This window comes from Stenotrophomonas sp. SAU14A_NAIMI4_5, assembly GCF_003086795.1.
Lineage (GTDB): Bacteria > Pseudomonadota > Gammaproteobacteria > Xanthomonadales > Xanthomonadaceae > Stenotrophomonas.
In genome coordinates this window covers 3,442,894-3,500,329 of record NZ_CP026003.1, presented here as the reverse complement: position 1 = coordinate 3,500,329, position 57,436 = coordinate 3,442,894, and the positions used below count along the sequence as shown (strand labels likewise).

The following is a 57,436-nucleotide window of genomic DNA, read 5'->3' as shown; positions in this document are numbered from 1 at the left end:
GCGCACCGTGTCCGGCATCAGCACGCTGACCAGGCTGATGCATGCCGCGCACATCGCGCGCACGCATGGTGGTCCGCTGCAGGCCGTGCCGCCGGAGACGATGGAGGGCCTGATGGTGGCCGCACGCGAGCTGGCCCGTCATGTGCAGCAGCAACTGCAGGCCGAGCGCATGCGGGGTGCAGCGACGCTGCAGTAATGTAGAGCCGAGCCCGCGTCACGCACTTCCGGGGCCGGATCCCTTTCCGCAGGAAAGGGCTCTGACCCCATGCGGGGACAGCGCTATCCACGCATGGCGTGGATCTACTGGGTTTGGGGACAGCGCTATCCACGCATGGCGTGGATCTACTGGGTTTGGGGACAGCGCCATCCACGCATGGCGTGGATCTACTGGGCCTTCGTGGCTGCGGTGTCGCCGGGAATGGGTGTTGGCGTGCCCAGCGTCTCAACCACATACAGGCGCTTGACCAGCACGAACAACACCACGGTCAACGGTGCGGCCAGCAGTATCCCTGCCGGCCCCAGCAGTGCACCGATGCCGAACAGCGAGAACAGCAGCAGGGCAGGGGGCAGGTCGACGGCACGCTGCTGGATGAGCGGCTGCAGCAGATGCCCCTCCACCTGCTGCACGACCACGAACAGCGCCACCGTGGCCAAGGCGATTTCCGGGCTGACCGTAAACGCCAGCAGGATGGCCGGTGCCGCTGCCAGGATCGGGCCGACGATTGGGACGAAGTCCAGCAGCGCGGTGATGATGCCCAGCCCGAACGCGACCGGCACACCCAGCGCCCACAGCCCCAGCCCGGTGAGCAGCCCGACCACCGCCATCGCCAGCAACTGCCCGCCCAGCCAGGCCTTCAGTGCATTGCCGCTGGCGTGAAGCGCGTCCTCCACGGCCGGGCGCTGGCGCGTGGGCAGCAGCTTGAGCAGGCCCGTACGGTACAGGTCCGGTTGCGCTGCCAGATAGATGCCGCCGATCAGCACCAGGAACAGGTCCGCGACGCCACCGGTGGCCGACATCGCCAGCGCCCCGGCCCGGGCCGCCATCGTCGAGACGCTGGACTGCGCGTTCTGGGTCAGCTCGTGCACGGTGGGGCCGATGGGGCTGTCCGACAGCCACGCCTGGAAGTGTTCCCAGGCGGCGGGCAGGGTCTGCCGCAGCGTCGCAATCTGGTCGCCCAGCTGCGAGCCGAACAGCCACATGGCCCCCGTGAACAGCACCACCAGCAGCAGCACGGTCAGGCCCAGTGCCCAACCCTCCGGGAGCGGCGTGTAGCGCAGCACCGCGCCGACGATCGTCCGCAGCAGTGCCGCCACCACCACCGCCCCGAAGATCAGCAGGACCAGTTGCGACAGCTGCCACAGCAGCAGGCCGAGGGCGACCAGCGCCAGGGTCACTGCCACTCGGGCGGTGTAGGAACGAAGAGAGGCGGTCGGCACGGTCGATCTCACAGGCAGGCGCAATGACAGGCGCAGGACCATAGCGAGGCGCGTGAGAAGACGGTGTGTGTCTGCGGGGTTACAGCTAGGCGGTTGCCAGCGCCTTAGGTCGAGGCGAGCTGCAGATACCGCGCGTGCAGCGCTTCCACCTGCGCCTGCAGGTCATCGGGATGGCCGTCGTTGACCACCACGTCATCGGCCAGTGCTTGGCGCTGTGCCCGGCTGGCTTGGGCGGCAATCATCCTGTCAGCCAGGGCAGCATCGATGCCGTCGCGCTGCATCAACCGCGCGTGCTGCACCGCTTCGGGCGCATCAACCAGCAGGATCCGGTCCAGCCAGGGGTAGGCCTGGCGGCCGCCGACCTCGGTCAGCAAGGGAATGGCGGCCAGTGCATAGGGGCTGGCCGCCTGCTCGCACTGCTGCTGCATCAAGCGCCGGATCGCCGGGTGGGTGATCGCCTCCAGGGCGACCCGTTCGGCAGGATCAGCGAATACATGGGCCCGCAGGCGGGCCCGGTCCAGGCTGCCATCGGCCAGCAGCATGGCAGCACCAAAGCGTTCGGCGATCATGGCCAGGGCCGGGCTCCCGGCCGCGACCACGGCGCGGGCGGCCAGGTCCGCGTCGGCCACCACGATCCCCAGCGCCTCGAAGCGCCGGGTCACCTCGCTCTTGCCGGCGGCGATGCCGCCGGTCAGGCCGACCACATAACGGCTCATGGCGGCAGCGTCAGCGCAGCCCGCTCATGACCAGGTACTGGTTCACCACCGGCTCGCCCCACATGAAGTACACCCAGCCAGCCAGCGCCAGGTAAGGGCCGAACGGGATTGGCGTGGCCTTGTCGCGGCCTCGGGTGTACAGCCAGATCGAGCCGATGACGGCACCCAATATCGACGACAGCAGGATGATGGGCAGGATGCCCTTCAACCCGCACCAGGCGCCCAGAGCGGCCAGCAGCTTGGCATCGCCGCCGCCCATGCCATCGCGGTTGGTCACCAGTTTGTAGGCCCTGGCCACGATCCACAGCACAAGGAAGCCCGCCGCGGCACCGATCAGGGCCGGTTTGGCCGGCATGTACAGGTTGTCCATGCTCCCGACCAGGCCCAGCCACATCAGCGGCAGGGTGATCTGGTCCGGCAGGTACTGCGTGCGCAGGTCGATACCCGACAGGGCGATCAGGAAGCAGGTCAGCACGATCGCGCCAAAGCCCTGCCAGCCGAAGCCGAACTGCCAGACGCAGCCCAGCACCATCACCGCAGTCAGCGCTTCCACCAGCGGGTACTGGATGGAGATGGGGGCTTTGCAGTGGCGGCACTTGCCGCCCTGGACGATCCAGCTGAACAGCGGGATGTTCTCGTACCAGGACAGCTTGTGCTTGCAGTGCGGGCAATGCGACGGCTCGACCACGATGCCCGGTGGTGGCGGGTCGTAGATGTCCGGCTGCTCCAGGACCTCGCGGGCCTCGCGCTTCCACTCCCACATCATCCGCTTGGGCAGGCGCAGGATGACCACGTTGAGGAAACTGCCCAGTAGCAGCCCCAGGGCGGCCGCGGCGGGGTAGCCGAGGCCGGGATGCTGGTCGAGAAATGCCATTGTTACCTTTAGCCGACGACGGCGCCGAGTTTGAAGATGGGCAGGTACATGCCGATGACGATGCCGCCGACAATGGTACCGATGAACACCATGATCATCGGTTCCAGCAGGCTGCTCAAGGCGTCTACGGCATTGTTGACTTCCTGCTCATAGTACTCGGCCACCTTGAACAGCATGGTGTCCAGGGCGCCAGCCTCTTCACCGATGCCGGTCATCTGGATGACCATGTGCGGGAAGATGTTGGTCTGCTTCATGGCCATGTTGACCGGGTAGCCGACCGACACGTCGTCGCGCATGCGCAGCACGGCCTCTTCGTAGACCTTGTTGCCGGTGGCGCCGGCCACGATGCCCAAGGCTTCCACCAGGGGCACGCCGGCCTTGAAGGTAACGGCGGTGGTGCGGGCGAAGCGGGCAATGGAGCTGTTGTTGATGATCTGCCCGATCACCGGCACCTTCAGGATCAACCTGTCGAACGTGTGCTGCATCTTTGGTGAGCGCTGATAGGCCATGAACAGGCCGACGCCGCCACCGCCGAGCACGATCAGGAGCGCCCACCACCAGGACATCATGAATCGCGAAGCGGCCACGATCATCTGGGTGAATGCTGGCAGGTCCGCGCCGAAGCTCTTGAATACCTCCTCGAACTGCGGCACCACGAACATCAACAGAATGGCAGAAACGACAAAGGCCACGAGGACGATCATGGCCGGGTAGAACATGGCCTTCTTGATCTTGCCCTTCAGGGCTTCCATGTTTTCCTTGTAGGTGGCCACCGTATCCAGCACGGTTTCCAGAACGCCCGCGCCTTCACCAGCGCGCACAAGGTTGCGGTAGAGCTCATCGAATTGCACAGGGTGCTTGCTGATAGCTTCGTGCAGCGAGGAACCGCCTTCGATATCGGTGCGGATGGTGTCGACCATCTTTTTCATCCGCGGATTCTTGTGTCCGCTGCCGATGATCTCCAGCGCCGACACGATCGGCACACCGGATTTCATCATCGTGGCCATCTGCCGGCTGAAGAAGGCGATGTCCTTCGGGCCGATGCGGGCGCCGGCGGCACCAAACAGCGGCTTGGGCTTGACCTTGACCTGGCCGGGGTTGATCCCCTGGCGGCGCAGTTCTGCACGGAGCAGGTTGGCGTTCTTGGCCAGCTGCTCGCCCTTCATTTTCACGCCCCGCTTGTCGGTCCCCTCCCAGACAAACGGCTGCAGCTCCGTGGTGCTACGCGCCACGGGCTCTTTCTTGATCGCACTGCGGCTCACAGACATGTTGGCTCCCCAAGGCCCGCCATCCCCAGGCGGGCATCATGACCGGGGATGTTAGCCGGTTCCGGGCCATTCGTGGGGGGTGCCAACGTGACGTGCCGCAGGGTTTTCGGCGCGCTGGGGCAGGAGGTGACGCACTGCGTCACATTGCCGGGTCCATCGCATTTCGTGTTCAGGGGGCTTCACATACAAGAATTTGCTGCCATCATTGGCACCGGGGAAATTCAGGGGGAGGCGTGCCGGGGTTGGCACGCAACCTGCGTTGATCCACCTGCAGGGCGCAGGACCTGCTCAGCCGGCTGTTGGCCGGACCGCTCCGGCGCACTGAACTCAACCACCATCTATCTTGGGGATGTACACATGAAGAACCAGAAGGGCTTCACCCTTATCGAACTGATGATCGTCGTTGCGATCATCGCGATCCTGGCCGCCATCGCGCTGCCGGCCTACCAGGACTACACCATCCGCGCCAAGGTGTCGGAAGGTATCGTCCAGGCTGACGCCGCCAAGCTGGCCGTCGCCGAAACCGCACAGGCTCAGGGTATCCTGGCTACGTCCGTGACCAACAACGATGCCGCTGGTTTTGCGAGCAAGCAGACGACCAATGTCAAGGCAGTGACTATTGCCAATGGCGTGATTACTATCGAAACCAAGGACACCGGCGCGGCGGCTGATCCGACCCTGGTCCTGACCCCGACTCAGGCCGACAAGGACTCGCCGATCACTTGGGCCTGCAGCTACACCACTGGTGAGTCCAAGCACGTGCCGGCCAGCTGCCGTACCAAGGGTGCTGCTGCTCCCGCTGCCTGATCAGTTAGTATGGTTGTATAAAAGGCCCCGCGCAGCGGGGCCTTTTTTTTATGTCGGCCCTTAAGGAGGGCCACTTCTCAGGAAATGGGGATCTTGGGGGAGTGATGAAGCGACAAACGGGGTTTACCTTGATCGAACTGATGATCGTCATTGCGATCATTGCCATCCTTGCAGCCGTCGCATTGGTCGCTTATCGCGACTACACCGTGCGGGCACGTGTGTCTGAGGGGATTGCCTTGACGGCGCCGTTCAAGATCGCAGTGGAGGAAAACGTCGAGGCCCACGGTGAACTTGATGCCCGCGCCTGCGCGGACGTTCCGGCCCTGCCCGCCGCGACCGCCAACGTCGCGGCTCTTTCATGCAGCGGCAATGGAGTACTGAGCGTGCAGACGACCGCAGTAGCGGGGGGCCTTTCGCTGGAATTCACCCCGGCCCTAAACAGCGACGGAATACTGGTCTGGGCCTGCCGGATCGAGGCCGGTAGTTCACGCCACGTGCCATCGATCTGTCGGTCCCCCTGAAACGGCTGCGCTGGCAGGCTATCGGGTTTGGAATTGCCTGTTTTCCAACCGTTGGCAGTCCGGTAACCTGCGCAGGGGAGTAGGAGTGCACAGATGAATACAGTTGTTAACGCCAACCTCGTCGGCATCACCGGCCTGGCCCGCCGCCTGGTCCAAGACGGCGCGCTGGATGAAGTCGCCGCCCGAGACGCGATGGCCAAGGCCGCAGCGGCCAAGCAGCCGCTTCCGACCTGGTTCGCCCAGAACAAGCTGGTGAGCGCCGCTCAGCTGGCCGCAGCCAATTCGGTCGAGTTCGGCATGCCGCTGTACGACGTGTCCACGTTCGATGCTAGCCAGAATGCGATGTCGCTGGTCAGCGAGGAGCTGCTCCGCAAGCACAACGTGCTTCCGCTGTTCAAGCGCGGCGGCCGGCTGTTCGTCGGCACCAGCAACCCGACCCACTCGCTGGATGAGATCAAGTTCCATACCAACCTGGTGGTGGAGCCGATCCTGATCGATGAGGACCAGATCCGGCGCACCCTGGAACAGTGGCACGCCAGTCACGACACCATGGGCGACGCGCTCGGTGGTGATGATGAGGCTATGGCCAACCTCGACGTCTCTGGCGGCGACGAGGACATGTCCGCCAGCGACAGCGGCATCGACGCCAAGGGCGACGACACCCCGGTGGTCAAGTTCGTCAACAAGGTGCTGGTCGACGCGATCCGCAAGGGCGCATCGGACATCCACTTCGAGCCCTACGAAGATGATTACCGCGTGCGCCTGCGCATCGACGGCCTGCTGAAGATGGTCGCGCGCGCGCCGGTCAAGTTGAACCAGCGCATCGCCGCGCGCCTGAAGGTGATGGCGCAGCTGGATATCGCCGAAAAGCGTGTGCCGCAGGACGGACGCATCAAGCTGAATCTGTCCAAGACCAAGCAGATCGACTTCCGCGTCAGCACCTTGCCGACGTTGTTCGGCGAGAAGGTGGTGCTGCGTATCCTTGACGGCAGCGCGGCCAAGCTCGGCATCGACAAGCTGGGTTACGAGCCGGACCAGCAGAAGCTGTTCCTGGATGCGATCCACAAGCCCTACGGCATGGTGCTGGTGACCGGCCCGACCGGTTCGGGTAAGACCGTGTCGCTGTATACGGCGCTGGGCATCCTCAACGACGAGACCCGCAATATCTCCACCGCGGAAGACCCGGTGGAAATCCGACTGCCCGGCGTCAACCAGGTGCAGCAGAACAACAAGCGCGGCATGACCTTTGCCGCCGCGCTGCGCTCGTTCCTGCGACAGGATCCGGACATCATCATGGTCGGCGAAATCCGCGACCTGGAAACGGCCGAGATCGCGATCAAGGCGGCGCAGACCGGTCACATGGTGCTGTCCACGCTGCATACCAATGACGCGCCGCAGACCATCGCGCGCCTGATGAACATGGGCATCGCGCCATACAACATCACCAGCTCGGTGACCCTGGTGATCGCGCAGCGACTGGCACGACGGCTGTGCAGCAACTGCAAGCGGCTGACCAATCTGCCCGCCCATGCGCTGCTGGCCGAGGGCTTCACCCAGGAGCAGCTCGATGCCGGCATCCAGCTGTACGAAGCGGTGGGCTGCGACGAGTGCACCGAGGGCTACAAGGGCCGTACTGGTATCTACCAGGTGATGCCGATGACCGACGAGATCTCGACGATCATCCTGGCCGGTGGCAATGCGCTGCAGATTGCCGAGGCGGCACAGGCGATCAAGGTGAATGACCTGCGCCAGTCGGCACTGAAGAAGGCAGCGGCGGGCGTGACCAGCCTGGCCGAGATCAACCGCGTTACCAAGGATTGATGCGGTTGGGGTCAGAGCCCTTTCCTGCGGAAAGGGATCCGACCCCGGCATGTAGATCCACGCCATGCGTGGATGGCGCGGTCCGGCACCAGTAGATCCACGCCATGCGTGGATGGCGCGATCCGGATGGGGTCAGAGCCCCTTCCTTTGGAAAGGGATCCGACCCCTTACTCCATTCCCAGCTTCTTCAGCTTGTAGCGCAGCGCCCGGAAGGTGATGCCCAGCTGTGCGGCCGTGCGGGTCTTGTTCCAGCGGTTTTCTTCCAGTGCACGCTGGATCGCGCTGCGCTCGAGCTGCTCGATGTAGGAGGGCAGGGCGGCGCTGCCGGGGTGCAGGTCGACCACGGCTTCGGGCGCGGCAGGGCCGCCGGCGGTGCGCGGGGCGTGCTGCGGCAGGCGCAGGTCGTCGGCGCCGATGCGGTCTTCCTCGGCCAGGGCCAGGGCGCGCTCAAGGATGTTCTCCAGCTCGCGCACATTGCCCGGGAAGCCGTAATGAGCCAACGCATCCAGCGCCGAGGGCGCCAGCAGCGGAGTGGCGCGGCCGTGGCTGCGGGCCAGCCGGGCGAGGATCGAACCGGCCAGGTCCGGCAGGTCCTGGCGGCGTTCGCGCAGCGGCGGCACCTTCAGTTCGATGACGTTGATGCGGTAGTACAGGTCGTGGCGGAAGCGGCCGTCCTCCACCAGCTCGGCCAGGTCCTTGTGGGTGGCCGAGAGGATGCGCACATCCACCGGTTCCTCGTTGGCCGCGCCCAGTGCGCGCACCGACTTTTCCTGGATGGCGCGCAGCAGCTTGACCTGCATCTGCAGGGGCAGCTCGGCCACTTCATCCAGGAACAGGGTGCCGCCGTGCGCCGCCTGGAACAGGCCGGGCTTGTCGGCGTGGGCGCCGGTGAAGCTGCCCTTGCGGTGGCCGAAGAATTCGCTCTCCATCAGCTCGGTCGGGATGGCGCCGCAGTTGACCGGAATGAAGGGGCCCGAGGCGCGTGCGCCCTGCGCATGGATGGTGCGTGCGACCAGCTCCTTGCCCACGCCGGACTCGCCAAGGATGTAGACCGGCGCCTGGCTGCGGGCGACCTTGCCGATGGTGGTGCGCAGCACATCCATGGCGGGCGAATCCCCGAGCAGGCGGCCGGCCTGTTCGCTGGCGGCCGCGGCGACTGGGCGCTCGCTGTTGTTGAGTTCCAGCGCGTGCTTGACCAGGCCACGCAGCACGCTGATGTCCACCGGCTTGCTGACGAAGTCGAAGGCACCGGCCTTCAGCGCTTCCACGGCCAGGTCCATGCTGCCGAAGGCGGTGATCATCGCCACCGGCGTACGCGGGTAGTTGTGGGCGATCTCGCTGACCAGTTCGATGCCGTTGCCGTCCGGCAGCCGCATGTCGGTGATGCACAGGTCGTACGGGTTGCTGGCCAGCAGTTCGCGGGCTTCGGCGAGGTTGGCGGCGGTGCTGATGCGAAGGCCCATGCGGCCAAGGGTCAACACCAGCAGTTCGCGGATGTCGCGTTCATCGTCGACGACGAGGGCGCTGCGGGTTTCGTTCATGGGCAGGGAAGATAAACGAGGGGGGCTGGGAGCGACAAATGTTTGGCGCGGCGGATCACTGCGGAAGCAGGGCGTGCGGGCCGGGAAGGACCAGGCGGAAGCAGGAACCGCCGGCCGGCACGGGGATGTAGTCCAGGCGCGCCTGGTTGGCCCGGCACAGCTCGCGGGCGATGTACAGCCCCAGGCCGGTGCCGTGCTCGGAGGTGGTGAAGAAGGGGCGGAACAGCTGCGCAGCCACGGCCTCAGGGATGCCCGGGCCGCGGTCCATCACATCGATCACCGCGCTGCGCTCATGCTGGGCCACGCGCAGGCGCACGCGCGCCGGCTGCTCGCCGATGCGGCCGTACTTCAGCGCGTTGTGCACCAGCACGGTCAGCACCTGGTAGAGGTGGCGGGTGTCGACCAGGGCGGGCACCGAGGTGTCGTTGATGATCGGCTCGATGCTGTCCGTTTCCAGGGTCTGGCCCTGCTTGTACTCCAGCACGAAGCGGCGCACGAAGGCGGCCAGGTCGACGTTTTCGGGGTTGGCGCGCTCGCGCCGGGCCAGGCCCAGCACGCTCTCGACGATGCCGTTGGTGCGCTGGCACTGCTGGTGGATGATCTGCAGCAGGCGGCGGTCGCTCTCGTTGAAGCCGGTGCCTTCCTCCAGCAGCTGTACGGCGTAGTTGATGGCCGCCAGCGGGTTGCGGATCTCGTGCGCCAGGCTGGCCGAGAAGCGGCCCATGGCCGAGAGGGTGAGCGACTCGGCGCGGCGCGAGACCACGCTGGAGTCGTCCAGGAAGACCAGGGCCAGCTCGCTGCCGGCCAGCAGGCGGGCAAACCGCGGCTGTACCTCGGGCTGGTCGGGGTTGAGCTGCAGCGGCAGTTCGTCCTGGGCCCAGCCGTTGCGCCAGCGGTTCAGGCGCCGGGCCAGTTCGGGGGCGATGCTGGCAAGGTCCAGCTGGCCGCTCTCGCCGACCCCGTCGCTGTCACCCAGCAGCAGCGACGCGGCCTCGTTGGCCAAGGTGATGCGGTTGTCGCCATCGACGACGATCACCCCGGTGCGCATGCGGCGGATGATCAGCTCGTTGATCTGGAACAGGTTGGCCACTTCATCGCCGCGCTGGTTGGCCAGCTGCTGGTTGCGGCGCGCGCGGTTGCCGACCTGGTAGCTGATGAAGGCCAGGGCCAGGTAGCTGGTGGCGAACATCGCCAGTTCGGCCAGGGTGCGGGTGGGGTCACCGCCCTCCAGCACCTTCCACAGGTATTCGGCGGCGGTGGCGACGCTGGCGGCCAGGGCCAGCACCAGGCCCCAGCTGAGGGGCAGCAGGGTGGCCGCGGCGGCGATGTTGAACAGCAGCGACATCGAGATGCCGGCGCTGGCACCGGGCAGGGCGTGGGCCAGCAGGCTGGCGGCGATGATGTCCAGCAGCACGCCGGTGACCACGATCGGCAGCAGCCAGCGCTCGCTGCGGCCCACCACCAGCAGCAGCAGGGACAGCGCCAGGTAGGCGGCCCCGACCAGGTAGGCCAGGCGCGGGTGGTGCGCTTCGCCGACCATGGCCGACAGCGGGCTGTACAGCAGCGCGGCGATGACCGAAGCGATCAGCACGCGGTACAGCGCGAAGAAATACAGCTCGCGCCGGGGAATCGATTCGATGCGGTCGATCAATGAAGCACTGGGTGACACGCCGGAACTCCCCTTCTGGCTGCCTGGAACTGGATCTGACGGCGTTGGCACTGCAGCGTACCCGATGTTCCCCCGACCACCGGACACTTGCCCCGTAGAGTCGAGCTTGCTCGACTGTGTTTTCCGTAGAGTCGAGCTTGCTCGACTGCTCCAGACATCAGTCGAGCAAGCTCGACTCTACGCCTCCCAGTATAGGCCTGTGGAAGCCGTTTCCTGCGCAATCGGACCGGGCCGGGCCCACGGGCCCACCCCGCCGGGGCGGCGCAACTGCCTGAATGAACGTGGAAATCTGGCCGGGTCTGGCCGTTTGTCCCGGGTTCTTTGCGCCCCGGCGCTGGCTCGGCCACAATAGTGGGCCCGCCGCGGTCCATGCCGGCGCCCCGCCGGGGCCCCTGAGGAATTGCGTGCGGTCGTTCCTATTCCCACGGTGACGCATGAATTTCCACGAATACCAGTCAAAACAGCTGCTTGCCGAGTACGGCATCCCGGTCCCGGCCGGCAAGGTCGCGGCGACCCCGGACGAAGCAGTCGAAGCTGCCAACTCCCTGGGCCAGGGCCCCTGGATGGTCAAGGCGCAGATCCACGCTGGCGGCCGCGGCAAGGCTGGCGGCGTCAAGTTCTGCAAGACCACTGACGACGTGAAGGCCGCTGCGGCCAAGATGCTCGGCACCAAGATGGCCACCTACCAGACCGCAGGCGTTGAACTGCCGGTCAATCTGGTGCTGGTGACCACCGCCGGCGAGATCGTCAAGGAACTGTACCTGTCGGTGCTGGTTGACCGTGGCACCAAGACCATCACCTACATCGCTTCTTCGGAAGGCGGCGTGGAGATCGAGCAGGTCGCAGCTGAAACCCCGGAGCTGATCCACTCGCTGAACGTCGACTTCGTCGAAGGCGTGCAGGGTTACCACGGCCGTGATTTCGGCTTCAAGCTGGGCCTGACCGCCAAGCAGGCCGGCCAGTTCGCCAGCATCATGGTGAACCTGTACCGCCTGTTCAACGAAAAGGACCTGGCACTGGTTGAAATCAACCCGCTGGCCATCCTGGACGACGGCAACCTGTACGCGCTGGACGGCAAGTTCGACAGCGACGACAACGCCGCCTTCCGCCAGAAGGCTCTGGTCGCCATGCGCGACAAGACCCAGGAAGACCCGACCGAAGTGATCGCTTCGGAGCTGGACATCAACTACGTCACCATGGACGGCAACATCGGCTGCATGGTGAACGGCGCCGGCCTGGCCATGGCCACCATGGACGTCATCAAGCTCAACGGCGGCGAGCCGGCGAACTTCCTGGACGTGGGCGGCGGTGCCAACAAGCAGCGCGTCATCGAAGCCTTCAAGCTGATCCTGTCCTCGGACAAGGTCGAAGGCATCTTCGTCAACATCTTCGGCGGCATCGTCCGCTGCGACATGATTGCCGAAGGCATCATTGCCGCCGTGAAGGAAGTGGGCGTCAAGGTTCCGGTCGTGGTCCGCCTGGAAGGCACCAACGTGGAAGAAGGCAAGCAGCTGCTGCGTGACAGCGGCATGGCCATCATCCCGGCTGACAACATCAACGATGGCGCCAAGAAGATCGTTGAAGCTGTCAAGAACGCTGCCTGATACCGACACCAAGGAATTCCAATGTCTGTTTTGATCAACAAGAACACCAAGGTGATCGTGCAGGGCTTCACCGGCCAGCAGGGCACCTTCCACGCCACTCAGATGATCGAGTACGGCACCCAGGTCGTCGGCGGCGTGACCCCGGGCAAGGGTGGCACCACCCATATCGACCTGCCGGTCTTCAACACCGTTGCCGACGCCGTGCAGAGCACCGGCGCCAACGCTTCGGTCATCTACGTGCCGCCGCCGTACGCGGCTGACGCGATCCTGGAAGCCGCTGCTGCCGGCATCTCGGTCATCGTCTGCATCACCGAAGGCATCCCGGTGCTGGACATGCTGCGCGTCAAGAACGTGCTGACCCGTGCCCACCCGGACACCGTGCTGATCGGGCCGAACTGCCCGGGCGTCATCACCCCGGGTGAGTGCAAGATCGGCATCATGCCGGGCCACATCCACAAACCGGGCAAGATCGGCATCGTGTCGCGTTCGGGCACCCTGACCTATGAAGCGGTCAAGCAGACCACTGAAGTCGGCCTGGGCCAGTCCACCTGCATCGGCATCGGCGGTGACCCGATCAACGGCCTGAACTTCGTCGACTGCCTGAAGCTGTTCAACGAAGATCCGCAGACCGAAGGCATCATCATGGTCGGCGAAATCGGCGGTGACGCTGAAGAAGCCGGTGCCGAGTACATCAAGAACCACGTGAAGAAGCCGGTCGTCGGTTTCATCGCCGGTGCGTCGGCTCCGGCCGGCAAGCGCATGGGCCACGCCGGTGCGATCGCCTCGGGCGGCAAGGGCACTGCTGAAGGCAAGTTCGCCGCCATGGAAGCTGCCGGTGTCGTCACCGTCCGCTCGCCGGGCGACCTGGGCGCTGCCATCGCCAAGCTGGTGAAATAAGATCGACTGCCTCCGGCAGACGATTCGGTAGAGTCGACTGTTAGTCGACTGCTCTACCTGCATCAACAGAAAAGCCGCCTCCGGGCGGCTTTTCTGCATCTGGCGGTGTGCCGGTCGGCCCCATCCACGCATGGCGTGGATCTACTGGGGATGGCCCGGCGCGGGCATGGCCCGGCGTTACAATGGGCCATTGCAACCACAGGCTGGATTCCCATGGCTTCGATCCGCATCGCGATGGCGCAGTTCGACTTTCCCGTCGGAGATGTCGCCGGCAACACCGAGCGCATCATCGAGATGATCGGCCAGGCGCGCGAGGAGTACGGCGCCGAGCTGGTGATGTTCCCCGAGCTGGCGGTGAGCGGCTATCCGCCGGAGGACCTGCTGCTGCGTCCGGGCTTCCTGTACGAGTGCGAGCAGGCGCTGGGCCGCATCGCCGCCGCTTGCCGCGGCATCACCGCCGTGGTCGGCTGGCCGCAGGCCGCCGGTGCGGTGGTCTACAACGCTGCCAGCGTGCTGCGTGACGGCCTGGTCGAGCGCACCTACCGCAAGCGCGAGCTGCCCAACTACGCCGTGTTCGACGAGCGCCGCTACTTCGACGTGGACCCGGACGGCGGCAGCTGCGTGTTCGAGGTCAACGGCGTGCCGGTCGGCCTGCTGATCTGCGAAGACCTGTGGTTCGCCGAGCCGCTGGCCGACACCGTGCGCGAGGGTGCGCAGCTGGTGGTAGTGCCCAACGCCTCGCCGTATGAGCGCGGCAAGCATGCCCAGCGCGACGCCGTGCTGGCCGCCCGCACCCGCGAGAGCGGGGCGGCGATTGCCTACCTCAACGTGGTCGGTGGCCAGGATGCGCTGGTGTTCGACGGTGCCTCGGTGGTTGCCGACGGCGACGGCACCGTGCACCCGGCGGCGGCGGCCTTCGTCGACCAGTGGCTGGTGGTGGACTACGACGGCGAAACCCGCCGCTTCCTGCCGCACGTCTGGATGGACGATGGCGATGAGAGCATGGATGCGCTGGCCTGGCGTGCGGTGACCCGCGGTATCCAGGACTACTGCCGCAAGAACGGCTTCAAGAAGGTGTGGCTGGGCCTGTCCGGCGGCATCGATTCGGCCCTGGTGCTGGCCCTGGCCGTCGACGCGCTCGGTGCGGAGAACGTCACCGCCGTGCGCCTGCCGTCGCGCTATACCGCCGGCATGTCCAACGACCTGGCCGCCGAGCAGTGCGAGGCGCTGGGCGTGAAGCTGGAAGCGGTCTCGATCGAGCCGGCCTTCAAGGGCCTGATGGAAGCGCTGGCGCCGATGTTCGAAGGCACCACGCCGGACGTGACCGAAGAGAACCTGCAGTCGCGCAGCCGTGGCGTGATCCTGATGGCGCTGGCCAACAAGTTCGGCGGCCTGCTGCTGACCACCGGCAACAAGAGCGAGTACGCGGTCGGCTACGCCACCATTTACGGCGACATGTGCGGTGGCTACGCGCCGCTGAAGGACCTGTACAAGACGGAGGTGTTCGGCCTGTCCAAGTGGCGCAACACCGTGGGCGGCGCGCCGGTGATCCCACCGGCGGTGATCAGCCGCCCGCCGTCGGCCGAGCTGCGCGACAACCAGCTGGACCAGGATTCGCTGCCGGCCTACGACGTGCTGGACGGCATCCTGTACCGCTACGTGGACCAGGAGCAGTCGCGCACGGAGATCGTGGCCGCCGGCTACGACGCGGCCGTGGTCGACCGCGTGCTGCGCCTGGTGCGCATCAGCGAGTGGAAGCGGCACCAGGCCGCGCCGGGCCCGAAGGTCTCGCGCCGGGCGTTCGGCCGCGAGCGCCGGTACCCGATCAGCAACGGTTACAAGGGGTGAGGTAACGAGGGCGCCGGGCATGGCCCGGCGCTACCGGGCTATCCCATCCACGCATGGCGTGGCTCTACTGGGCCATTTACGCATGGCGTGGCTCTACCGTAGATCCACGCCATGCGTGGATAAAGAAGAAGGGCCCCTTGCGGGGCCCTTTTCTTTATTTCTTTTCCAGCCGCGCGTTGCGCTGGCCGGTGCTGGCCGACTTCTCGCCGGCAAACGGGTTCAGCTTGCGGATCATCCACGGGTACTTCGGCCAATTGCCTTCCAGCCACGGGTGCTGCGGCTGGTTCAGCGTCAGCACGCGACGGGCGTCGTCGGCCAGCGTCTTGTTGCCCAGGTGGGTGTAGGACTCGCCCAGCACCGCCACGGCGTCGTACTGGAAGGCGCTCTGCGGGTAGGTTTCCAGCAGGTAGTTGGCGCGGCCGGCGGCCGAGACGTAGGCGCCGCGACGCAGGTAGTACAGGGCGTTGTCCAGCTCGTGCTGGGCGAACACGTCACGCAGCTCGATCATGCGCTGGCGCGCATCGGCGGCGTAGCGGCTGTTCGGGTAGCGGTCGACCACGATGTTGAAGTCCGAATACGCCTGGTGCGGCGTGGACAGATCGCGGCGGCTCGGGTCCAGGGACCATACGCGACGCAGGAAAACCGTATTGCGGTTGGAGTTGGCCAGGCCGCGCAGGTAGTACAGGTACGCGATGTTGCGGTGGGTCGGGTAGGTACGGATGAAGCGGTCGATGCTCGACACGGCGTCATCGTGCTTGCCGGCCTTGTACTGGGCGTAGGCGGTTTCGATCATCGCCTGCTCGGTGTACGGGCCGTACGGGTACTGGGCCACCAGGCGGCGGAAGCTGGCTTCGGCGCCACTCCAGTTGCCACCCTGCATCAGCGTGTGGCTCTTGTCGTACAGTTGTTCGACCGGCGTTCCTTCATCGGGGCGATCACCCTTGGCGCCGCGATGGCAACCAGTGGCGGCGATGACCAGCACCAGCAGCAGGGCGGTGAGGCGGACGGGCGCAGAGAGCATGGAGGAGCGTCGGATCATGGGGTCAAGGCGGGACGCGTCTGGAATACGAAGGGTCGATGATAGCCTAGTGTCCTGTCCAGCGACTGAAACCGGTCGACCGGACCCCAAAATTTCGAAGATACCCCCCTGCCATGTCTGAACAATCCTCCGAATCGGCCCGCCAGGCCATCGTCCCCGACACCTCCGCCGGCCGTCGTTTCGACGCGGTCGTGGCCGAGCTGTTCCCCGAATACTCGCGCTCGCGCCTGACTGAATGGATCAAATCCGGCGATGTGCTGCTGGACGGCGCCCAGGCCCGCCCGCGCGATCCGCTGCGCGGCGGTGAAGTCGTCACCCTGACCGTGGTGATGGAAACCCAGACCGACGCCCAGCCGGAGGACATTCCGCTGGACGTGCTGTTCGAGGACGAGCACCTGCTGGTGATCAACAAGCCGGTCGGCCTGGTGGTCCACCCGGGCGCCGGCAACCACAGCGGCACCCTGGTCAACGCGCTGCTGTACCGCGACCCGTCGGTGGCGGTGCTGCCGCGCGCGGGTATCGTGCACCGCCTGGACAAGGACACCAGCGGCGTGATGGTCGTGGCGCGCACCCTGGAAGCGCAGACCGCACTGGTCGAGCAGCTGGCCGCCCGTGACGTGCACCGCCAGTACCTGGCCATCGTGATGGGCGCCCTGGTGGCCGGCGGTACCGCCGATGCCCCGATCGACCGCCACCCGCGCGACCGCCTGAAGATGGGCGTGCGTGAGGACGGCAAGGAAGCGATCACCCATTACCGCCTGCGCGAGCGCTTCCGTGCGCACACCGCGCTGGAGTGCCGCCTGGAAACCGGCCGCACCCACCAGATCCGTGTGCACATGGCGCATATCCGCCACCCGATCGTGGGTGACCCGCTGTACGGCGGCGCGCTGAAACTGCCCAAGGGTGCCAGCGAGGAGCTGGTTGCCGCCCTGCGCGGTTTCAAGCGCCAGGCCCTGCACGCCGAGACCCTGGAATTCGTGCACCCGATCACCGGCGAGCAGGTGCGCAACACCGCACCGGTGCCGGCCGACATGCTGCACCTGATGAAGGTGCTGCGCGAAGACAGCGCGGCCTTCGCCGAGCGCGAGCGGGACCGCTGGTGATGGATACCGCGCTGCCGCTGCTGCAGGCCGACTGGCCGGCGCCCCCGGGCGTCCGCGCGCTGACCACGCGTCGGCATGGCGCGGGCATCTCGCCGGCGCCGTTCGCGCAGTTCAACCTGGGCAACCGGCACGCAGCCGATGGTGATACCCCGGCCAACGTCGAGCACAACCGGCAGATGCTGCAGCAGGGCCTGTCCCTGCCGTCGGCACCGCACTGGCTGCGCCAGGTGCATGGCACCACCGTGCTGCGTTTCGACGCAGCGCCGGTGGCCGGCGCCAGCGAGCCGGTGGCCGATGCCGCGGTGACCTCGGTGCCGGGCGTGGTGCTGGCCATCCTCACCGCCGACTGCCTGCCGGTGGTGTTCGCCGCCGTCGACGGCAGCGAGATCGGTGCGGCGCATGCCGGCTGGCGTGGCTTGGCCGACGGCATGCTGGAAGACACCGTGTCCGCCATGAACACGCCGGCGGCGCAGCTGCGGGCGTGGCTGGGTCCGGCGGCCGGCCCGCAGGACTATGAGATCGGCGAAGAGGTCTACCACGCCTTCGTCGGCCATGACCCGGGCGCGGAAGAAGCCTTCGTGGCCACCCGCGAAGGGCACTGGAAAGTGGACCTGTTCGCGCTGGCCCGGCAGCGGTTGCAGGCGGCAGGGCTGGACCCGCTCAACATCCATGGCGGCACGGTCTCGACCATGGCCGACCCGGACCTGTACTCGCACCGTCGCGACCGCCGTACCGGGCGCATGGCGACCCTGGTGTGGATGGAATGAAGCCGGCTGGCGGTCCTGTGGGGTCAGAGCCCTTTTCTGGCGAAAAGGGATCCGACCCCATATCTGACCCCACCAAAACAGCCGTGATCGTCTTCGACGGCGTCTGCGCCCTGTGCAGCCGCTGGGTGCGCTTCCTGCTGCGGTTCGACCGGCAGGGGCGCTACCGTTTCGCGGCGATGCAGGGCGCGCAGGGCAGTGCCTTGCTGCGCGCCCACGGTCTGGACCCGAACGACCCGCTGTCGTTCCTGCTGGTGGACGCGCAGGGCGCCTGGACCGATACCGATGCGATCCTGCGCGTGCTGACGGGGCTGGGTGGCCCGTGGCGCGTGGCAGGTGTGCTGCGCCTGCTGCCGCGCGCCTGGCGCGACGTGGCCTACCGTGCGCTGGCCCGCAACCGCTACCGCTGGTTCGGCCGGCACGACACCTGCTACCTGCCCAGCCCGGAACAGGCCGCGCGCTTCCTCGATTGACCGCCGCGGTCCGCTCTTTTGTAGAGTCGAGCCATGCTCGACTGCTCCATCATCAGTCGAGCATGGCTCGACTCTACAGAAGCAGGAGCGGTCAGGCTTCCAGGGCTTCGAGGTAGCTGCGGCGCCAGTGGTTGATGTCGTACGTGCGCAGGTGGTCCATCATCGCGTGCCAGCGTTCCTGGCGCCGGCGCAGCGACATCGTGGCCGCGGTGGCGATGGCATCGGCCACGCCGTCCAGGTCGTGCGGGTTCACCAGCAGTGCCTGCTTCAGTTCGTCGGCCGCACCGGCGAGCAGTGACAACACCAGCACGCCGGGATTTTCCGGGTCCTGCGAGGCCACGTATTCCTTGGCCACCAGGTTCATGCCATCACGCAACGGGGTCACCAGGCCCACGGCCGCAGCGCGGTAGAAGCCGGTCAGCGTGGCATGGGTGAAGTTCTGGTTGACGTAGCGCAGCGGCGTCCAGTCGGGCTCGGCGTGGCCGCCGTTGATGTGCCCGGCGATCTGTTCCAGCTGGCTGCGCAGCTGCCGGTACTCTGTCACGTCGCCACGCGACACCGGGGCGATCTGCAGGTAGGTCAGCGAGCCGCGCTGGTCGGGGTGCCGCTCCAGGTAGCGCTCGAAGCCCTGGAATCGTTCGGGCAGGCCCTTGGAATAGTCCAGGCGGTCCACGCCGATGGCCAGCTGGCGGTCGCGCAGGCTGCTGCGCAGGTTCTTCACCGAGGGCTTGGTCGCTGCCGTTGCCGCCTGGCGGGCAATCAGGTCGGTATCGATGCCGATCGGGAAGGCGGCCGCGCGGAAGCGGCGCCCGCCCGGGGCTTCCAGCCGGCCATCCTCCAGCACGCGGCCGCCGCCGAACAGGCGCAGGTAGGTCTGGAAACGGTCGGCATCGCGCTGGGTCTGGAAGCCGACCAGGTCGTAGGCGTACAGCGAGGAGAACAGCCGCAGGTGGTCGGGCATGGCCTGCAGCAGGTCGGCCGACGGCATCGGGATATGCAGGAAGAAGCCGATCCTGCAGCCGATGCCGCGCTCGCGCAGCATCGCGCCCAGCGGAATCAGGTGGTAATCGTGGATCCAGACGATGTCGTCCTCGCGCAGCAGCGGCGCGAGCTTGTCGGCGAACAGCGCATTGACCTTGTGGTAGGTCTCGCGGGTGCCGCGATCGTAGTCGACCAGGTCCAAGCGGAAGTGCAGCAGCGGCCACAGCGTGCGGTTGGAAAAGCCGTTGTAGTAGCCATCCACATCACGCTTGGCCAGGTCCATGGTGACGTACTCGATGTCACCGTCCTTCTGCTGGTGCAGCGTGCCGCTGGCATCCTTCGCGTTCTTGCCGCTCCAGCCGAACCACATGCCGCCGCGCTCCTTCAGCGCGGCCAGCAGGCCCACGGCGAGGCCGCCGGCGCGGCTTTCACCGGGCACGGCGACCCGGTTGGAGACAACCACCAGACGGCTCACGAGGCCTCCTGCCAGGAACGCGACAGGCGCATGGCGGCGGTGATCAGGCCGACGTGCGAATAGGTCTGCGGGAAGTTGCCCCAGGCTTCGCCACCATCGAAGGCCAGATCCTCGGAGAGCAGTCCGAGGTGGTTGCGCTGGTTCAGCAGCAGCTCGAACATCTCGCGCGCTTCATCCATGCGGCCGATTGCCGCCAGTGCGTCGATGTACCAGAACGTGCAGATGGTGAAGCTGGTTTCCGGTTCGCCGAAATCATCCGGCGCCACGTAGCGGTACAGCGAATTGCCATGCTTGAGATCGCGGCCGATTGCCTCGACGGTCGCGATGAAGCGCGCGTCCAGCGCATCGATGAAGCCGATATCGGCCAACAGCAGCAACGAGGCATCCAGGCGATGGCCGTCGAAGGTGTCGGTGAAGTGGCCGAGCTCCTCGCTCCACGCCTTGTCCATGATGTGCGCGTGGATGGTGTCGGCACGCTCGCGCCAGTAGTTCGCGCGGTCGTCGAGCTTGAGGCGCACGGCGATCTTGCACAGGCGGTCGCAGGCCGCCCAGCACATCGCGCTGGTGTAGGTATGCACTTCGGTGCGACCGCGGAATTCCCACAGGCCGGCATCGGGCACGTCGTGCAGGGCGAACGCCTGCTCACCCAGCGGTTCCAGGCGCGCGAAGGTGTGCGCATCGCCCGGATCCTGCAGGCGGCGGTCGAAGAACAGCTGGGTCGATGCGAGGACCACGCTGCCGTAGACATCGTGCTGGCGCTGCACCCAGGCCAGGTTGCCGCGGCGCACCGGGCCCATGCCGCGGTAGCCGGACAGGCTGGGCACTTCGTCCTCGTCCAGCTTGGCCTCGAAGCCGATGCCGTACAGCGGCTGCAACGTGCCATCGGTGGTGGCCAGGTTGAAGATGTAGCCGAGGAACTGCTCCATCGTGCGGGTGGCGCCGAGGCGGTTCAGCGCACGCACCACGAACGCCGCATCACGCAGCCAGCAGTAGCGGTAATCCCAGTTGCGCACGCTGCCGGGCGCCTCGGGAATGGAGGTGGTCATCGCCGCGATGATCGCGCCGCTGTCCTCGTACTGGCACAGCTTCAGCGTGATCGCGCTGCGGATGACCGCGTCCTGCCATTCCAGCGGAATGGACAGGTAGCGCACCCATTCGCGCCAGTAATTGGCGGTGCGCTGGAAGGCTTCCTGCACGTAGCCGCTGATGGAACGGTTGAGCGATTCATCCACGCCCAGGATCAGGTGGACGGGGTGGTTGAGCACGAACGGCAGGCCCTCGCGCACCATGCGCACGGGCACGTCGGTGGTCAGCCGCAGCACGTGCTCGGGCAGGATCCAGCGCACGTGGTTGCTGCCCCAGGTCGATTCGGGCACGCGGGCGCCCCAGTCGGCCAGCGGCCGCGCCAGCACGGTGATGCGCGGGCTGCCGGTAAGCGGGCGTACCTGGCGGATCAGGCTGACCGGCCGGTAGAAGCGGTCGTTCTGCCGCCAGCGCGGGGCGAAATCGAGGATTTCCAGCGAGCCGCCGTGACTGTCATGCAGCACGGTGCGCAGGATCGCGGTGTTGGTCAGGTATTCCTGCTCGCTGCGGGCGAAGTCTTCCAGCTCGATGGCGAAGTCGCCGCCGGTCTGCTGGTTGGGGCCGAGCAGGGCGCAGAAGGTGGGGTCGCCGTCGAAGGTGGGCAGGCAGCTCCAGACAACGCGGGCATGTTTGTCGACCAGGGCGCCGAAGCTGCCGTTGCCGACCACGCCCAGATCAAGATCGGGTTGGGTCATCACGCGGTACATCTCGGTTGCGGCCGTGGGGTGGCCGGGTCAATACGCATTCTCACGCAGCCAGGCGTGCACGCTGCGTATGTCAGGCAGCGCGAACACGGCCGCGCTGGGTTCACGTTCGCCGATCAGCACGCTCCAGCCGTGCTGTCCGTTGGCGGCCTCGAAGCCGAACTCATCGGTGAGGTCATCACCAAGGAACACGGGCAGGCGGCCACGGAAGGGCAGGTATTGCATCAGCCGGCGCACGGCGCGGCCCTTGTCGGTGCCGACGGGCACGAATTCAATCACGTGGTCGCCGGGCTGCAGCCGATAGCTTGGCCGGCCGCGGGCATGGCGTTCGGCGAACGTGCGTACCTCGTTGGCGGCATGTGGCGCACCACGCCAGTGCAGGGCCAGGCCAGCGCCTTTTTCTTCCACGAGTACGCCGGGGTAACCATGGGCGAAGCGCATGGCCTGCTGATGCAGGGCATGCAGCCATTCGGCGGTGTCGTCGTCCTGCTCTTCACGCAGCACGCGCCCGTCCTCGCCACGCAGTTCGTGGCCGTGCAGGCCGGCGGCCGGCAGTTGCAGGGGGGCAAACAGCTGGTCCAGCTGTTCCAGTGGGCGGCCACTGACGAGGGCGACCGCGCCTTCGAGGCGGTCGCTGATACGGCCGATGGCTTCACGCACATCCGGCAGGAGCTGCACGGCATCCGGGCGCGCAGCGAATTCTATGAGGGTGCCGTCGACATCGAGGAACAACGCACAGGCGTCGTCCAGCAATGGCGGTGGCGGACGCAGGGGGAGCGGTTCAGCCATACCGACCAGCTTGCCAGCAGCGGCGTGTAGGGCAGGTCGAGGCTGGGCGACAGCTGCCTGATCGGTGGGTGCCGACCGTTGGTCGGCACGGAATGGCCGTGCGGACCAACGGTCCGCACCCACCAACCATGAATCCGGTAGGTGCCGACCGTTGGTCGGCACCGAAGGCAGTGCGGACCAACGGTCCGCACCCACCAGAAGGGGTGGGTTTCACACCCACCGAGGGCGGTCAGAACGTGTAACGCACGCGACCGTAGTAGTACGCGCCGTTGCTGCCGATCGGCGACAGCACGTCGTACGGCAGGTTGCCGTAGTAGTAGATATCCTCGTTGGACTTGTCCGGATAGTTGTCCGTCAGGTTCTGCCCGCCGATGGCCACGCTCCACTGCTTGTTGAAGCGGTATTCCACTTCGGCATCCAGCTGCCATTCGGCCTGGTAGGTCTGGCGCGGGATGTAGCCATCACCGAAGTTGAACACGCGGGTGGCACTGCCGTAGCGGTTGACGCGGCTGCTCAGCGACCAGTGGTCGTTGCTCCAGGCGGCCGACAGGCTGGCACGGGTACGCGGGGTTGCGTCGGTCAACGTGTTGGTTTCTTCGATGCCGAACAGCACGTAGTCCGCGTCCAGTGCCTGCAGCTGGGCCGGTGTGGCCAGCACGTTCTTCAGCGTGGTCTTGGTGTAGGCGTAGGTGCCGGTCAGCAGCAGCTGGCCATCGCCCAGTGCCTGGCGCCAGTTGGTCACCAGCTCGGCACCGCGGGTGCGGGTGTCGGCGGCGTTGACGAAGAAGCTGGCGCTCTGCAGGCCGGTGACGCCGTAGTTGGCAGCCACGAAGTCGGTCAGAGCATCGCCGGTGATGCTTTCCGACAGCGCGATGCGGTCGTCGATGTCGATCTGGAAGAAGTCCAGCGACAGGTCGAAGTGCTCGCCGATGCGGCTGGTGAAGCCCAGCGAGGTGTTCAGCGACTTCTCCGGCTTCAGGTCCTGCGCGCCGAGGCCGCGGGCGATCGGGTTGTTGACCGACAGCAGGCGGCCCTGCACCAGCTGGCCAGCGGCGTTGTAGCCGGTGGAGGTGGATTCGTAGCCGATCTGCGCCAGCGACGGCGCGCGGAAGTTGTTGGAGATGGCACCGCGCAGGGCGAAGGCCGGGGTGAACTCGTAGCGCAGGCCCAGCTTGCCGGTCAGCTCGCCACCGAAGTCGTCGCTGTGCTCGTAGCGTGCGGCCAGGTCGGTGGAGAAGTGGTCGCCGAACTGGCTGGCCAGGCTGGCATAGGCACTGGCCACGTCACGCGCCAGCGACGCAGCATCCTGCGGGGTCAGGCCACCACCGGCCTGCGAGCCGGTCGGGCGATCGGTGTACGGGCCGGCCGCATAGCTGGACGGGTCGCCCGGACGGGTCTGGTAGCGCTCGTGGCGCACTTCCGCGCCCAGGCCCAGGGTGTGGGTGATGCTGTCGCTCTGCGAGAACACGCGGCTCAGGTCGAGGTTGCCCACGGTCTGTGCGTACTGGTAATCAGCGGTCTTGAAACGGGTCGGGCTGGTCGGGCCCAGCGAGGCGTTGATCGAATCGCGCAGGCGGTAGGTGAAGTCGTTCTGGCCGTAATCCAGGCTGCCGTCGTAGCTCCACTCGCCCCACTGGCCACGCACGCCGGCCACGGCCTGCACGTCGCGGTTCTCGCCTTCGGAAATCGGGCGGTAACCGTTCGGATATACCTCCTTCCAGTTGGCGTCGCTGTCGGGGTAGCGGAAGTAGTTCGCGCCTTCGGTATCACGCTGGTTGAAGGTGCCGAACGCATAGAACGTGGCGGTCTTGCCCACCGGAATCTCGGTGTTCAGCCACAGGTTGATGTCCTTGCTGGCGCCATCGCCGAGCACGTAGTTGCGCTTGCCCTGCAGCGCCAGGTTGGCCTCGGTCTGGTCCCACGGCGGAATCAGGTCGTAGCCGGCGCGGTTGGTGCCGTTGCGCTTCTTGTATTCCAGGCCCACGCGCAGGAAACCGCCATCCTCGCCCAGCGAGGTGCCGACCTTGGCGCTGATGTTGCCGGCCTGGCCATCGGTGAGGGTGCGGCCGATCGGCTTGAGGTCGGTGTGGTTGGCGCCGTAGCTGGCTTCGATCTCGCCGCCGTCGCCGCCGTTGTCCAGGATCACGTTGATCACGCCGGCCACCGCATCGGAGCCGTACAGCGCGCCGGCGCCATCACGCAGCACTTCGATGCGCTTGATGGCGCTGACCGGGATCGAGTTGAAGTCGACCGGGGTGGTGCCCTTGCCGATCTTGCTGTCAGTGTTGACCAGCGCGGTGTGGTGGCGGCGCTTGCCGTTCACCAGCACCAGCACCTGGTCCGGCGACAGGCCGCGCAGCTGCGCGGCACGCACGTGGTCGGCGCCGCCGGAGTTGGACTGGCGCGGGAAGTTGAACGACGGCAGCAGGGCCTGCAGCGCGCTGCCCAGCTCGCCGTTGACCACGCCGGCCTTGCGGATGTCCTCGGCGGTGAGCACGTCCACCGGCGAGGTGGATTCGAGCACGGTGCGGTCGGCGGCGCGGGTACCGGTGACGATCACCGTGTCCAGGTTGGTGGCCGCATCCTGGCCAGAGGCCAGGGCGGGGGACAGGGCGAGCGCGATGGCGAGGCCGAGCGGCGACGCGGATAGGCGGGGGGACATGCGGACTCCAGCAACTACGACGTGGGGAAGGGGCGGGGGAGAGATGGTTTCACTTACATCCATCCGGATGAAGCGATATATTATCTTGGCGTGAGGAGGGGGTGTGACGCAAGCCCCGCTTCCGATCGCATCAGCTGATGCCCCTGTGGCATGAGTGATTGGTTGCAACCGCAACCGAAACGCAGGTGTACCCTCCGTGCCCCTTCGACCCGCTTTTTCCCCTTCCCCGGAGTGCTGTCCCCCATGAAACACCTTGGCCTGATCTTTGCCGTGCTGCTGGCCACCAGCGGCTGCGCCAGCCTGTCCTCGAAGACACCCAGCGCCTACGCCGCCACCGCCGAGATGCAGGGCGATGCCGCGCGGCCGTCCAACGGCACGGGCTGGGTGCGCAGCGAGCTGTACTTCGGCGTGGGCGAGGAGCAGGGTGCCGGCGACCGTCCGCAGGCCGATACGATCAGCGAGGCGCAGTGGCGCGCGTTTCTGGACAAGGAAGTGACCCCGCGCTTCCCCGATGGCCTGACCGTGTTCGATGCCTACGGCCAGTGGCTGTTCCGCGGCGATGCCTCGCCCAACCGCCTGCGCACCAAGGTGCTGGTGGTGCTGCATGAAGACACCCCGCAGCGCCGCGCCGACATCGAAGCGATCCGCCTGGCGTGGAAGCAGCAGACCAAGCACCAGTCGGTGCTGTGGTCGCGGCAGGCGGTTGACGTATCGTTCTGACCTGGAGGCGCCAGCGTGGCGCCGCAGGGAGTGACGATGAAACACAGGGAATCCGTGGTTGGCCTGCTGCTGGCGGGCCTGCTGGTGCCGCTGGCGCACGCCGCTGACAGCGATGCGCCGTTGCGCTTCGAGGCAGCGCCCGGCGTTCGCGTGCAGGCCGAGGTCACCGAGGACGGCAGCATCGACGTGCAGCTTCTGCCCTCGGGCAGACGGCTGAGCCTGCCGGGCGCCCCCGATGCCGACGGCAATTCCCGGCTGTCGGCCGAGGATGTCGATTTCGACGGGCGTCCCGAGCTGGTGGCGCGGGCGTCGGTCGGCATGGTCAACGAAGCGGTGGCGGTGTATCGGTTCGATCCGGCCAGCGGCGGTTTCCGCGCGCTGCAGGCCGAAACCCACGGGCATGACAACTGTGGCGGCCTGATGGGCCTGACCGTCGACGCCGCCACGCGCACCCTGACCAGCAGCTGCCGCAGTGGACCGATGTGGTACACGGATCAGTATCGGTTCGACGGTAGGAAGTTGTACCTGTATCGCTCCGAAGACGTGCTGCGGCTGGGCGATGCGCTGGATGCCGCCCTGCAGTGGGAGCAGACCGACGAGCAGGGGCCGCTGGCGGTGTGGCGTACGCACGATGCATCCGGCCACGTGCTGGAAAGTGCCATTGCCGATGGGTTGAGCGCGCCCGCCAGCGGCGAACCGCTGCGTGGCCATCAGGCCACGGTGGTGTCCGCGCGCCTGTTCCTGTTCGACCGGCCCGGTGCCGCCAGCACCAAGCGCTACCTTGTGCAGGGCGATCGCGTGGAGATGCTCGATGAGCAGGACGGCTGGGTGAAGGTTCGTTACCGCAACCCGAAGCACGGCGCGATCGAGGGTTGGATCAACGTCAACGATTGACGCCTCGCCGGTCCGCAGTTTGCTCAACAAGGCGGTCGGCTTCTTGCCCACGGCGGCATCACTTGGCCGGGTCTAGCCTCGGGTTTCTCCCCCGAACCGGCTGTGCCCCCATGAGCAAGCGCGTTGCAGAGATCGTCATCGACACCCTCCAGCAGGCGGGTGTCCGCCGCTGTTACGGCATCGTGGGCGATACCTTGAACCACGTGACCGATGCGATGCATCGCAGCGACATCGAATGGGTGCACGTGCGCCACGAAGAGGTGGCCGCGTTTGCCGCCGGTGCCGATTCGCTGGTGAGCGGGCAGCTGACTGCCTGCGCGGGTTCGTGCGGGCCCGGTGGCCTGCACTTCATCAACGGCATCTTCGAAAGCAACCGCAACCGCGCGCCGATGGTGCTGATCGCCAGCCAGATCGTCACCAGCGAACTCGGAATGGAGTTTCCGCAGGAAGTGGATTTCAAGGCGGTGTATGGCAGTTGCACGGTGTTCTGCGAACAGGTGCACAGCCCCGAGCAGGCGCGGCGCGTGGTGGCATTGGCCTGCCAGGCGGCGATCAGCCGCCGCGGTGTGGCGGTGGTGATCCTGCCGGCGGATATCAGCGAGGCCGAGGTGAAGCACGATGTGCCGTTCTCGGTGCACTACGCCCAGCCGGTGCTGCGCCCGTCCGACGCTGAGCTGCAGCGCATCGCCGAGCTGCTGGGGCAGGGCAAGCGCATCGGCATCTATGCCGGTGCCGGCTGCCAGGGCGCGCATGCGCAGCTGCTGGAACTCGCCCGGCGGTTGCAGGCACCGGTGGCGCACACCTCACGCGCCAAGGATTTCGTCGAGCCGGACAACCCCTACAACATGGGCATGACCGGCATCTTCGGCATCGAGTCGGGCTTCCACACGCTGATGGAGTGCGACACGCTGCTGCTGCTCGGCGCCGACTTCGCCTGGGGCCAGTTCTATCCGGACAAGGCAACGATCATCCAGGTCGACCGCGATGGCAGCCACCTGGGCCGTCGCCACCCGGTCAACCTCGGCGTGGTCGGCGACATCGCACCGACCCTGGACGCGCTGTTGCCGATGCTGCCGCCACGCGAGGACAGCACCTTCCTCGACGAATGCATCACCCACCGCGACAAGGCGCTGCAGAAGCGCGAGCAGGAAGAACAGCCCGGCGAAGGCGAGCTGATCCATCCGCAGCACCTGACTGCGCTGCTGTCGAAGCACGCCAGCGACGATGCACTGTTCACTGCCGATGGTGGTTCGCCGATGGTCTGGGTGCTGCGCCATATCCGGGTGAACGGCCGTCGCCGCACCCTGACCAGCCTGCTGCACGGCACGATGGCCAATGCGATGCCGCAGGCGCTGGGCCTGCAGAAAGCGTTCCCCGGCCGCCAGGTGATTTCGCTGTCCGGTGATGGTGGCCTGGCGATGCTGCTGGGCGACCTGCTGACGGCGGTGCAGGAAAACCTGCCGATCAAGGTGGTGGTGTTCAACAACGGCTCGCTGAATTTCGTCGAGCTGGAGCAGAAGGTGGAGGGCCTGCTGGACAACTACACCGACCTGAAGAATCCCGATTTTGGCCGCCTGGCCGAGGTGATCGGTTTCCACGGCCGCACGGTGACCCGCAGCGAGGATCTGGAGGAGGCGGTGCTGGACTTCCTTGCCCAGCGTGGCCCGGCGCTGCTGGATGTGCATACCAGCCGCGCGGAGCTGGTGATGCCGCCGCAGATCGAGGCCAAGCAGGTGGCCGGCACGGCGTTGTACGCGGCCAAGGCGGTGTTGAATGGCCGCTTCGATGATGTGAAGCACCTGCTGGTGGACAACTTCCTGAAGAAGTGAGGGGGGTCTGAGGCAGGGCTGCGCCCTGCACCTGCCGAGGCAACGTCAACATCAACGTCAAAAGCCTGCATTCCGTGGGATGGCGGGGTGGGTCCGGTTGAGGGGGGCGCCGTAAACCCGTCCATGGGGGCTTGGTCGCGGCATCCATGCCGCTCACACCCCCTCAACCGGACCCACCCCGCCTTCGACAGGTTCCCGCTGCTGCTGTTGGTGGGTGCCGACCGTTGGTCGGCATGGGGGACGGATCTGGTAGGTGTCGACCAAGGTCGACACCTACCAACAGCCTGTCGGATCAGCGTTCTGCTCTGGTAGGTGCCGACCGTTGGTCGGCACAGTAGAGCCACGCCATGCGTGGATGATTCATTCGGTGTCTGACATGCTTCATCCACGCATGGCGTGGATCTACTGGCCCAGCCACGGATCCCGCTCCGGCGACCAACCCAGCCACGAGGGGCCCCGCCGTTGGCTGGAACCCATCATTCCATGACGGAATTGGCGCCCGGGCCCCGCTGGGCCTACCATCGGCGGTCCCCACCCCCACCGCCCCTTCCATGTCCGCTCCCGCTCCCGCCGCACCACGCCGCTGGTTCGTCGCTGGCGACTTCAATGGCTTCTTCGGCCTGGTCGTCGACAACCTTTCCATCCTTGGCTTCATCGCCATGGCCCTCATCGGCATGTTCCAGTTCCCCGCCGACGTGGTGTTTGGCCGCATGTTCCCCGGCACCGCCTTCGGCGTGCTGGTCGGCAACCTGCTGTACACCCTGATGGCGCGCCGCCTGGCCGCGCGCACCGGCCGCGATGATGTCACCGCCATGCCGCTGGGCCTGGACGCGCCGACCAGCATCGGCATGGCCCTGCTGGTGCTCGGCCCGGCTTTCGCCGCCTTCAAGCAGCAGGGCATGGACCCGCATGCCGCAGCCATCGCCACCTGGCAGCTGGGCATGGCCGCGCTGGTCATCATGGGCGTGCTGAAGCTGATCCTTTCCTTCTTCGGCGAAGCGGTGACCCGCGCGCTGCCGCGTGCGGCGCTGCTGGGCTCGATCGCCGGCATCGCGCTGGTGCTGATGGGCCTGCTGCCGCTGCTGGAAACCCTGCGTTCGCCGCTGGTCGGCTTCACCACGCTGGGCCTGCTGCTGTACGTGCTGATCGCCAAGGGCAAGCTGCCGATTCGTGGCCCGGGCGTGCTGCTGGCCTTCGTGTTCGGCACCGTCCTCTACTACGGCCTCGGCCTGGCCGGGCTCGGCGTGCCGGGCTTCCAGGTGCCGGCCTGGGTGCCGCCGCAGGTGGTGCTGCCGCTGCCCACGCTGGGCTTCATCGACGGCCTGCCGACGGCGATGACCTACCTGCCGCTGCTGCTGCCGTTCGGCCTGCTGATGGTGGTCGGTGGCATCAACGTCTCCGAGAGCGCACGCGCGGCCGGCGATGACTACCGCACCCGCGACATCCTGCTGGTGGAAGCGGTGGCCACGCTGGTGGCCGGTGTCTGCGGCGGCGTCGCCCAGACCACCCCGTACATCGGCCAGCCGGCCTACAAGCACATGGGCGCGCGCAGCGGCTACACGCTGCTGACCGGCCTGTTCGTCGGCATCGGCGGCATGCTCGGCATCATCTCCGGGCTGGTGCAGTGGCTGCCGCTGGCGGTGCTGGCGCCGATCATCGTCTACGTGTCCATCGACATCACCACCCAGGCCTTCCAGGCCACCCCGCGCCAGCATGCCGGTGCGATGGTGCTGGGCTTCCTGCCGTCGGCGGCCTACCTGCTGGCGATCAAGGCGCCGGGCTGGATTCCGGCCGACCAGATGGGCGCGCTGCTGACCCACGTCGACGGCCACGGCCTGCCGGAACTGGCGGTGATCTTCGCGTTGGGCAACGGCTTCATCATCACCTCGATGCTGTGGATCGCCACGGTGTCGGCCATGGTCGATGGCCGCCTGCGCCGCGCCTGCGGTTTCCTGCTGGTGGCGGCGGCGCTGACCCTGTTCGGCCTGATCCACTCGGTCGACCCGCGCGGTGGCATCTACCTGCCGTGGGACCTGCAGGGCCTGGCGCGCATCATCAGCTGGCAGTTTGCGGGTGCCTACGTGGCGCTGGCCGTGCTGCTGGGGCTGCTGTCGCTGCAGAAGCAGCCGGTGAAGCCGTTGGCTGACGCCGGACATTGACGGGGGACGCCGGGCATGGCCCGGCGTCAGGTCTCGCGATCCAGCTCGGGATAATGGCGGAAGATGCCGTTGGTGTTGAACGCCAGCCGCCGCTCCGACGCGAGATACGCGGCGATGTTCGGCCGCTTCGCCACCCGCTCCTGCAGCGCCCGCAGCAGGGGCAGGGTGGGTGCCAGCGCCTGCATCCGCTTCGGGAACATGTAATCCAGCCCGCTCAGCAGCTGGAACAGCGAGAGATCCACATAGGAGTGCTCGCGCAGCGGGTGGCGGCCACCGTTGGCCTCGATCACCTGTTCGAAGTAGCCGAGGAATTTCGGCAGGCGCTCGCTGCGCATCGCCGTGGCGCGCGCCTTGGCCTCGGCCTTCTGGTCTTCGTAGTACTTCGATGCGGCAATCGGATGATGGGTGTCGTGCACTTCCGCCACCAGATCGGCGATGGTCAACTGCAGCTGCAGGGCCTGCATCCGCCGTGAAGCAGCCTGCGGCACCAGATCCAGCGTGGGGCCGAGGAAATCCAGGATCGCCGCGACCTGCGCGATCACCTGCCGGCCCGCCTTCAGAAACGGTGGTGCGAAGGGCTGGCCGCCCTCGGTCTGGCCGCGCAGGAACGGCTCCATCACTGCATCGCCGTGGATGCGTGCCATGTCCTCGTACGCGGCACCGGCATCTTCCAATGCCAGACGTACGAACTCGCCACGGCCCTGGATGCCGGTCCAGTAATACAGCGCGTAGTGCATGTCGATCTCCGCGAAGAATTTCCTGCAGCCTCGCGTGTCGCGCGCAAAGCAGGCGTGAGCATGGCGTTCATGCCAAGCACAACGCAGGCCAAACAGCGGGGGAACCGCCTGCGGTGAAGCGGGTCATACTCGGGTCGTGCACGTGAAAAACGAGGTACTGCATCATGCAGAAGAGTGGAAAGGCAGTGTGGCCCTGGGTACTGGGCGTGGTGGTGGTAGGCGGTGCGGGCGCGTGGTTGTTCCGCGATCAGTGGCAGGACCTGGCTGATCGCGTGGAGGTGCCCACCCAGGCGGCCGCACCTTCGACGGCAGCGCCACCTGCAGCGCCCACCGCTGAACCCGCGTCGTCGACACCGGCCATCCAGCATCCGCTGGACACCGACGCTGCAGCCGACCCCGCGCTGCCGAAGATGGAAGACAGTGATACCGCAGCATGGACCGCGCTGAGTGGCCTGTTCAATGGCGAAGGTGGACTGGCCCTGTTGCTGCGTGACCACCTGATCCAACGCCTGGTCACCCACGTGGACAACCTGGACAAGACCAGCGTGCCACCGTCTGCGCTGGCCACGCGGCCGCTGCCCGGCAGCCTGCAGGTGGACGCCGGAGGGAAGGGCGAGCAGATCGCCGCAGGCAACGCGGCGCGCTATGCGCCCTACGTGCAGGCGTTCACCGCGCTCGATCCGGCAGCGGCGGGCACGGCGTACAAGCGCTTCTATCCGCTCATCCAGCAGGCCTACGTCGACCTTGGGCGGCCGCAGGGCTATTTCAACGACCGTCTGGTGGCGGTGATCGATCATCTGCTGGAAACCCCGGAACCGGCGCGACCGCTGGCCGTGGTGCGTGATGAGCGGGGCCGCTATCGCTTTGTCGATCCGGATCTGCAGTCGCGCTCGGTGGGGCAGAAGGCCCTGCTGCGCCTGGATGCGACGCAGGAGCGCGCGGTGAAGCAGCAGTTGCGCGCGATCCGCAGTTCGATCACACGCGGCTGATCGCCGGAGGGGAAGATGTCATCGCCAGCGTGATAGGGTCGGGATCGGGTAGACAGGAGTAACCTCGATGCATCCAGTGTGGTTGGGAGTGAGTGCGTTGTTCGCCACGGCAGTGGCATCGGCTGCGGCCGTGGACACGCGCGATGGCGAACTGAGCGATCCCTATCGCTACACGCGTAGCGTGCGCCTTGCCGAACTGGGCGCGCTGCAGAACCTGGGCAAGGCGCCGGGTGTGAAGGGCAAGCTGGGCCAGGCCGGTTTCTACCGCGTGCGCGGTGAGCTGGACCGCTCCAGCCAGGCGGCCCAGGAGTGCCTGAAAGGCGTGGCCAACGAACCGGCCGACAATGTGAAGGGGGTCGAATACCTGTGTTCGTCCACGTTGGCCGGCAACCTGCTCCTGCAGGGCGATATCGCCGGTTGGGCAACGCAGATGCTGCAGGTACGTACGCTGCTGGAGCGTGATATCCGGCCGATGCTGAAACGCCAGGTGGGCGACATCCACCTGGCCGGCGTCAGCGAACCCCATTTCGAACGGTTTACCGCCTGGCCGCGCAATGCCATGGCGGCGCAATCGCCTGCCAGCGACATCAGTGTTCCCCTGCAGTTGAACAACGAACTGCCGACGCTGAGCCTGAAGCTGCGCACCGCGGCCGGTGAGCGCGAGCTGCGCGTGCACCTGGACAGCGGCGCGGCGCATTCGCGCATCGGGCGTGCGCTGGCGGCCGAGCTGGGGCTGAAGCTCACCGAAGGTTTCATGGCGGTCGATGGCAAGCCCGGCCAGCTGTATGCACTGGCGGCGCCGGTCGAGCTGGACATCGGCGGCGTGGCGGTACGCGATGTCTCGTTCGCGGTGCTGGGCCAGGACGACCTGCCTCGCATCGGTCTGGACGTGCTGCGCGCGCTGGGCCGGGTGCGCATCGACAAGGACGCGCTGGTGATCCAGGCCCCATCCACCCCAGTGCCATGCACGCGGCGGATGGCCACACTGTCGACGCTGTGGGGTGATGCGTACGATGTCCGTTATCCGATCCGCGCCGGCAAGCAGAACGTGCTGGTCAAGGTGGATACCGGCTTCAACGGCGCCTTCCAGGCACGCGGCGTGCTGCCCGCAACACCGCCAGCCGCAGCGATACGGCGCAAGAACGTGATCACCACCGATGGCAGCGAAGACATCGAGTACATCGAGGTCACGACACCGGTGATGATCGGCGGGGAAGTACTGAACCTGCCGCTGGACATGGGCCTGGCACCGGGGCCGAATCCCCTGTTCAACCCGGACTGGCGGGTGGGCTTTGCCGCGACCCAGCGCTACAGCCTGTATATGGACGTTGCCGGTACCTATGGTTGCCCGGTAGCCGTTGCACCGGCGTCGCCATTGCTGCCGCCGAAGCCGGTTGCCGCAGCGCCCGCCGGCGGCTGATCGTTCGCTACAGGGTCTGCAGGAACGCTTCGATGTCCTGCAGATCCTGACGGCTCAGCCCGCGCGGCCGCAGCAGCGGATCAGGCTCCGGGAACGGCGCCGCACCCGGTGGCGGCGAGGCCGGTGCCCGCGGGCGCGCGCCGCCCACGTTGTAGAACGCCAGCACGCCCGACAGGCGCGGGATCAACCCGTTGTGCATGTAGGGCGCGGTGTTGGCCACGCCACGCAGCGTGGGCGTGCGGAAGCGGCCGCTGTCGGCCGGATCACCGGTGATCTCGTAGCGGCCCAGATCCTGCCGAGGGCGACCGTGGAAGTGCAGGCCGAGATTGTGGAAGCCGTTGTCGGTCAGCGCCGCGCCGTTGTGGCAGTTCATGCAGCCGGCCTGTGTGCGGAACAGGTGCAGGCCACGCAGCTGGGCATCGTCCAGTGCACTCGCATTGCCACGCAGGAAACGATCAAAGCGGCTGCTGCGCGGCGACAGGCTGCGCTCGAAGGCGGCGATGGCCTGGCTGAGCTGGGCGGCATCGATGCGCGGCTGCGCGAACACCTCGTTGAACTCACGGCGGTAGGACGGATCGCGGCGCAGGCGGCGCACGGCGCCCTGGGCGGTGAAGCCCATTTCGATGGGATCAGCGATGGGATGCAGCGCCTGGTCTTCCAGCGTGGCGGCGCGGCCATCCCAGAACAGAGGCGTCACATGCGCGCTGGCGGCCACGCTGGGCGCGTTGCGACGGCCGGCCTGGCGGTCGTGGCCGAACGACACCCGGCGGCCATCGGCCCAGCCCAGATCCGGGTCGTGGCAGCTGGCACAGGCCAGTTGCCGCGACTTCGACAACACCGGATCGAAGAACAGCCGACGCCCCAGCGCGACCTTGGCCGGCGTCGATGGATTGTCTGCAGGATCCACCGGTGCCGGCAGCGGCGCCAGTTCCTGCCAGGCCACACCGGGCTCGACCTCCGGCGCGGGCCAGCGCGTGCTGGGGCTGCTGTAGAGCGCGCGTAGGCAGGCGCTGTCCGGGCGTGCGGGCAGCACGTCCGGGCAGGGCGTGTCCTGCGCAGGCGCAGGCCCGCCCGCGCTGCCCAGCAACAGGGCAGCGAGGGGGAAGGCCAGGCGCAGTGGGTGCGGACGTTTCATCGGCAGTGGCCCGGCAGGTTGCCGCCGGGCCGCAGACTCAGAACGAGTAGCCCAGCTCCAGCCAGAAGCTGCGGCCGGGTTCGTAGAACATCGCGCTGGTCGAGGTCGAGGTGGCGGTCGTCAGGTTGCTGCGATTGAGCACGTTCTGTACCTCGATGCGTGCGTAGGCTTCCTGCTCGCGCGGAAGTGCAAGGCGATATTCAAGGTTGGCATCCCAGGTCCAGGTACCGGAGAAACTGCGGCTGGTGAGGTTGGGGGCAGTGATGCCGTCGATGGTCTGCGATGCACCGGTGGAGAAGCCTTCGTAGCCGGCGCGGTAGCGGAAGAAGTTGTTCCAGCTGAGGCCGAGTGCGGGAATCTCTGTGCGGGTGCTCAGGCGAGCGCTCCACGGGCGCAGGAACTGCGTGGCCGGCAGTTCGTAGCGGTACATCAGCTTGCCGTCCAGGCGTACCAGTTCGAACATGTCATCGGTGTCTTCGTAGCTGTTGTAGTTGCGCTTGACGTCGGTGTGGTCGGCCGAAAGCTGGAAGCTGTTGCGCGTGCCGAGCACTTCCCAAGGCCGCTGTGAAGCTACCGACAGGGTCCAGATCTCCGCGTCGCTACGGCCTTCGTTGGTGTATTCATAGGTGTTGAGGTTGTAGAGCGCACGGTCAGGGCCGTCGACCTTGCGGCGCAGGATGTCCTTGCGGGTCGCACGATTGACGTACTTCAGGTTGAAAATCAGGCCGGCGACACGCTGGTCCAGGCCCAGCGTCCATTCATCGGTATAGGGCGAGTCGACGTCGCTCAGGCGGTTGCTCGACACGTTGGTGGTGCGCGTGGCATCGGCCCACGTGGTCGATGCCTTGCTGCGCACCAGCGTTTCGCGCAGGCGCTCACGGCCATCGCGCAGCAGGTAGCTGTAGAAGCTGCGGCCGTAGTAGCGGTTCACGCCGGCATTGACGGTCGTGCGCTGGTCGCCGAGCACATCCCAGGAAACGGCCAGGCGCGGGGACAGGTTGGTCTGGCTCCAGACGTTGTTGCGGTCCAGGCGCAGGCCAGGACGGATGTTCCAGTTGCCCACCCGGATGTCATCCTGCAGCCAGGCTTCGTACTCTTCGCCGCTGACCTCGAACTTGCCCGCGTGGTAAAGCTGCTGCTGCTTGAAGTACTGCCCGGCGCCGCCGGCCCGCAGCGGCGAAAGCGAGCACGAGAACGTATCGATGGTGCCGTCGGAAAGCCTGCAACTGCTGGTAACCGCCGTGGACAGATACACCGAATGATCGTTCAGGCGCTCATAGCTGCCGTCGCGGTGCTGCACGCCCAGGCCGAACTGCACGGCGTGTTCGGTGCGCCCGATGGTGAATGCGTCGCGGTCGACCACTGCCCGGTAGCCAATGCGGCGATCGTTCTGGTCGACGTTGCCATAGCTGCCTTCAGAGCTGATCGGGGTCGGGCTCCAGTTGAATTCCTCTGAGCTGGACCAGTTGCGCATGTAGTCCAGGTCACTGCGGCGCGAGGATTCCACGTTGCTGTAATTGATCGTGTTGCGCAGGGTCCAGGCGCCGTGGCTCCAGTTGGCACGTAGGCTGGCGGTGGGGCCGCCGGATTTGATGTCGAACCAGGAATCGCGGCCGTTCATGATGTAGTAGCGGTCATCGGTGGGCGCATAGGAAAAGCTCGCGCCCAGTTCCAGCCCGTCGTCGTTCTTCCAGTCCAGGGCGACGCTGGCGCTGGTGTTCTCGCGTGTCTGGGTCTTCTGGTTGACGTCATCACCGGCAGAGTCGCGGCCGGCGGAATAGGCGCGCAGCGGAATGTCCGAGTGGGTGCGGGTGACCGTGCCGATGATGCCCAGCCCGAACGAGGTGCGGCCCTCCAGGCGCGCGCCCACGCGATACTTGTCGTACTGCGGCTGGTAGGCATACGTGGCCGATTCGGCGTAGGTTTCAGCCTGTGCGTCGTTTGCGATGATCTGGTCCCAGGCCGACCGGGCCATGCGCATCCAGACCTTGCCATGCAGGCCATCGCTGGCCGTGCGGCTGCGCGCATCGACCACGCCGCCGGTGAAGCCGCCGTACGCTGCGGGCACGTTGGCGTCGTAGACCGTCAGCGATTCGAGCAGGTCCACATCCACGGCGATGCCCTGTGCCGCGCTGGGCACGTCCACCGCGTTGTTGGGGTTGCCGGTGCCGGCTGCGTTGAAGGCCGGATCGATATCGTTGTTGATGGTCGCGCCGTCCAGCAGGAACAGGTTCTGGTAGTACGGCGCGCCGTTGATGCTGAAATCATCCGGGCGGATCTCGCCCATGTTGCGGCTGCTGCTGTTGGAATCACTGAACTGCACGGCCGGATTGCTGCGCAGGGCCGTGGCGATATCACCGTTGCCCTTCACCTGAGCGTCCAGCGCATCGGCGTCCAGCGTCACGCCCTGGCCGTAGGGCAGGGCGCGTGGCAGGGCAACCCGCCCGTCGGCACCGCCCACGCGCAGCGGCTGGGTCTGGCGAGTGGTGGTGGCGCGGCGCAGGGTGTAGCTGCCGTCTTCGCGGCGAACTGCGCGCAGGCCGCTGCCCTGCAGCAGCGCGGCAAAGCCGGCGTCCACATCCAGCCCTGCCGCCGCCGGTGCGGCCTGGCGGCCACGGGTCAGCGCAGGGTCAAAGGACAGGGCAACCCCGCGTTCGGCGGCGAAGGTGCTCAACGCGCTGCCCAGCGGCCCGGCTGTGGCAGGTGCTGCCGCAGGCGCGTCAGCTGTGGTCTGGGCGAATACGGGCGTGGCAACGAGGGCGGCGGCCAGCAGGCTCACGCGTAGGTGGTTGGAATTCATGGGCATGGGGATCGGGAGGAATAAAGGGTTTCACTCCCTCTGCCACCCGAAACAGGAAAAAGTGTCATCCGCGCGTGGCGGCGGGGCGCAGCTGGGTCCACAGGCCCGGCTGGACCTGCACAGCGTAGGTCGTCGCGATCATCGACAGGCTGCGATCAAGATCATCCAGCGGGTAGGCACCGGACACGGGGAGTGCGGCGATGGCTGGATCCACGCGCAGCCAGCGGCGGTGATAGCGGCCCAGTTCCTGCACCAGTTGCTGCAGTGGCAGGGCATCGGCCACCAGCATGCCGTGGGTCCATGCGTCGGTGCCGGCGCTGGCCGGCTGCGGTGCGGGCAGTGATTGCCGGCTCCAGCGTTGCTGCTGCCCGGCATCAACCCGGCGCTGCAGCGTGCCGATGTCGATGCGCACTGCCCCCTGCTGCACCACCAGAAGCGCGTCCTCGCTGAACAGGCGAACGCTGAAGCGGGTGCCGAGTGCCTGCAGCATGCCCTGCGGCGTAGCAACGAGGAACGGCCGCGCAGGCTGCCGTGGATCGGCCGCGGTCTCCACCAGCACCTGCCCGCGCCGCAGCCGCAGCAGGCGCTGCTGGCCATCGAAGGCGATGTCCACGGCGGTGTCGGTGTCCAGCTGCAGCACACTGCCATCGTCCAGCATGTGGCGGCGGCGTTCGCCCACGGCGGTGCGCACGCTGGCATCCCAGGCGGCACCGTCGTACAGGCGCCAGGCCAGCCAGCCACCCAGCGGCGCGACCAGCAGGGCGGCGATGCTGCGCAGCACAGCGCGGCGTCCTGGCGATGCGGGGCGCTGCAGCGCGCCGTGGGCGAGGGCAGGGGGTACCTGGCCACTCAGCGCCAGCAGCCGTTCGGCACGCTGCCAGGCACGCGCATGGTCGGGGTCGACATCGTGCCAGCGCTGCCACTGCGCGCGCTGCACGGCACTGCCATCCTCGTGCAGGCGCATCAGCCAGTCGGCGGCCTGTTCCAGCACCCGGGGCGGCAGCGCCCGCTCGCCTGCAGCATCGATGCCCATGCTCAGCAGGCGTGCGCCAGGCAGCCCATCAGTGCGCGCTTCATGTGCCGCTTCACCGTGGACAGTGACAGCCCCAGCTGCGCGCTGATGGCCTCGTAGCGCAGGCCATCGAACTGCGCCAGCAGGAACACGCGGCGCGCCATCGCCGGCAGCCCATCGAGCATCGCGTCGATCTGCTGCAGCGCTTCGCGCACCAGTGCCTGCTCCTCCAGCGAGGGCAGCACCGGTTCGGGGAACTGCGCCAGGTACTCCAGGTAGGCGCGTTCCAGTGCCTGGCGGCGGAACCAGTTGGCGGCCAGCCCGCGCGCCACGGTGGTCAGGAACGCGCGCGGCTCGCGCAGCGCGGCCAGATCGCGGCCCTGCAGCAGGCGCGCGAAGGTGTCCTGGGTGAGGTCATCGGCTACATCGCGATTGCCTACGCGGCCGCTCAGCCAGCCCTGCAGCCACCGGTGGTGGTCGCGGTACAGCGTGCCGAGTTGCTCGTCGTGTGCGTGCATGCGGAAGGCGCGGTCGCGCATGGATCGAAATGAGAAGGATTCGCAAGTATGGCATCGGCGGGTGCCGGGTGCCAGCCCCTGCGCACGGATTGCGCGGGATCAACGCGCTGCCCACGGCCGCAGGCGCATGCTTGCCGCAGGCTGACCGACCCCACGGTGCAGTCGCAGCCACCCTTGAAACCGGGTGGGGCAACCGCATCTTCCCTGCATCGCCGGCGCGGCCGGCACTGATGACCGATGAGGATTCGCAATGCGGATGGACAAGCTCACCTCGCGTTTCCAGCAGGCGCTGGCCGACGCGCAGTCGCTGGCCGTGGGCCGCGACAACAGCATCATCGAACCTGCTCACCTGTTCAGCGCGCTGCTGGACCAGCAGGGCGGCAGCACGCGCCCGTTGCTGGCCCAGGCCGGCGTGAACGTGCCGGTGCTGCGCGAGCGCCTGACTGAGGCGCTGGATGCGCTGCCGAAGGTATCCGGCCAGGCCGGCAACGTGTCGATGGGCAATGACCTCGGGCGCCTGCTCAACCACACCGACAAGCTGGCCCAGCAGAACGGCGATGCCTTCATCGCCAGCGAGTGGTTCGTGCTGGCCGCGCTGGAAGACAGCGGCACGCTGGGCATGGCGCTGCGCGCCGCCGGCGCCGACAAGGCGCGCCTGCAGACCGCCATCGACAAGCTGCGTGGCGGCGAGAACGTGCAGTCGGAAAACGCCGAAGAACAGCGGCAGGCGCTGGAGAAGTACACCATCGACCTCACCGCGCGCGCCGAGAGCGGCAAGCTGGACCCGGTGATCGGCCGCGATGAGGAAATCCGTCGCACCATCCAGGTCCTGCAGCGCCGCACCAAGAACAACCCGGTGCTGATCGGCGAGCCCGGCGTGGGCAAGACCGCGATCGTGGAGGGCCTGGCCCAGCGCATCATCAACGACGAAGTGCCCGAGGGCCTGCGCGGCAAGCGCGTGCTGTCGCTGGACATGGGCGCGCTGATCGCCGGCGCCAAGTTCCGCGGTGAATTCGAAGAGCGGCTGAAGGGTGTGCTCAACGACCTGGCCAAGAGCGAAGGGCAGATCATCCTGTTCATCGACGAGCTGCATACCATGGTCGGCGCGGGCAAGGCCGACGGCGCGATGGACGCGGGCAACATGCTCAAGCCGGCGCTGGCCCGTGGCGAGCTGCACTGCGTGGGTGCCACCACGCTGGACGAGTACCGCAAATACATCGAAAAGGATGCCGCCCTGGAGCGTCGCTTCCAGAAGGTGTTCGTGGGTGAGCCGTCGGTGGAGGACACCATCGCGATCCTGCGTGGCCTGAAGGAAAAGTATGCAGTGCACCACGGCGTGGAGATCACCGATCCGGCCATCGTTGCCGCCGCCACGCTGTCCAACCGTTACATCACCGACCGCCAGCTGCCGGACAAGGCCATCGACCTGATGGACGAGGCCGCCTCGCGCCTGCGCATGGAAATCGACTCCAAGCCGGAGGAACTGGACCGCCTGGAACGCCGGGTGATCCAGCTGAAGATCCAGCGCGAGATGCTGAAGAAGGAAAAGGACGATGCCTCGCGGCAGCGCCTGGCCGACCTGGAAAATGACATCGAGGGTCTGGAGCGCGAGTTCTCCGACCTCAATGAAATCTGGAAGTCGGAGAAGGCTGCGCTGCAGGGCGCGACCAAGATCAAGGAGCAGGTCGAGCAGGCGAAGCTCGATCTGGAAGCCGCGCAGCGCCGCCAGGATTTCGCCCGCATGAGCGAGATCCAGTACGGCCTGCTGCCGCAGCTGGAAAAGCAGCTGGCCGCTGCGCAGGAACTGGATGCCAACGACTTCAAGCTGGTGCAGGACAAGGTTACTGACGAGGAGATCGCCGAGGTCGTCTCGCGCTGGACCGGCATCCCGGTCAACAAGATGCTGGAAGGCGAGCGCGACAAGCTGCTGCGCATGGAAGACGTGCTGCACAACCGCGTGGTCGGCCAGGAAGAGGCGATCAAGGTCGTTTCCGATGCGGTGCGTCGTTCGCGCGCCGGCCTGTCCGATCCGAACCGTCCGGGTGGCTCGTTCCTGTTCCTCGGCCCGACCGGCGTGGGCAAGACCGAGCTGTGCAAGTCGCTGGCCGAATTCCTGTTCGACAGTGCCGACGCGATGATCCGCATCGACATGAGCGAGTTCATGGAGAAGCACAGCGTCGCCCGCCTGATCGGTGCGCCCCCGGGTTACGTGGGCTACGAGGAAGGTGGCTACCTGACCGAGGCCGTGCGCCGTCGCCCGTACTCGCTGATCCTGCTGGACGAGGTGGAGAAGGCCCACCCGGATGTGTTCAACATCCTGCTGCAGGTGCTGGACGATGGCCGCCTGACCGATGGCCAGGGCCGCACCGTGGACTTCCGCAACACCGTCATCGTGATGACCTCCAACCTGGGCTCGCACCAGATCCAGGACATGGGCAGCGATGACAGCCCGGAGGCCTACACGCAGATGAAGGCCGCGGTGATGGGCGTGGTGCAGGCGCACTTCCGTCCGGAGTTCATCAACCGCCTGGACGACATCGTGGTGTTCCACCCGCTGGACAAGCAGCAGATCAAGCAGATCGCGCGCATCCAGATGCGTGGCCTGGAGCGGCGCCTGGCCGAGCGTGGCTTGAAGCTGGTGGTGTCCGATGCAGCGTTCGACCTGCTCGGCAACGTCGGCTTCGATCCGGTGTACGGCGCGCGCCCGCTGAAGCGTGCGATCCAGGCACAGCTGGAGAACCCGCTGGCACAGAAGATCCTCTCGGGGGCCTTCGTCAACGGCGACACCATCGAGGTCGGCAACGAGAGTGGCCATCTGGTGTTTGCGAAGGCGTAATCACGTCGTGGCCGTCCCCGCCTATTGGCGGGGACGCACCACCCGGTACCGCCCGTTTTCACCCATGCCCGCGCCGCGCGTTTCCACGTTGGCGCACAACTGCTCCTTTCCGCACAGCACCACATCGGCGCGGTTGTAGGCGCGCAGCAGGTCGGCCTCGATCTGGCTGCGTTCGATCTCCGTCTGGTAGCGCCCCCCCAGCCAGACGGCGCCGCCCAGCAGCACCGCAACTGCGGCCACGGTGATGGCCAGGCTCTTCCACAGCACACCGCGTGAAGCCAGCTGCAGGCGCTTCACCTCGGCAGACAATCCATCGATGCTGCGACCGACATGGTCGGCCGATGCGGCCAGTTGCTGCTCATACGCACCCACCGGCCCCAGCAAGGCCTGCTTGACGGCCGCAGCGCCCTCGCCGCTGAGGCCGGCAATGGCGGCATCGGTGCCGGCACGAAGCTGGCCGGGCAGCGACTGCGTCAACCCGTTCAGTGCGGTTGAGAGCTGTGTCTGCTGCTCGCTCATTTCCGTGCACAGTCGTTGGTAGCGCTCCATCAGCAAGGCCGTCTTGCTGATCAGGTCTTCGAGTTGCCGTTCATCCATGAAGCTGTCTCCGGTACTTCAACGGCCCACGGCCGATGCAGCGTGTTCTTGTTGGCTTGTCTGCTGGGCGGCCTGCTGCTGCGGCTGCTGGGCCGAGCTCTGCGCGTGCTCGCGCGCCCGTTCCTCGGCGTTTGCCTGGTTGCGCACCTGGGTATCCAGCGCCTGCCCGGCATTGAGCGTGGACGCCTGTTGGTTGAGAACCTTGAAGCGATCGGGATCTGCGTTGAGCAGGTCATTCAATCGATTCCCCAGGGGGGACTCGCTGTGGAAGCTGGGGTTTTCCCGCCTGGGTCCGCCGTCGGAGCCGGGGGCATTGCGGTGCTCGGCAGGGTTGAACGCAGGAGTTGCGTGCTTGGCGGCTGCTTGGCGCTGTGCGTAGGCACCTGACTCATCCGGACCACGGATTGCATCCACGGCATCCATTGCAAGGCCGGGAGCCCCGCGAGCAATCACCGTGGCGGTGGAACGCACTTGGTGAATGCTGGTGCGATAGGCATCGACGCGGCGCTGGTCGTCAGGATCGGTGATGCGCGCCGAGGGATTTTCGAGCACCGATTTGACCTGTACGCCATTTTCAACGTGATCGACAAAGTGCTTCATCCGATGGGAATCACCCAGCGCACCTGCTGCGAGGGGTTTAATGGCCTCGCTGGCTACTCCGCCAAGCACGCGGGAAGCGAAATCGGCATGGCGCAGCGTCCTCAGCTCGCTGGGAAGCGCGTACATCTCGACACTGCCGTAATGCCTGCCCCCCGCACTGACGAAATCACCGGCCATTACATGATTGGTGAAAGGCGCAGCGTTCGTGGGCTGGCCTGCTGGAATGCGATAACCCAGGCTGTTGGCGCCATAGGGATTGAAGGCTTCGCCGGGCAGGTTGTAATGGTGCGCGGTGACCTGGGCCAGAGCTCCCCCGAGCGAGTGTCCGGTGACGGATACTTTCGTACCATCGCGGTCAGCCATTTCCTTGGCCTCACGCGTGAGTTCCAGGGCGTCCTTCAATTGTCCATTGAAGCGGGTGGTGACCATCCCGAGGTCGATCGCGCCGTCCTTGAGCGGCTCGCGGTCAAATTCGGTGCCGCGATGAGCGACGACGTAATCGCCGGTTTCCACGTTTTTATAGATTGTGCCCTGATAGCCGCTTGGCAGGTCCATATGCTTTACAGGAACGAATTCCTGATCGCCGATGTTGATGTGCTCAGGCTCCCCATCCTTGTCCCTCTTGGGAGCTTGATAAGTTGCGTCAGACAATCCGGCATGGATTCTAGAGTTCATTCTTCATCCTTCCTTGTGATGATTGATATGCTGTACGAGAAAAATTTACTTCGGTCGGTGGCGCTGATTTCCTTCTCAAATCTGGACTCAGAGAAGTCACTGGCGGGATAGATCTGACCGTCATCCAGAAGTGGCCTGATCTCCTTTGAGTTGTAACGGGTGACTTTTTTCTTTTCCGGCGTTGTGCTGATGCTGAAGTAAGTGAAGGATTCAGTGCGGCGTGTCTTGAGGCTTGCGCCGACGTACTGGACGTCCCATGAGCAGACGCCATGGCCAAAGTAGTCCTTGCTCGCCATTCCATCGCGGAAATAGGTTCCGACATATTTATCTGGAGCAATCTTCCTGAAGGGAATCGTGAGCAGATGCTTTTCGATCCCGTACCTGACGCCCTCGAAGTTGTCGATGGGCGGCAGGCAGCTCTCATCCGCGATCACATAACCCACCGCGACGGTTGACAGGAACATATCCTCAGGCGCGTCATGCGTCGTGATGACGACCTCGTACGCCTCCTTCGGCGACGGATTGGCCTCATACGGCGGCGGCGTGCGCTCCTTGCTTGCACACGCCGCAAGCAGCGGCAACGTCAGGAGCAACGCGTAAAGTGCCTGCGGGATACCCAGCGCACTGAACAACTTCCCTTCGAGTTCCTTCATCATCCGGTCGAGCGTCCTTTTAGTGCCCAAACGATACGGCTGCGAATGGGGTCTTTTCAAATCGACATGGCTCTGTGGCGGAATGTGTGATGGCCATCACATGTCAGTAGCCAAATTCAGGCAGTGCTGTCACGGCGCCGCGGCTCAGCCTAGCTACGGCAGCATCGGCGCTGGCCAGGAACTGCGCGGGTAGTGACGGTGCAAGCCCGCTCAACGCGGCCGACAGCTGCGAGTGCTGCTGGCCCATGTCCGTGCACATCCGCTGGTAGCGCTCCAGCAGCAGGGCGGTCTTGCTGATCAGATCTTCCAGTTCGCGTTCATCCATGAGCGTGTCTCCGCTGGGTCAACGGTGCATGGCCGAGGCTGCCTGTTCCTGTTGTGCGGCCTGCTGGGCGACCTGTTTCTGGCTGTGCGGGCGCGCCCGGTCCTCGGCATCCACCTGGGACTGCGCCTGCTGGTCCAGCGCCTGGCCAGCATTGAGCGTGGACATCTGCTGGTTGAGGACCTTGAAACGGTCGGGGGCTGCGTTGAGCAGTTCATTCAAGCGCTGGCCCAACGGGGAGGCCGTCTGGAACTCTGGCTGCTCGCGTAGCGGTCCGCCGTGGGAGCCCGGCGCATTGCGTTGCTCGGCCGGATTGAACGGATGCGCGGCAAGCCTTGCTGCCTCCGCCTGGCGCCCGGCGGAGGCACCGGGTTCATCCGGGCCGCGGAGTTTGTCGACGGCGTCCAGCACCAGGCCGGGCGGGCCACGGGTAATCACCGTCGCGGTGGCGCGCATCTGATGGATGCTTGTTCGATAGGCATCGACCCTGCGCTGATCCTCGGGATCTGTGATCCGCGCCGAAGGGTCATCCAGCACCGACTTGATCTCGACGCCATTCTCGACGCGATCGACAAAGTGCTTCATCCGGTGCGAATCGGACAGAGCGAGTGATGGCAGGGGGTTGCCACCTGTGCCGCCTAGTCCGCCGGCCAGGCGGGAGGCGAGCTCCGCATTACGCAACAGGGTGAGCTCTCCAGGCGCGGCATACATCTCAATGCTGCCGTAATGCTTGCCTGCGGCGCTGACGAAGTCACCGGCGGTGACATGATTGACGAAGGGCCGCATTCGCAGGCTGGCCACTCGGGATGCGATAGCCCAGGCTGGCCGCACCATACGGGTTGAATCCTTCGCCCGGGAGGTTGTAATGATGTCCGGTGACTTGTGCCATGCACGCGCCGAGCGAGTGGCCGGTCACCGAGAGTTTGGTGCCATCTCGTTCGGCCATTTCCTTGGCCTGTCGTGTCAGCTCCAAAGCATCCTTGACTTGAGCGTTGAATCGCGTCGTGACCATGCCGAGATCGACCGCGCCATCCTTCAGCAACTCGCGGTCGAACTCGGTGCCACGGTGAGCTACGACGAAGTCGCCTGTCCTCACACTTCTGTAGATGGACCCTTGGTAGCCGCTGGGTCTGTCGAGGTGGCCAACTATCTCGAATATCTCACCTCCGGCCTCAGCCCGAGGCGGGCTGCCGTCCGGAGTGGGCGCTGGCGCGCTGTAGGTGTGGAATGAGAGATCTGCCGCAGCGTTCCTGCTCATGGTTGGGGTTTCCTTTCGCCAGCCGATATGCTGTACGAGAAGAATTTTTCATGTTCCAGTGGAGATACTTCTTCGTCGAACATCTCTTGTGACCAGTCCCTTGATCGATAGACCTGTCCGTCGTTCTTCCAAGGGCGGATTTCCTTCAGTGCGTACCTTGTTACGGCTTCTTTCTTGACGAGGGGCGTAAGTATGGTGAAGTACGTGTAGGCCTTGGAAGCAGGGGTCTTGAGAACAGCTCCTACTGTCTGTACGGACCATCGACACTTACCGCGTCTGTAGTAGTCCTGTTCCAGCATGCCGTCGCTGAAGAAAATTCCGGTGTACTCGCGTTTTCCCGTCCTCTTGATTGGAACTTCCAAAGTGTGCGTGTCCGGTTCATAGCGGACCCCTTCGAAGTTTTCTATTGGCGGAAGACAGTCCTCGTTTTCAATCGCGTAGGTCACTGTTGCGGACGATGCATACATGTCCTCTGGCGCATCATGCGTAGTAACCACCACCTCATACGCCTCTTTCGGCGAAGGATTGGCTTCATACGGCGGCGGTGCGCGCTCCTTGCTCCCGCACGCGGTCAGCAGCGGCAGTGATGCCAGAAGTAGAGGGCAGAGCGCGCGGCAGGCAACACGCGCATTGATTTGATGTCCGTCGAGTTCCATCATCAACCGGCTCAGCATCCTTGAATGTCTCCACAATACGGCTGGGGATGGGCGGCAATCAAATCGACAAGGCCTCAATCAAGATTCTGTGATGAAAATCACATCGTTAAGGCTTGGATCAGATTCAGGCGCCATACCTGTCGGTCAAATGCGTCAGTGGCGCGATCACAACCGACCCAGTCGATGTCGTATTTGCCTCGGTCTACCCTCTTTGCGACTGCACCCATGCACGTGTGGGGCGGCTCTGCCCCGTGTCTGCAGTGGCCACGATCTTGATACGAGGAAATTCTGCTGGCGCGGTGCGGATAGTCGGCGTAATGCTGTTCGCCAGTCAGACAGATGCCGTCTGACATGACGTTCTTATTTTTCAGGAGAAGGAGTTCCATGAAGATGTTCCGTACTGCCCCGTTGTGTTTCGCACTGGCCACGAGCCTGATGTCCGCCACCGCGATGGCGTCCGGCGAACAGGTGCTGATGCCAAGGTTCGATGGCTATGTCAAAGCCTTTGAGGCGTCTGATCCGAAGACCGGCGACATCACCGAGTTCGTGCCCAAGGGGCAGACGGTGGAAGCCTGGACCGACATGATCACGGTCAATATCGCGCCGAATTCTGCGGGGGTCTCACCACGAGACTTTCTCGGCTTCATGGAAGCCGGCTGGCGCGGTGCCTGCCCGGACACGCAGGCGAACTGGCTGCGTGAGGGTCAGGAACACGGCCGCCCGATGGCGGTGCTGATGCTCAGTTGCCCACTCAACCCCGCTACCGGCAAGCCGGAAACCTCCTGGATCAAGGGCATCCAGGGGCAGGAGGGCTTCTACACCGTGCAGAAGGCGTTCCGCACCGAGGTGAAGGAAGCTGACGTGGTGACCTGGGTGAAGTGGCTCAGTGGCGTGATGTTGTGCGGTAGCGGCGAGGGGCCTGCGTGCCCGGGCGACGGCCGCTGATAACCCGCAGTAAGGGCCTGATTGCCAGTGGGTCTGACCCGCGCGACACGGCTGCCCTATGGTGGCCGTTTCCCGGATGGAGTCAGGTGCGATGAGTGACCCGCAGTGGCGACTGGAAACCCTGGCCGTGCATGGCGGCTACCGGCCCGACCCGACCACGCGTGCGGTGGCGGTGCCGATCTACCAGACCGTGGCCTACGCCTTCGATGACACCCAGCACGGCGCGGACCTGTTCGACCTGAAGGTGCCGGGCAACATCTACACCCGCATCATGAACCCCACCACCGATGTGCTGGAACAGCGCCTGGCCGAGCTGGAAGGCGGCATCGGTGCACTGGCGCTGGCCTCGGGGCAGGCGGCCATCACTTATGCCATCCAGACCATCGCCGAGGCCGGCGACAACATCGTGGCAGCCAGCGCGCTGTATGGCGGCAGTCTCAACCTGCTGGCGCACACCCTGCCGCAGTACGGCATCACCGCGCGCTTCGCAGATCCGGCGGACCCTGCTGCGTTCGCCGCGCTCATCGACGAACGCACCAAGGCTGTGTTCGTCGAATCCATCGGCAACCCGCGCGGGAATGTCACCGACATCGCCGCGATCGCCGAGGTGGCGCATGCGGCCGGCGTGCCGCTGATCGTCGACAACACCGTGGCCACGCCGTTCCTGCTGCGCCCGTTCGAGCACGGCGCCGACATCGTGGTGCATTCGCTGACGAAGTATCTGGGCGGCCATGGCACCAGCCTGGGTGGCGCGATCGTTGATTCGGGCCGCTTCGACTGGGCCGCGCAGCGCACGCGCTTCGCCCGCTTGAACGAACCCGACCCCAGCTACCACGGCGTGGTCTACACCGAAGCGCTTGGCCCGGCGGCGTACATCGGCCGCGCGCGGGTGGTGCCGTTGCGCAACACGGGTGCAGCGCTGTCGCCGTTCAATGCCTTCCTGATCCTGCAGGGCATCGAAACCCTGGCCCTGCGCATGGAGCGGATCAACGCCAACGCACTTGCGGTGGCGCAGTACCTGCAGGCGCACGCCAAGGTGGCGTGGGTGCGTTATGCCGGCCTGGCCGACGACCCCGAACATGCCGCCGCGCAGCGCTATCTGGGCGGGCACGGCTCTGGTGTGCTGACCTTCGGCCTGCCTGGTGGCCGCGATGCAGGCGCACGCTTTCTGGATGCGCTCAAGCTGTTCACCCGCCTGGTGAACCTCGGCGACGCAAAATCGCTGGCCACGCATCCGGCCTCGACCACGCACCGCCAGCTGGATGCCGACGAACTGGCCCGTGCCGGCGTCAGCGAGGACACCGTGCGGCTGTCGATCGGTATCGAACACATCGGCGACCTGCGCGCCGACCTGGAGCAGGCGCTGGCGGCGGCCTGATAGCTGCAGGCTTGGTCGTCATCGCCAGCGGCGATCACCACACGGGGCAGGATGGGTTACGGTGGAACTGCCTCTCCAAGGCGTGGCAGAACTGGCAATCCCAGCAAGACGAATCCCCGACGGGTGCGGGCCCGCCGGGGATTTTTTTGTGTCGACCAAGGTCGACACCTACCAGTGCAGATCCAGGTCAGAGCCCGTTACGCAGCAACGGGATCCGACCCCGTGCCGACCAACGGTCGGCACCCACCAACATCAGCAGTTCCAACATCAGCATTTCCGACAGCCGCGGGAAAGTGTCGAAGGCGGGGTGGGTCCGGTGGCAGGGGTGTGAGCGGCATGGATGCCGCGACCAAGCCCCCATGGATGGGTTTACGGCGTCCCCTGCCACCGGACCCGCCCCGCCATCCCACGGACAGTCAGCTTTTGACGTTGAAGTTGACGTTGATTCAGCAGGTGCAGGGCTGCAAGCCCTGCCACGCCCCACCCCTTAAACCACCGGGATGCTGTGCTGCCCCAGGTTCCGGTACGGCGGCGTCGACATGATCATCTCCGCCAGCGAATACGCCAGCTCGCGCTCGGCCATCACCGTGCCATCGGCACCGTGTTCCAGCAGATGCTTCACTTCCGCATCGCTGTGCGCCCGGGCCAGCAGGGTCAGGTCCGGATTGATCGCCCGCAGCTTGGCCAGCGCCTCACCGGCTTCCAGCGGTTGCGGAATGGCCAGCACCGCGATCTTCGCGCGCTCCGGATGGGCCTCGGCCAGCACCCGGTCGGCGGCGGCACTGCCGCGGATCGCCGCCAGGCCCTTGGCGTGCGCCTGCTCGACGTGTTCCTTGTTGTCATCGATCACCAGCACCGGCACGCCACGGTCGCGCAGCACCTGCGCCAGCTCGCTGCCCACGCGGCCGTAGCCGATCACGATGGCGTGGCCATGCAGGTCGCGCGAGGGGCCGGTGGCCTCTTCGGGCTCGGCCGCCTGCGGCGACTGCTCCTGCTTGGCCTGCCAGCGGTCCAGGAGGCCGAACACCAGCGGATTGAGCATGATCGACACCAGCGCACCGGCCAGCACCAACGACTGGCCTTCCTTGGGCAGGATCTGCAGCGCCACGCCGAGGCCGGCGATGATGAAGGCGAATTCGCCGATCTGCGCCAGGCTGGCCGAGATGGTCAGCGCCGTGCTGGTCGGGTGGCCGAAGGCGCGCACGATGAAGAACGCTGCCGCCGACTTGCCGAACATGATGATCGCCACCGTCGCCAGCACCTGCCAGGGGTGCTGCACGATGATGTTGGGGTCGAACAGCATGCCGACCGACACGAAGAACAGCACCGCGAACGCATCGCGCAGCGGCAGCGAATCGTGCGCCGCCTTGTGGCTCAGTTCGGATTCGTTGAGCAGCATGCCGGCGAAGAACGCGCCCAGCGCGAAGGACACGCCGAACAGCATGGCCGAGCCGAACGCCACGCCCAGCGCGATGGCCAGCACCGACAGGGTGAACAGCTCGCGCGAACCGGTGCCGGCGATGCGCTCCAGGATCCACGGAATGACCCGGCGGCCGACCACCAGCATCACCGCCACGAACAGGCCCAGCTGCACGAAGGTCCAGCCGATGTCGGCCAGCACGCTGCCGAGGGTGTGGGTTTCCTTGGCGGCGTCGGGGCCGAACACACCGGCCAGCACCGGCATCATCACCAGTGCCAGGACGCAGGCCAGGTCCTCGACGATCAGCCAGCCCACGGCGATCTTGCCGCGCAGGGTTTCCAGCAGGCGGCGTTCTTCCATCGCCCGCAGCAGCACCACGGTACTGGCGGTAGCCAGCGAGAAACCGAAGATGACCCCGTGCAGGGCCGGCCAGCCCATCAGCCAGGCCACGCCCCAGCCCAGCAGGGTGGCCACGGCGATCTGGCCGATGGCACCGGGGATGGCGATGGCCTTCACCGCCATCAGGTCCTTCAGCGAGAAGTGCAGGCCGACGCCGAACATCAGCAGCATCACGCCAAGTTCGGCCAGCTGGTTGGCCAGCGCCTGGTCGGCGACGAAGCCGGGGGTGAACGGGCCGACGCAGATGCCAGCCACCAGATACCCGACCAGAGGAGACAAGCGCAGCTTGTTGGCCAGCGCGCCGAAGATGAAGGCGAGCCCCAGGCCAACGGCCACGATGTTGATCAGGTCGGTGTCATGGTGCATCGGCACTCGCAGGAAATCGGGGGGGATGCCCCGATTTTCACCGATGCGGCCACATACGGCAAACCCGCCGGCCACGTGCCGCGGCCGTCGGGTTTGCCCACGCATTTCTCCTCTACCCCCGCCTTCGGCGCGCCCCTTCAACAAGAAGGGGCTCTCCTCCAGATACGGCAAGGGTCTGCCGGCCAGCGGCCGGCACTACCACCGAGATGCCCGTTACCCCTTACCAGTTGTACTTGATGCGGCCGTACACATACGCGCCGTTGAAGCCGAACGGCGAGTAGTTGCTGTAGGGCAGCATGCCGAAGGTCGAGTTCTGCAGGTCTTCGGTGCGGTCCGGGTACTCGTCCAGCAGGTTGTCGGCGCCCAAGGTCAGGGTCCAGTTGCTGCTCGGCTTGTAGCTCACCGACGCGTCCAGCACCCACTTGTCGCCGTAGGTCTGGTCGCGCAGGGCGGTAGCCGAGTTGCGCACGGTGAACTCGCCGTAGTGGGTGGCAGCCAGGCCCAGTTCCCAGTGGTCCGAACGCCAGGTGCCGCTCAGCACGGTCTTGTCGCGCGGGTAGCTGTCCTCGATGCGGCCGATCTCATCACGGCCGATCAGCGACTGGGTCAGGCCCAGGGTGCCGAACACGGCCGGGGTGCCGCCGACGCGCTGCACCTTGGTGTCGTTGTAGCTGTAGGCCGCGGTCAGTTCCAGGCTGCTGGCCGCGAACGGCACGGTGTAGCTGGAGACGAAATCAACACCGCGGGTGCGGGTGTCCAGGCCGTTGGTGAAGTACGAGAACGCGGTCACCTGCGGCAGGCCCAGCGTGCCCAGCAGTGCGCTGGTGGCGGCGTTGGTGGTGATGCTGGACGACAGCGCGATGCGGTTGTCGATGTCGATCTGGTACGCATCGACGGTGATGTACAGGCGGTCCACCGGCTGCAGCACCAGGCCCAGGCTGTAGGACGTGGACGTTTCCGCCTTCAGCGGCGAAGCGCCCAGCGCCTGTGCGGCCTGGCTGGTGGTGGGGAAGGTGCCGCGTTCGACGAACACGCCGTTGGTGAACTGGCTGGTCACCGCCTGGTAACCCTGCTGGGCCAGCGACGGGGCGCGGAAACCGCTGGAGGCGGTGGCACGCAGCGCGACCTTGTCGGTGAAGGCATAGCGCGCCGACAGCTTGCCGGAGAAGCGGTCACCGAAGTCCGAGTAATCCTCGTAGCGGCCGGTCACGCCGGCGGAGAACTTGTCCGTCAGATCCGCTTCCAGGCCGGCATAGACGGCGTAGTTGTGGCGGTCGGCGTGCACTTCATTGGTGGGGGTGAAGCCGGCGAAGCCCTGCGCACCGGTGCCGGTGTAGGAGTTCAGTTCGCCCGGGTTCTGGTCCCACTTTTCCTTGCGGTATTCACCACCGAAGGACAGGGTGACCGGATAGGCCAGGCCCCAGTCCAGCGACTTGGTGAAGTCGGCATTGAAGATGTCCTGCTGGTACTTCAGCGTGCCGTCGTAGAACGAGCGCGGGCTGGTGGTGCCCAGGCTGTAGTTGATGCTGTTGCGGGTGTTGAAGTCCAGGGTGTTCTCGCCGTGGTTCAGGCTGAGGTCCCAGGTCCAGCCGCTGTCGGTGTTGCCCTTGACGCCGGCCACCAGCGAGCGGTCCTTCGAGTACTGGTTGATCTCCGGCACGTAGCCGTCCGGGTAGATCTGCGACAGCAGCGCGGTCTGGCTGCTGTGGTTGGGCGAGCGGTAGAACGCGAACGAGGTGATGTCGCGGTTGCTGAGCAGCGCGCTGGCGTAGCCGGTCACGTGGTCGCTGAAATCGAAGCTGCCGTTGAGCGAGGCCGCGGTGGCGTCCACGCGCGGGTCGCCGACGACGAAGGTGGTTTCACCGATGGCCGGGAAATTGCCGGTGTTCGGAGTGGTGCCACGGTACGGGCCGGCGCGGTTGCTTTCGTCCTGCTGGCTGATCTGGCCGGCGACGTGCACGCGGCCACGGCCGTTGGCGAACTCGACGCCGGTGTCGCCGGAGAGCTGGTACTTGTTGCCGTCACCGGCCGAGTACTGGCCGTAGTCCACGGCCAGGCTGCCGCCACTGCCGCTGCCCTTCAGCACGATGTTGATGACGCCGGCGATGGCGTCCGAGCCGTACTGGGCCGAGGCGCCGTCACGCAGCACTTCCACACGCTCGATGGCGGCGATCGGGATGGCATTGATGTCCACCGCGGAGGAGCCACGGCCGATGGTGCCGTTGACGTTGATCATCGCCGAGGTGTGCTGGCGCTTGCCGTTCACCAGCACCAGCACCTGGTCCGGCGAGAGGCCGCGCAGCTGCGCCGGGCGCACGCCGCTGGTGCCGTCGGTCAGGGCCGGGCGCGGGAAGTTCAGCGAGGGCAGGGCGCGCGACAGCGCGGTGGCCAGTTCGCCGGAACCGGTGGACTGCAGGATTTCCGGGGTGATGATGTCGATCGGCGACTGCGACTCGGCGACCGTACGGTCGGCCACGCGGGTACCGGTGACGATCACCGTATCGAGGGTGTTGGCGGCGGTGCCGGTCTGCTGGGCAGCAGCGGCGAACGAAGCGCCACCGAGTGCGACAGCGATGGCGGCGGCGATCAGGCTGGTCTTGCGGTTCATCGGGGTGGGGCTCCGGTTGGCGGGAACTGGCACCGGAATCGACATCACGGGGGTGAGGCGGACGACGGTTGTTGCGGTGCGCAATACAGCAATTAACGGGAATTTAAGCAGCTGTCAAATGCGCGTCATGTGAAAAAACGTTGCAAAAGCAAGCATTTAGCTGTGGCGGGCATTGGCGGGGGAGGGGCCCGGGAGGCGCGCGGACTCGACGAGGGAGAGATGTGGAGCGACCGCGTCGCTTCCCGGGGCGCGTCAAGTATTCGTTAACGCTAGAATTGCGTCGCAGGAACAGTGCTCACCAGCACATTCCATTCGGTTATATGGACGCCTTCCCCGATGATTTCGCTTCGTAATTTCGCCTTGCGCCGCGGCGAGCGGCTGCTGTTGTCCAATGTCGACCTGACCCTGCACGCCGGTTACCGGGTGGGTGTGGTCGGCCGCAACGGTGCTGGCAAGTCCAGCCTGTTCGCGGCGGTGAAGGGCGAGCTGGAGGCGGACAAGGGCGACGTCGACCTGCCCGGCAAGGTGCGCATCGCCAGCGTCGCCCAGGAAACCCCGTCGCTGCCCGACCCTGCGCTGAGCTTCGTGCTGGGCGGCGATACCGAGGTGGCCGCGGTGCTGGCCGCCGAGGCCGACGCTACCGCCCGTGAAGACTGGGAAGCCGTGGCCGAGGCGCATACGCGCATGGCCGAGCTGAACGCCTACGACGCCGAAGCGCGTGCCGGCAAGCTGCTGCACGGCCTGGGCTTCCCGGCCGAGACCCACCACCGCGCGGTGTCCTCGTTCTCCGGCGGCTGGCGCGTGCGCCTGAACCTGGCACGCGCGCTGATGATGCCCAGCGACCTGCTGCTGCTCGACGAACCGACCAACCACCTCGACCTGGACGCGGTGTACTGGCTGGAACAGTGGCTGCTGAAGTACCCGGGCACCCTGCTGCTGATCTCGCATGACCGCGAGTTCCTGGACAACGTGGCCACCCACACCCTGCACCTGCATGGTGGCGGCGCCAAGCTCTACCCGGGCGGCTACACCGATTTCGAGCGCCAGCGCGCCGAACAGCTGCGCCAGCAGCAGATCGCGCACGAGAAGGAACAGGCCGAGCGCGCCCACCTGCAGAGCTTCATCGACCGCTTCAAGGCGCAGGCCAGCAAGGCCGCGCAGGCGCAGAGCCGCATGAAGCGCCTGGCCAAGCTGGCCGGTACCGAAGCGGTGCGTGCCGAGCGCGAGTTCCGCATCGAGTTCGCACCGCCGGCCAAGCTGCCGTTCTCGCTGATCCGCCTGAACCACGTCGAGGCCGGCTACGGCGCCGATGCGGTGATCCTGCACAACGTCGGCTTCGGCCTGGAAGCGGGCCAGCGCATCGGCCTGCTCGGCCCCAACGGTGCCGGTAAGACCACCCTGGTGAAGACCCTGGTGGGCGAGCTGATGCCGATTGCCGGCGAGCGCTCGGCGCACCCGGACCTGAAGATCGGCTACTTCGCCCAGCACACGGTGGAATCGCTGCACGAAGGCCAGTCGCCGATGGAGCACTTCCGCGAGATCGCCCCGGATGCGCCGAACCAGTCGTTCCGCGATTTCCTTGGCAAGTGGAATTTCCCCGGTGACCGCGCGTTCGAACCGGTCGATGGCTTCTCCGGTGGTGAGCGCGCGCGCCTGGCGCTGGCGCTGATCGCGTGGCAGCAGCCGAACGTGCTGCTGCTCGACGAACCGACCAACCACCTTGACCTGGAAATGCGCGAAGCGCTGGCCGAAGCGCTGGCTGATTTCGACGGCGCCATCGTGATGGTCTCGCATGACCGCCACCTGATCGGCCTGGTCTGCGACACCTTCTGGCGCGTGGCCGATGGCGTGGTCGAGCCGTTCGACGGCGACCTCGATGCCTACGCCGCCTGGCTGCGTACCCGTCCGCAGGCGCAGGGCACCAAGGCGCGCATGGAGCAGGTGGAAGAGCCGGTGGTGGTCAAGACCGCCCCGGTGGCGCAGGTGGTGCAGAAGAAGCCGGCCAACCCGCACAAGCTGGCCGCGGCCGAAACCAAGGTGTCCGAGCTGGAAAACAGCCTTGCCGAGCTGGACCGCCAGCTGGCCGACCCGGCCAACTACGCCGATGCCACCCGCATGGCCGTGCTCGGCCGCGACCGCGAAACCACTGCCGCGCAGCTGGAAAAAGCCGAAGCCGCGTGGATGGAGCTGCTTGAGTCGTAACCCCGCGTTCGCCGGGCATGGCCCGGCGCTACCATTGCCGCCGATGAAGGTAGCGCCGGGCCATGCCCGGCGAGGTTACCCGCCCTGCGCCTGCAGCCACTCGCGGAAGCGGCGGGCGGGTTCGCGTTCGGCGCGCGAGCGCAGCCGCGTCAGCCAGTAGCGGCCCAGTTCCAGCGTGGTCGCGAACGGCTGCAGCAGGCGGCCTTCGGCCAGTTCCTGCTCGAACATGCGCAGCGGCAGCAGGGCGACGCCGGCGCCGCCAGCCGCGGCCATCGCCACGGTCAGAGACGAATCGAATACCGGGCCACGCGCTTCAACGCCGCTCACCCCGGCCGTCTGCAGCCAGCGCGGCCATTCGTCGCTGCGGTAGGAGCGCAGCAGCGGCACGGTGCCCAGGTCGCGCGGCTGCTTCAGCCGTCGCGCCAGCGCTGGTGCACACAACGGCGCGAACGGCGCATCGAGGATCGCCGTACAGGCCTGGCCCTGCCAGTCGCCGTCGCCGAAGCGGATCGCCAGGTCCAGGCCCTCGCCAGCCAAATCGATTCGGTTGTTGTGGGTCTGCAGGCGCAGCTCGATATCCGGGTGCGCCGCTTCAAAGGCCGCCAGCCGCGGCAGCAGCCAACCGGTGGCGAAGGTGCCGACCACGCCCAGGGTCAGCACTTCGCGCGCCGGGCCACCGGTGTAGCGGGCGATGCTGGCCGAGATGCGCTCGAAGGACTCATTGAGCACCGGGAACAGCGCCGCGCCCTCGTCGGTGAGGGCCACCCCGCGCGGCAGGCGGTGGAACAGGCGGATGCCCAGCCGGTCTTCCAGCCCGCGGATCTGGTGGCTGAGCGCGGCCTGGCTGACGCACAGCTCCAGGGCCGCGCGGGTGAAGTTCTGGTGCCGGGCGGCGGCCTCGAAGGCGCGCAGGGCGTTGAGCGGCAGGGTAGGATGCAACATGCGCAGGTGTGAGCAGCGATGATGGCTGATCGTAGCAATGCGGGCGTCATCTGCAATGCATGGGGGTTTTCTTGCAGAAGGCACAAGAAAAATTCATGTCGCTCCAGATTCCTGCGGATGCGTCGATATAGGACTTCTACGAAATTCTGCAGTTTGGCGGTTGGAGGCCATGGCCCCACCGGTACGCTGACCGTCAGCGCACGGACGAAATTGCTACCAGGGAGCACTGGATGAGTACGGTTGAACCCACTTTCATGGGCCGCATGGGACGGTTTGCAGTCACATCGGGT

The 57,436-nt window shown here is 66.3% G+C and carries 47 protein-coding genes (2 of these 47 running past the window's edge); 21 read left to right on the top strand and 26 right to left on the bottom strand.

Features of this window, described 5'->3' with window-relative positions:
- Window positions 1-196, top strand: partial view of a hypothetical protein gene (locus C1925_RS16190; protein WP_108769778.1) — the final stretch only. It extends 221 nt beyond the left edge of the window; the window shows 196 of its 417 coding nt (coding positions 222-417); the start codon falls outside the window, past its left edge; the stop codon is at window positions 194-196.
- A 188-nt stretch (window positions 197-384) separates the two neighbouring features.
- Here the strand turns inward: C1925_RS16190 and C1925_RS16185 are convergent, their stop codons facing one another.
- The 4 genes from C1925_RS16185 to C1925_RS16170 form a co-directional block, all read right to left on the bottom strand.
- Window positions 385-1,389: an AI-2E family transporter gene (locus C1925_RS16185; RefSeq protein WP_254051440.1), complete on the bottom strand. Its 1,005-nt coding sequence runs from the start codon at window positions 1,387-1,389 to the stop codon at window positions 385-387.
- A 152-nt stretch (window positions 1,390-1,541) separates the two neighbouring features.
- Window positions 1,542-2,153, bottom strand: a complete 612-nt coding sequence (gene coaE, locus C1925_RS16180; protein ID WP_108769776.1) for a dephospho-CoA kinase — start codon at window positions 2,151-2,153, stop codon at window positions 1,542-1,544.
- Between the two features lie 10 nt (window positions 2,154-2,163).
- Window positions 2,164-3,027: an A24 family peptidase gene (locus C1925_RS16175; RefSeq protein WP_108769775.1), complete on the bottom strand. Its 864-nt coding sequence runs from the start codon at window positions 3,025-3,027 to the stop codon at window positions 2,164-2,166.
- Window positions 3,028-3,035: 8 nt separating this feature from the next.
- The gene (locus C1925_RS16170) at window positions 3,036-4,295 is read right to left on the bottom strand and encodes a type II secretion system F family protein (protein WP_108769774.1); all 1,260 of its coding nucleotides are present in this window, start codon (window positions 4,293-4,295) and stop codon (window positions 3,036-3,038) included.
- A 357-nt stretch (window positions 4,296-4,652) separates the two neighbouring features.
- Between C1925_RS16170 and C1925_RS16165 the strand changes: the two genes are divergently transcribed.
- From C1925_RS16165 to pilB, 3 genes are all read left to right on the top strand, one after another.
- The gene (locus C1925_RS16165) at window positions 4,653-5,102 is read left to right on the top strand and encodes a pilin (RefSeq protein ID WP_108769773.1); all 450 of its coding nucleotides are present in this window, start codon (window positions 4,653-4,655) and stop codon (window positions 5,100-5,102) included.
- 104 nt (window positions 5,103-5,206) lie between these two features.
- Window positions 5,207-5,623 carry a pilin gene (locus tag C1925_RS16160; RefSeq protein ID WP_216821977.1) on the top strand — a complete coding sequence of 139 codons (417 nt, stop codon included), beginning with the start codon at window positions 5,207-5,209 and terminating at the stop codon, window positions 5,621-5,623.
- A 93-nt stretch (window positions 5,624-5,716) separates the two neighbouring features.
- The gene (gene pilB, locus C1925_RS16155) at window positions 5,717-7,444 is read left to right on the top strand and encodes a type IV-A pilus assembly ATPase PilB (protein WP_108769771.1); all 1,728 of its coding nucleotides are present in this window, start codon (window positions 5,717-5,719) and stop codon (window positions 7,442-7,444) included.
- A 167-nt stretch (window positions 7,445-7,611) separates the two neighbouring features.
- On the opposite strand, the gene C1925_RS16150 is transcribed toward pilB, so the two are convergent.
- Together C1925_RS16150 and C1925_RS16145 are read right to left on the bottom strand one after the other, a co-directional pair.
- Complete coding sequence (locus C1925_RS16150) at window positions 7,612-8,985, bottom strand: sigma-54 dependent transcriptional regulator (RefSeq protein ID WP_108769770.1); 1,374 nt, start codon at window positions 8,983-8,985, stop codon at window positions 7,612-7,614.
- A 55-nt stretch (window positions 8,986-9,040) separates the two neighbouring features.
- Complete coding sequence (locus tag C1925_RS16145) at window positions 9,041-10,654, bottom strand: ATP-binding protein (protein ID WP_108769769.1); 1,614 nt, start codon at window positions 10,652-10,654, stop codon at window positions 9,041-9,043.
- 434 nt (window positions 10,655-11,088) lie between these two features.
- On the opposite strand from C1925_RS16145, the gene sucC reads away from it, so the two are divergent.
- The 3 genes from sucC to C1925_RS16130 all read left to right on the top strand — a co-directional run bounded on the left by sucC (window position 11,089) and on the right by C1925_RS16130 (window position 15,003).
- A complete protein-coding gene (sucC, locus tag C1925_RS16140) occupies window positions 11,089-12,258 on the top strand; it encodes an ADP-forming succinate--CoA ligase subunit beta (RefSeq protein ID WP_079222939.1) in 1,170 nt (389 codons plus the stop codon).
- Window positions 12,259-12,279: 21 nt separating this feature from the next.
- The gene (gene sucD / locus C1925_RS16135) at window positions 12,280-13,155 is read left to right on the top strand and encodes a succinate--CoA ligase subunit alpha (RefSeq protein WP_108760494.1); all 876 of its coding nucleotides are present in this window, start codon (window positions 12,280-12,282) and stop codon (window positions 13,153-13,155) included.
- 213 nt (window positions 13,156-13,368) lie between these two features.
- The gene (locus C1925_RS16130) at window positions 13,369-15,003 is read left to right on the top strand and encodes an NAD+ synthase (protein ID WP_108769768.1); all 1,635 of its coding nucleotides are present in this window, start codon (window positions 13,369-13,371) and stop codon (window positions 15,001-15,003) included.
- 154 nt (window positions 15,004-15,157) lie between these two features.
- Here C1925_RS16130 and C1925_RS16125 read toward each other — a convergent pair whose 3' ends face one another.
- On the bottom strand, window positions 15,158-16,042 hold the full coding sequence (locus C1925_RS16125; RefSeq protein ID WP_108769767.1) for an outer membrane protein assembly factor BamD: 885 nt from the start codon (window positions 16,040-16,042) through the stop codon (window positions 15,158-15,160).
- A 113-nt stretch (window positions 16,043-16,155) separates the two neighbouring features.
- On the opposite strand from C1925_RS16125, the gene rluD reads away from it, so the two are divergent.
- Genes rluD through C1925_RS16110 form a run of 3 tightly spaced genes read left to right on the top strand, consistent with a single transcriptional unit; the run spans window position 16,156 to window position 18,382 of the window.
- Window positions 16,156-17,145, top strand: a complete 990-nt coding sequence (rluD, locus tag C1925_RS16120) for a 23S rRNA pseudouridine(1911/1915/1917) synthase RluD (protein ID WP_108769766.1) — start codon at window positions 16,156-16,158, stop codon at window positions 17,143-17,145.
- Window positions 17,145-17,912, top strand: a complete 768-nt coding sequence (gene pgeF, locus C1925_RS16115) for a peptidoglycan editing factor PgeF (protein ID WP_108769765.1) — start codon at window positions 17,145-17,147, stop codon at window positions 17,910-17,912. The genes rluD and pgeF overlap by 1 nt, the downstream gene beginning before the upstream one ends.
- Window positions 17,909-18,382: a thiol-disulfide oxidoreductase DCC family protein gene (locus tag C1925_RS16110; protein ID WP_108769764.1), complete on the top strand. Its 474-nt coding sequence runs from the start codon at window positions 17,909-17,911 to the stop codon at window positions 18,380-18,382. The genes pgeF and C1925_RS16110 overlap by 4 nt, the downstream gene beginning before the upstream one ends.
- A 91-nt stretch (window positions 18,383-18,473) precedes the next feature.
- Here the strand turns inward: C1925_RS16110 and otsA are convergent, their stop codons facing one another.
- The 4 genes from otsA to C1925_RS16090 form a co-directional block, all read right to left on the bottom strand.
- Window positions 18,474-19,838, bottom strand: coding sequence for an alpha,alpha-trehalose-phosphate synthase (UDP-forming) (gene otsA / locus C1925_RS16105; protein ID WP_108769763.1), 1,365 nt, complete (start codon window positions 19,836-19,838; stop codon window positions 18,474-18,476).
- Entirely contained in the window at window positions 19,835-21,616 is a 1,782-nt protein-coding gene (locus C1925_RS16100; RefSeq protein ID WP_108770741.1) for a glycoside hydrolase family 15 protein, read from the bottom strand. The genes otsA and C1925_RS16100 overlap by 4 nt, the downstream gene beginning before the upstream one ends.
- Before the next feature lie 39 nt (window positions 21,617-21,655).
- The gene (gene otsB, locus C1925_RS16095) at window positions 21,656-22,414 is read right to left on the bottom strand and encodes a trehalose-phosphatase (RefSeq protein WP_108769762.1); all 759 of its coding nucleotides are present in this window, start codon (window positions 22,412-22,414) and stop codon (window positions 21,656-21,658) included.
- Window positions 22,415-22,643: 229 nt separating this feature from the next.
- Window positions 22,644-25,076 carry a TonB-dependent receptor gene (locus tag C1925_RS16090; protein WP_108769761.1) on the bottom strand — a complete coding sequence of 811 codons (2,433 nt, stop codon included), beginning with the start codon at window positions 25,074-25,076 and terminating at the stop codon, window positions 22,644-22,646.
- Between the two features lie 243 nt (window positions 25,077-25,319).
- Between C1925_RS16090 and C1925_RS16085 the strand changes: the two genes are divergently transcribed.
- The 4 genes from C1925_RS16085 to C1925_RS16070 all read left to right on the top strand — a co-directional run bounded on the left by C1925_RS16085 (window position 25,320) and on the right by C1925_RS16070 (window position 30,678).
- Complete coding sequence (locus tag C1925_RS16085) at window positions 25,320-25,796, top strand: DUF3574 domain-containing protein (RefSeq protein ID WP_108769760.1); 477 nt, start codon at window positions 25,320-25,322, stop codon at window positions 25,794-25,796.
- A gap of 36 nt (window positions 25,797-25,832) precedes the next feature.
- Complete coding sequence (locus tag C1925_RS16080; RefSeq protein WP_108769759.1) at window positions 25,833-26,690, top strand: SH3 domain-containing protein; 858 nt, start codon at window positions 25,833-25,835, stop codon at window positions 26,688-26,690.
- A 110-nt stretch (window positions 26,691-26,800) separates the two neighbouring features.
- Entirely contained in the window at window positions 26,801-28,519 is a 1,719-nt protein-coding gene (locus C1925_RS16075) for a thiamine pyrophosphate-dependent enzyme (protein WP_108769758.1), read from the top strand.
- Between the two features lie 551 nt (window positions 28,520-29,070).
- The gene (locus tag C1925_RS16070) at window positions 29,071-30,678 is read left to right on the top strand and encodes a hypothetical protein (RefSeq protein ID WP_108769757.1); all 1,608 of its coding nucleotides are present in this window, start codon (window positions 29,071-29,073) and stop codon (window positions 30,676-30,678) included.
- Between the two features lie 26 nt (window positions 30,679-30,704).
- Here C1925_RS16070 and C1925_RS16065 read toward each other — a convergent pair whose 3' ends face one another.
- Complete coding sequence (locus tag C1925_RS16065) at window positions 30,705-31,415, bottom strand: glutathione S-transferase (RefSeq protein WP_108769756.1); 711 nt, start codon at window positions 31,413-31,415, stop codon at window positions 30,705-30,707.
- A gap of 164 nt (window positions 31,416-31,579) precedes the next feature.
- On the opposite strand from C1925_RS16065, the gene C1925_RS16060 reads away from it, so the two are divergent.
- Together C1925_RS16060 and C1925_RS16055 are read left to right on the top strand one after the other, a co-directional pair.
- Window positions 31,580-32,404 (top strand): DUF3014 domain-containing protein, encoded by an 825-nt coding sequence (locus C1925_RS16060; RefSeq protein WP_108769755.1) that lies wholly within the window; start codon window positions 31,580-31,582, stop codon window positions 32,402-32,404.
- A 67-nt stretch (window positions 32,405-32,471) separates the two neighbouring features.
- On the top strand, window positions 32,472-33,824 hold the full coding sequence (locus C1925_RS16055; RefSeq protein ID WP_108769754.1) for an aspartyl protease family protein: 1,353 nt from the start codon (window positions 32,472-32,474) through the stop codon (window positions 33,822-33,824).
- Between the two features lie 7 nt (window positions 33,825-33,831).
- Here C1925_RS16055 and C1925_RS16050 read toward each other — a convergent pair whose 3' ends face one another.
- From C1925_RS16050 to C1925_RS16035, 4 genes are all read right to left on the bottom strand, one after another.
- Complete coding sequence (locus C1925_RS16050) at window positions 33,832-34,959, bottom strand: cytochrome c peroxidase (RefSeq protein WP_108769753.1); 1,128 nt, start codon at window positions 34,957-34,959, stop codon at window positions 33,832-33,834.
- Window positions 34,960-34,996: 37 nt separating this feature from the next.
- Window positions 34,997-37,759: a TonB-dependent receptor gene (locus C1925_RS16045; RefSeq protein ID WP_159097544.1), complete on the bottom strand. Its 2,763-nt coding sequence runs from the start codon at window positions 37,757-37,759 to the stop codon at window positions 34,997-34,999.
- A 64-nt stretch (window positions 37,760-37,823) separates the two neighbouring features.
- Entirely contained in the window at window positions 37,824-38,792 is a 969-nt protein-coding gene (locus C1925_RS16040; protein ID WP_108769751.1) for a FecR domain-containing protein, read from the bottom strand.
- A gap of 2 nt (window positions 38,793-38,794) precedes the next feature.
- Window positions 38,795-39,310 carry a sigma-70 family RNA polymerase sigma factor gene (locus C1925_RS16035; RefSeq protein WP_254051337.1) on the bottom strand — a complete coding sequence of 172 codons (516 nt, stop codon included), beginning with the start codon at window positions 39,308-39,310 and terminating at the stop codon, window positions 38,795-38,797.
- 229 nt (window positions 39,311-39,539) lie between these two features.
- Between C1925_RS16035 and clpB the strand changes: the two genes are divergently transcribed.
- A complete protein-coding gene (clpB, locus tag C1925_RS16030; protein ID WP_108769750.1) occupies window positions 39,540-42,125 on the top strand; it encodes an ATP-dependent chaperone ClpB in 2,586 nt (861 codons plus the stop codon).
- 21 nt (window positions 42,126-42,146) lie between these two features.
- Here clpB and C1925_RS16025 read toward each other — a convergent pair whose 3' ends face one another.
- The 7 genes from C1925_RS16025 to C1925_RS21000 form a co-directional block, all read right to left on the bottom strand.
- Window positions 42,147-42,680, bottom strand: coding sequence for a hypothetical protein (locus C1925_RS16025; RefSeq protein WP_159097543.1), 534 nt, complete (start codon window positions 42,678-42,680; stop codon window positions 42,147-42,149).
- A gap of 60 nt (window positions 42,681-42,740) precedes the next feature.
- Window positions 42,741-43,997 (bottom strand): hemolysin, encoded by a 1,257-nt coding sequence (locus C1925_RS16020; RefSeq protein ID WP_108769748.1) that lies wholly within the window; start codon window positions 43,995-43,997, stop codon window positions 42,741-42,743.
- A complete protein-coding gene (locus tag C1925_RS16015) occupies window positions 43,994-44,650 on the bottom strand; it encodes a hypothetical protein (RefSeq protein ID WP_159097542.1) in 657 nt (218 codons plus the stop codon). The genes C1925_RS16020 and C1925_RS16015 overlap by 4 nt, the downstream gene beginning before the upstream one ends.
- A 103-nt stretch (window positions 44,651-44,753) precedes the next feature.
- Window positions 44,754-44,975 (bottom strand): hypothetical protein, encoded by a 222-nt coding sequence (locus C1925_RS16010; RefSeq protein WP_108769746.1) that lies wholly within the window; start codon window positions 44,973-44,975, stop codon window positions 44,754-44,756.
- Between the two features lie 18 nt (window positions 44,976-44,993).
- Window positions 44,994-45,773, bottom strand: a complete 780-nt coding sequence (locus C1925_RS16005) for a hypothetical protein (protein ID WP_159097541.1) — start codon at window positions 45,771-45,773, stop codon at window positions 44,994-44,996.
- Window positions 45,724-46,230 (bottom strand): hypothetical protein, encoded by a 507-nt coding sequence (locus C1925_RS16000; RefSeq protein WP_108769744.1) that lies wholly within the window; start codon window positions 46,228-46,230, stop codon window positions 45,724-45,726. The genes C1925_RS16005 and C1925_RS16000 overlap by 50 nt, the downstream gene beginning before the upstream one ends.
- A complete protein-coding gene (locus C1925_RS21000; RefSeq protein WP_159097540.1) occupies window positions 46,227-46,889 on the bottom strand; it encodes a hypothetical protein in 663 nt (220 codons plus the stop codon). The genes C1925_RS16000 and C1925_RS21000 overlap by 4 nt, the downstream gene beginning before the upstream one ends.
- A gap of 381 nt (window positions 46,890-47,270) precedes the next feature.
- Between C1925_RS21000 and C1925_RS15995 the strand changes: the two genes are divergently transcribed.
- Both C1925_RS15995 and C1925_RS15990 read left to right on the top strand, forming a co-directional pair.
- Window positions 47,271-47,831 carry a hypothetical protein gene (locus C1925_RS15995; RefSeq protein WP_254051336.1) on the top strand — a complete coding sequence of 187 codons (561 nt, stop codon included), beginning with the start codon at window positions 47,271-47,273 and terminating at the stop codon, window positions 47,829-47,831.
- A 91-nt stretch (window positions 47,832-47,922) separates the two neighbouring features.
- Window positions 47,923-49,209: an aminotransferase class V-fold PLP-dependent enzyme gene (locus C1925_RS15990; RefSeq protein ID WP_108769743.1), complete on the top strand. Its 1,287-nt coding sequence runs from the start codon at window positions 47,923-47,925 to the stop codon at window positions 49,207-49,209.
- A gap of 487 nt (window positions 49,210-49,696) precedes the next feature.
- Here C1925_RS15990 and ybaL read toward each other — a convergent pair whose 3' ends face one another.
- Together ybaL and C1925_RS15980 are read right to left on the bottom strand one after the other, a co-directional pair.
- The gene (ybaL, locus tag C1925_RS15985) at window positions 49,697-51,394 is read right to left on the bottom strand and encodes a YbaL family putative K(+) efflux transporter (protein WP_108769742.1); all 1,698 of its coding nucleotides are present in this window, start codon (window positions 51,392-51,394) and stop codon (window positions 49,697-49,699) included.
- A 220-nt stretch (window positions 51,395-51,614) separates the two neighbouring features.
- A complete protein-coding gene (locus C1925_RS15980) occupies window positions 51,615-54,002 on the bottom strand; it encodes a TonB-dependent receptor (protein WP_108769741.1) in 2,388 nt (795 codons plus the stop codon).
- A gap of 336 nt (window positions 54,003-54,338) precedes the next feature.
- Here C1925_RS15980 and C1925_RS15975 point away from each other — a divergent pair, with 336 nt between their 5' ends.
- Entirely contained in the window at window positions 54,339-56,204 is a 1,866-nt protein-coding gene (locus C1925_RS15975) for an ABC-F family ATP-binding cassette domain-containing protein (protein WP_108769740.1), read from the top strand.
- 75 nt (window positions 56,205-56,279) lie between these two features.
- Here the strand turns inward: C1925_RS15975 and ampR are convergent, their stop codons facing one another.
- Window positions 56,280-57,146, bottom strand: a complete 867-nt coding sequence (gene ampR, locus C1925_RS15970; protein ID WP_108769739.1) for a LysR family transcriptional regulator AmpR — start codon at window positions 57,144-57,146, stop codon at window positions 56,280-56,282.
- Between the two features lie 230 nt (window positions 57,147-57,376).
- Between ampR and C1925_RS15965 the strand changes: the two genes are divergently transcribed.
- Window positions 57,377-57,436: the start of a hypothetical protein gene (locus C1925_RS15965; RefSeq protein WP_159097539.1), read on the top strand. 804 nt of this gene lie beyond the right edge of the window; the window shows 60 of its 864 coding nt (coding positions 1-60); it begins with the start codon at window positions 57,377-57,379; its stop codon lies beyond the right edge, outside the window.

Excerpts from the sequence above, each read along its gene's own strand:
- coaE (WP_108769776.1), bottom strand. The coding sequence starts at position 2,153 with ATGAGCCGTTATGTGGTCGGCCTGACCGGCGGCATCGCCGCCGGCAAG.
- C1925_RS16175 (WP_108769775.1), bottom strand. The coding sequence starts at position 3,027 with ATGGCATTTCTCGACCAGCATCCCGGCCTCGGCTACCCCGCCGCGGCC.
- C1925_RS16170 (WP_108769774.1), bottom strand. The coding sequence starts at position 4,295 with ATGTCTGTGAGCCGCAGTGCGATCAAGAAAGAGCCCGTGGCGCGTAGC.
- C1925_RS16165 (WP_108769773.1), top strand. The coding sequence starts at position 4,653 with ATGAAGAACCAGAAGGGCTTCACCCTTATCGAACTGATGATCGTCGTT.
- C1925_RS16160 (WP_216821977.1), top strand. The coding sequence starts at position 5,207 with ATGAAGCGACAAACGGGGTTTACCTTGATCGAACTGATGATCGTCATT.
- pilB (WP_108769771.1), top strand. The coding sequence starts at position 5,717 with ATGAATACAGTTGTTAACGCCAACCTCGTCGGCATCACCGGCCTGGCC.
- C1925_RS16150 (WP_108769770.1), bottom strand. The coding sequence starts at position 8,985 with ATGAACGAAACCCGCAGCGCCCTCGTCGTCGACGATGAACGCGACATC.
- sucC (WP_079222939.1), top strand. The coding sequence starts at position 11,089 with ATGAATTTCCACGAATACCAGTCAAAACAGCTGCTTGCCGAGTACGGC.
- sucD (WP_108760494.1), top strand. The coding sequence starts at position 12,280 with ATGTCTGTTTTGATCAACAAGAACACCAAGGTGATCGTGCAGGGCTTC.
- C1925_RS16130 (WP_108769768.1), top strand. The coding sequence starts at position 13,369 with ATGGCTTCGATCCGCATCGCGATGGCGCAGTTCGACTTTCCCGTCGGA.
- C1925_RS16125 (WP_108769767.1), bottom strand. The coding sequence starts at position 16,042 with ATGATCCGACGCTCCTCCATGCTCTCTGCGCCCGTCCGCCTCACCGCC.
- rluD (WP_108769766.1), top strand. The coding sequence starts at position 16,156 with ATGTCTGAACAATCCTCCGAATCGGCCCGCCAGGCCATCGTCCCCGAC.
- pgeF (WP_108769765.1), top strand. The coding sequence starts at position 17,145 with ATGGATACCGCGCTGCCGCTGCTGCAGGCCGACTGGCCGGCGCCCCCG.
- C1925_RS16110 (WP_108769764.1), top strand. The coding sequence starts at position 17,909 with ATGAAGCCGGCTGGCGGTCCTGTGGGGTCAGAGCCCTTTTCTGGCGAA.
- C1925_RS16100 (WP_108770741.1), bottom strand. The coding sequence starts at position 21,616 with ATGACCCAACCCGATCTTGATCTGGGCGTGGTCGGCAACGGCAGCTTC.
- otsB (WP_108769762.1), bottom strand. The coding sequence starts at position 22,414 with ATGGCTGAACCGCTCCCCCTGCGTCCGCCACCGCCATTGCTGGACGAC.
- C1925_RS16090 (WP_108769761.1), bottom strand. The coding sequence starts at position 25,076 with ATGTCCCCCCGCCTATCCGCGTCGCCGCTCGGCCTCGCCATCGCGCTC.
- C1925_RS16085 (WP_108769760.1), top strand. The coding sequence starts at position 25,320 with ATGAAACACCTTGGCCTGATCTTTGCCGTGCTGCTGGCCACCAGCGGC.
- C1925_RS16080 (WP_108769759.1), top strand. The coding sequence starts at position 25,833 with ATGAAACACAGGGAATCCGTGGTTGGCCTGCTGCTGGCGGGCCTGCTG.
- C1925_RS16075 (WP_108769758.1), top strand. The coding sequence starts at position 26,801 with ATGAGCAAGCGCGTTGCAGAGATCGTCATCGACACCCTCCAGCAGGCG.
- C1925_RS16070 (WP_108769757.1), top strand. The coding sequence starts at position 29,071 with ATGTCCGCTCCCGCTCCCGCCGCACCACGCCGCTGGTTCGTCGCTGGC.
- C1925_RS16065 (WP_108769756.1), bottom strand. The coding sequence starts at position 31,415 with ATGCACTACGCGCTGTATTACTGGACCGGCATCCAGGGCCGTGGCGAG.
- C1925_RS16060 (WP_108769755.1), top strand. The coding sequence starts at position 31,580 with ATGCAGAAGAGTGGAAAGGCAGTGTGGCCCTGGGTACTGGGCGTGGTG.
- C1925_RS16055 (WP_108769754.1), top strand. The coding sequence starts at position 32,472 with ATGCATCCAGTGTGGTTGGGAGTGAGTGCGTTGTTCGCCACGGCAGTG.
- C1925_RS16050 (WP_108769753.1), bottom strand. The coding sequence starts at position 34,959 with ATGAAACGTCCGCACCCACTGCGCCTGGCCTTCCCCCTCGCTGCCCTG.
- C1925_RS16045 (WP_159097544.1), bottom strand. The coding sequence starts at position 37,759 with ATGAATTCCAACCACCTACGCGTGAGCCTGCTGGCCGCCGCCCTCGTT.
- C1925_RS16040 (WP_108769751.1), bottom strand. The coding sequence starts at position 38,792 with ATGGGCATCGATGCTGCAGGCGAGCGGGCGCTGCCGCCCCGGGTGCTG.
- C1925_RS16035 (WP_254051337.1), bottom strand. The coding sequence starts at position 39,310 with ATGCGCGACCGCGCCTTCCGCATGCACGCACACGACGAGCAACTCGGC.
- clpB (WP_108769750.1), top strand. The coding sequence starts at position 39,540 with ATGCGGATGGACAAGCTCACCTCGCGTTTCCAGCAGGCGCTGGCCGAC.
- C1925_RS16020 (WP_108769748.1), bottom strand. The coding sequence starts at position 43,997 with ATGAACTCTAGAATCCATGCCGGATTGTCTGACGCAACTTATCAAGCT.
- C1925_RS16015 (WP_159097542.1), bottom strand. The coding sequence starts at position 44,650 with ATGAAGGAACTCGAAGGGAAGTTGTTCAGTGCGCTGGGTATCCCGCAG.
- C1925_RS16010 (WP_108769746.1), bottom strand. The coding sequence starts at position 44,975 with ATGGATGAACGCGAACTGGAAGATCTGATCAGCAAGACCGCCCTGCTG.
- C1925_RS16000 (WP_108769744.1), bottom strand. The coding sequence starts at position 46,230 with ATGAGCAGGAACGCTGCGGCAGATCTCTCATTCCACACCTACAGCGCG.
- C1925_RS21000 (WP_159097540.1), bottom strand. The coding sequence starts at position 46,889 with ATGATGGAACTCGACGGACATCAAATCAATGCGCGTGTTGCCTGCCGC.
- C1925_RS15995 (WP_254051336.1), top strand. The coding sequence starts at position 47,271 with ATGAAGATGTTCCGTACTGCCCCGTTGTGTTTCGCACTGGCCACGAGC.
- C1925_RS15990 (WP_108769743.1), top strand. The coding sequence starts at position 47,923 with ATGAGTGACCCGCAGTGGCGACTGGAAACCCTGGCCGTGCATGGCGGC.
- ybaL (WP_108769742.1), bottom strand. The coding sequence starts at position 51,394 with ATGCACCATGACACCGACCTGATCAACATCGTGGCCGTTGGCCTGGGG.
- C1925_RS15980 (WP_108769741.1), bottom strand. The coding sequence starts at position 54,002 with ATGAACCGCAAGACCAGCCTGATCGCCGCCGCCATCGCTGTCGCACTC.
- C1925_RS15975 (WP_108769740.1), top strand. The coding sequence starts at position 54,339 with ATGATTTCGCTTCGTAATTTCGCCTTGCGCCGCGGCGAGCGGCTGCTG.
- ampR (WP_108769739.1), bottom strand. The coding sequence starts at position 57,146 with ATGTTGCATCCTACCCTGCCGCTCAACGCCCTGCGCGCCTTCGAGGCC.